Below are 57,671 nucleotides of genomic sequence, written 5' to 3' on the forward strand. Positions count from 1 at the left end.
GAAAAAAAACTATACTAACTACTTTGCTTTTTGTATGATTCAAAGATACTGCTTCTCCCTGTTAAGAGATGAAAAGCGCTGTTAACAAACCTTATTTTTCAACCTAAATATTGGTGGGCATTCTACTAAATCATTGATCGAATGTGGAAAAGCAAAACCGCAAACTATTCGGCCGGCTACAAACAAAAAAAAAGGATGGTGATCCATCCTTTTCTAACTTAACCAAACCTATCTCTATGAAAAAAAATTACTTGCTACTTTGTTTTTTGTATAAACCAAAGATACAGCTTATGTCAGTTAAGAGATGAAAAGCAAAGTTAACAAACGTTAAATATACTATTGACTAGTATTTTAAGACCTGAGTTCACATTCCAAATAGTTCGTTTCCGGTTTCGATTGTATAAATCATCGTTTAAGGTTCGTCGTATGTCTAAGCGCAATTCACAGGCCCACCAATTACTCCTGTTTAGTTTTGAAACAACATTCCGGAGTCCGGACAATGAGGTACTCGTATGTCTCAATTAAAAAGAGCCGTTAAATTCAATCCAAAACTCTCGTGCAATAGCCCTGATCTGAACAATTGATTACTACCTTTTCAATCACTACACAATGAACAAGGCGAATGGATTAGATAAAACCAATAGCTGTAAAACACCTTTTAGAGGCAGGGCAAACCCTTCAGATTTAAAAAAAATACGGTTACATTTAATACGTCAAAAATTTACTTTACTTAATAATTCCATCAACCAAAAAACTAAAATTATGGCAAAATACGTTTATACATTCGGAAACGGAAAAGCCGAAGGTAAGGCTGACATGAAAAACCTTCTGGGTGGTAAAGGAGCAAATTTAGCAGAAATGAACCTAATCGGCGTTCCAGTACCTCCGGGGTTTACAATTACCACAGAAGTTTGTACAATCTATAACCAACAAGGCAGAGAAGCTGCTGTTGCGGCTATAAAACCCGAGGTTGAAAAAGCGGTCAAATTAATTGAAGAATTGACCGCGACAAAATTTGGCGACAAGGATAATCCATGCTTGGTTTCAGTCCGTTCGGGCGCACGTGTTTCTATGCCGGGGATGATGGATACCGTATTGAATTTAGGCTTAAACGATTCGGCCGTACAAGGCATTGCCAGAAAATCAGGCAATGAACGTTTTGCCTGGGATTCGTACCGGCGATTTGTACAAATGTACGGTGACGTAGTTTTAGGAATGAAACCGGAGAGTAAAGAAGATATTGATCCTTTTGAGTCCATAATGGATACCCTAAAGGAAGAAAAAGGAATTGAGCTTGACACCGATTTTTCCACCGACGACCTTCAAAAACTAGTGAAGCAGTTTAAAGCTGCGGTGTTAAAGGTTACCGGGAAAAGCTTCCCTGACGATCCATGGGAACAACTCTGGGGAGCCGTTTATGCCGTTTTCGATAGCTGGATGAACGACCGGGCTATCTACTACCGTAAATTAAACGGTTTTCCGGCAGAATGGGGAACCGCCGTTAACGTTCAGGCAATGGTATTCGGTAATATGGGAAATACATCGGCTACCGGAGTTGCTTTTACCCGCGATGCCGGAACTGGAGAAGATATATTTAACGGTGAATACCTAATCAATGCGCAAGGCGAAGATGTCGTTGCCGGAATACGCACACCACAGCAAATTACACTGGAAGGCAGCAAGCGGTGGGCCGAATTAGCCGGCGTTGACGAAGAGCTTCGTAAATCGCACTTCCCTTCATTAGAGGAAACAATGCCGAAGCTGTATGCAGAATTAAACACGGTACAGGAAAATCTGGAAAAGCATTATAAAGACATGCAAGACCTTGAATTTACCATTCAGGATGGAAAATTATGGTTGTTGCAAACACGAAACGGAAAAAGAACCGGCGCAGCGATGGTACGAATTGCTGTCGACATGTTGGCGCAAGGAATTATCGATAAAAAAACAGCTCTGAAGCGAATTGAACCTAATAAACTGGATGAATTGTTACACCCGGTTTTCGACAAGGAAGCGATGAAAAGAGCAACCATCCTGGCTAAAGGATTACCGGCATCTCCCGGTGCCGCAACCGGACAAATTGTTTTCTTTGCCGATGAAGCTAAAAAATTCGATTCTTCAATTCTTGTTCGAATTGAAACGTCACCCGAAGATCTGGAAGGAATGAACATTGCCCGTGGTATTTTAACTGCCCGGGGCGGAATGACTTCACACGCGGCAGTTGTAGCCCGAGGCATGGGTAAATGTTGTGTATCCGGAGCTGGCACCGTTCGTATCGACTATCGCGCACGAACCATGACTGTATCGGGCAAAGTACTAAAAGAAGGAGACTGGATCTCGCTGAATGGATCAACCGGTGAAGTTTGCGAAGGAAAAGTAAAAACGCAGAACCCCGATATTGGTGGCGATTTTGCCCAAATTATGGATCTTGCGGATGAATTCACCCGAATGTCAGTACGCACAAATGCCGATACACCAAACGATGCGCAAGTTGCCCGCAAATTCGGAGCAAAAGGCATTGGCCTTTGCCGCACAGAGCATATGTTCTTCGAAGGCGAACGAATTAAGGTGATGCGTGAAATGATTCTGGCAAACAATAAAGCCGACCGCGAAAAAGCATTGGCAAAACTTCTCCCCTACCAACGAAGCGACTTTGAAGGTATTTTCGAGGCAATGGCCGGCTTCGGCGTAACGGTACGACTACTCGACCCGCCACTACACGAATTTGTGCCTCACAACAAAGCAGCCCAACAAGAACTGGCTGAAGAAATGGGTATTTCGCTCGATGCCATTCTTTCAAAAATTGATGATCTTGCAGAGTTTAACCCGATGCTGGGACACCGCGGCTGTCGACTAGGCATTACCTATCCCGAAATTACAGCCATGCAAGCTCGGGCAATAATTGAAGCAGCATTAAACCTGAAAGCAAAAGGTATTGATGCCCGCCCCGAAATTATGGTACCGTTGGTCGGAACAATCCCGGAACTGATAAACCAGGCATCCATTATCCGCGAAACGGCTGAAACTGTGTTCAAAGAAAAAGGCGCCCGAATTGATTTTCTGTTGGGAACGATGATTGAGATCCCACGTGCAGCCTTGACAGCTGATTTAATTGCCGCGGAAGCTGACTTTTTCTCTTTCGGAACAAACGACCTGACCCAGATGACTTTCGGCTACTCCCGCGATGACGCCGGAAAATTCCTTCCCGATTATCTCGACAAGGGAATCCTGAAAAACGATCCTTTCCAGGTGCTCGACCAAACAGGAGTAGGACAATTAGTTAAAATGGGAGTCGAGAGAGGTCGTTCAACCAAGCCAAACCTTAAAGTTGGTATTTGCGGTGAACATGGAGGCGAACCTAGTTCTGTTATGTTCTGCGATTCAGTAGGATTAGACTATGTCAGCTGTTCTCCCTACCGCGTCCCAATTGCAAGAGTTGCCGCTGCTTTAGCCAATATTTCAAAAAGCTAACCGGACTCAAACGCACTAAACAAAAAAAGCCGTTTCGCATTGCCGAAGCGGCTTTTTCTGTTTCTTCCTTTTCCAATTTTAAGGCAAGCACAACGCTACCTGATTATTTGAATATTAAATCAATTTATTTTCAACCTTCCATTCCCATTATCGAACTATTGTTCATTATATTTGTGACCACAATTAAGAAAAAAACAAATAGATGATATGATGAAAATAGCCATACCAACCAAAGACAATCAGGTAGACGACCATTTCGGACACTGTGAATATTTCACCGTTTATGAACTAAATGAGAAAAAGGAGATCGTCAACGAAAGTCAATTAACGACTTCAAAAGAGTGTGGATGCAAATCGAATCTCGCGCACGAACTGGCAGCTGAAAAAGTAAACGTGATGCTGGCCTCCGGAATTGGCGAAGGAGCGATTCGGAAATTGAAAGAAAATAACATTGAAGTAATTGCTGGTTTTAAATGCTCTGTAAAAGAAGCTATGAACAAATACATCCGACAAGACTACTTCAGCAATTTCACAATCTGCACCGACCACCACGAATGCTCGCACTAATTAAATAGTAGTATAGCCAATATGAGCGCCAACAATTTTATAAACTTCTTCATAATTGTTGGCGTTCATCAATTCAGCACGCATTTTTGATGCCCCCGCAAAACCATTTGTGTAGATTTTATAGAACCGCTTAAGAACATTAAAATTCCGCTTTCCACCCCAGTTCCTTTCAAACAAGCGGGTATGCAAAATTAGTTGCTGCAATTTCTCTTCTTTGGAGTGTTCCCGCTCTTGCGGATTAAAAAACCAGGGATTGTGAAAAATTCCCCGTCCGATCATAATGCCATCCAATCCAAACTCACTGCAATAGTTACACGCTTGCTGATACGACATCACATCGCCATTTCCCAAAAACGGAATCTCCGGAGCCAATTCGTCGCGCAAACGAGCACCCCTGGCAATTTCGTTCCAATCGGCCAAACCATCAGACTGTTGTTTTTGAGTGCGACCGTGCAAAGTTATCGCCGCCGGGCGCGTTTCGAGCAACTGATTAATCCATCGCTCAGTATCATGCTTTTTAATGCCAGTACGGGTTTTCACCGAAACCGGCAAATGGGTCGCTTCTTTTGTTGCCAGAATGATCTCTTTTGCCAAGGTAGGCTGGTCAATCAAGGCACTACAAGACCCTTGCTTAACAACATTCTTCACCGGACAGCCCATGTTTATATCCAGACCATCGAATTGATATTCCGCCGTAATTTCCTTTGCAACGTTATAAAAAACCTCCGGTTTGTTACCCCAAATCTGTGCAACCAGTTTAATTCCCATCTCTGTCAGAACTTTTCGTTCCGATTCGGTAACCACCAAACGTTCTGATACTCGCTCCTTCCCGACCGGATGATTCATCCCGTCGACAGCAGTAAACTCGGTAAACAGAATTTGCAGACATGCCGGGTCAGATATACGGGCAACCAGCTCACGGAAAGAAGTATCAGTTACATCTTCCATGGGTGCAAGGGCTAAAATCGGGCTTTTAATATCGTTCCAAAAACTACTCATAGCGTAAATCAAGCTTTTTTATCTTCTGACTGAATCCTTTGCGGAATGCTTTTCGGTTGCCAAACTTACGCTGAAAAGCCTGAACATACAAATCACGCTCTTCAACAGGAGCATGTAAAACCTCTTTGCACTCCTCACTGCAACACCCCTGGAAATGCGAAGCACATTCAGCACATTGAATAAACAGGATGTGACACAAGTTATTCGCGCAATTAGTATGCGCATCACACTTCTTTCCACATTGATGACAATGCGCTATAACTTCGCCATTTATCGATTCGCCCAACCGTTCGTCGAATACAAAATTTTTTCCAACAAATTTTGACTTCAGATTCAGCCGTTTAATTTGTTGCGCGTATTCAATGATACCTCCGTGCAGTTGGTTGACATCCTGAAATCCATGATGCTTCAAATAGGCACTGGCCTTTTCGCAACGTACACCTCCGGTGCAGTAAAGCAGAATTTTTCGTTCTTTCTCCTCTTTCAATTGCTCAACAACCAGATCGATCTCTTCGCGGAACGTATCGGCTTCAGGGCAAATTGCACCCTCAAAATGACCAATCTCACTTTCGTAGTGATTCCGCATATCCACCACCAAAACATCAGGTTTTCCAATTTGCTCATGAAATTCAGTCGCCGATAAGTGACGACCGACATTCGTTACGTCGAACGCCTGATCATCTAATCCATCGGCCACAATTTTTGGACGTACCTTGATCGTGAGTTTATAAAACGACTTTCCATTGTCTTCAACAGCGTATTTAATCGGCATATTCTTCAACTGCTCCCTCGAATTCAGCTGTTCTAAAAAGGCATCCAGATTTGCTGTAGGAACGCTCATTTGTGCGTTTATACCTTCGCGTGCGACATATATGCGTCCAAAACAATTTAGGCTAAACCATTCTCGGTAAAGCTCATCCCGAAATATTTGCGGATCTGAGATACGAACATAGCGGTAAAATGAAATCGTCGTGCGTGTAAAGTCTTCATCGTGCAATTGCTTAATTAATTGCTCTTTGTTGTATTTGTTGTATAGCTGCATAGTCGAAAATTTTGTGCGCACAAAGATATCAATTTCATTTAAATGAGATTTTGATCTTTTATTCCTTTTATAAGTTATTTTTTCAAAATGAATCTTCTCTTCATATAGACACTGGCATATTTTGAACCAATTCAATGTTTAAACAGAACAGACCAAACCACCTATTGTACAACATATACCGAAAAATTAAGCTCTGTTTTTCAAAACATTACAAAGCAAACATTGGCACCCCATTACCACTTATTAAGAAATTTTAAGGATTTTTTAACGCAACTCAAAAATAGTTCTTATATTAGCAAGGCATTTGAGAAATCAATGCCTTATGAATAAACGATTTATAGACACCTTTTCTCTTTAAACCAATATCTATTTTCTGATCTAACTGAACTAAATTATGAACTACGGGCTATCATGACGATGATGGCCCTTTTTCTTTTCTACCGGGTGTGATTCTCTAAAACTATCATCAATTTCCGGAGCCTGTAACTAAACAAGCCTGCGGCGACTGCCAAGCCGATTAAAAAGCCGATCCAAATTCCGACGGCTCCCAGTTCGAAAACAAAAGCACACAGGTAACTAATTGGCAATCCAATCACCGAATACGCCAGAAAAGCCAGAAACATGGGCATTTTCACATCCGACATGCCACGTAAAACTGATAAAAACGCGACCTGAATACCATCGAACACTTGAAAAAGTGCTGCTACAATTAACAAACCGGCTGAAATATGGATGACAGCTGCATCTTTTGTAAAGAGTACCGGCAGCTGAAAACGGAATAGGATAAATAAAACGCCCATGGAGCTCATGAACAAAACGATTAGATGCAATGCCGCTTTTAGCCATTGCCGAATGAGTGAAAAATCGTTTTGCCCAAACGCGTGACTCACATGGATTGTTGTTGCTGCTCCCACCCCGAGGCTAATCATATACGAAAATGAAGCTAACCCGATCGCAACCTGATGTGCAGCCAGTTGTTCTGTTCCAATCCAGCCCATCATAACCGCACCGACACTAAATGTCAACACCTCAACAACAATCTGCGCTCCGATTGGAAATCCGATTGAGATAAGCTGTTTAAGTTTCTCCAGCGCAATCGCCGATTTTCGTGCCATCAAAGTAATGCCCGAAAAATCAGGATGATACCACAAATAAGCGATAATCACAAAAGGCATTAATAAACGGGCGCAAAAAGTGGCGATACCTGCACCTAAAAGTCCCAATTCCGGAAAACCGAACTTTCCGAAGATCAACAAATAGTTCAAAACAATATTAACTAGATTTGACCCCAGTGTGATGACCATTGCGACTTTCGTATTTCCCATCCCCTCCAGAAACTGTTTACACGAGTAAAAAATCAACAATGGGAACAACGACATTACCAAGACCAAAAAATAAGAGAAAGCCATTTCCGACACTTCCTCCGGTTGCCCCATCCGGTTGAGGAAAAAAGCCACACCGGTCATTATAAAAATTAAGGAGATTGCAGTAATGGAATGAAGGAACAGTCCATTTTTAAGGTAGGCGCCAATTTCACGTTCTTCGTGGCGGTTAAAAAACTTACCAACTAAGGGAGTCAATCCCATCGTCACACCGAGGCCCATGAGCATCCCGACAATAAAAATACTGTTCGAGAACGAAGCCGCAGCTAATTCGGTGGTTCCTGCATGGCCCACCATCATATTATCGACCAACGATACCGTTACCTGACCAACCTGCGAAAGGATGACCGGGATTGCCAACTTCAGATTCTGCTTATAAATCGGGAAATATGCTGTTATCTTCACGAAAATATTACTTTCTGGTTAAGAGCTCAAAAATCGAATAAAGTCATCAAAAACCGAAATAAAAGCTCTCCGCAAAAGTAAGTCTAGTTCCGCCGATTAAATAGAAAACCAATAAGTAAATTTTAACATGAAGACATTCTGTGATTTCGTACCAAAAATATCACCGAATGTCCGTCCAATCGACTGCTCATAGCCCCGTTGATAGTCGGATACCGTATTGTTCCAAACCAAATAAAACGTCGATCCGGGCCTAAACTCCCAGCGGGCGACCAGATTCGAATTAAATTCCTTAAACGTGAAATCCGGATTGTACATTTTGTATGAATCAGTGCCTTCCTCAAAAGTGTAGATGTCGCCGGACAAATTGCCATCAACAGAAATATACCGTTCACTCAGCTTTCGGCTATCGCCAATGTTCACCCGACGAAATTCTGAATATCGCCCAATTGAAGCGTATGGTGAAGCATAATATTGCAAGGAAAGCTCCGGTGTAATAAAATACTCTAATCGCAAAGTCGACTCGAGTGTTTTCTGATCGATCTGGCCAACCATATATCCAGATGTTCCATCATCAAGCGTAACACGTCCGGCATATTGGTGGTAGTCGGTGTTTGTTTGGTATACGGTTTTAGATGAAAGACTCAGGTTCGTTCCCAATCGCCAGAGCAGGTAGAACGTGTTGATATTACGCACCGAAATATCGTCGTCGCCAAACACAAAACGAGTCCCCACTGCCGTGAACAAGTTTTTGGAAGCATTTGACTGAATAAAAACTTCGCTATCCCATGTTGGTTCCTTATACAAAATAGGGCCGCCCCGAAGCTCTCGTGTGTCGTAAACGTTATAGTCTCTGTCTAAATCCAGATGCACATTCCACAGGTTTTTAAACTTAAAATAAGCATGCCAGGTTAGCTCCTGTTTGGTTAACTCTCCCCCATAACTCCAGTTCGACAGCTGCGTAAAACGAAGCCAGTATTGACGCATAATCCCCTTGGGCATATTTTGCTGATAACGCAATTCTGCAGACTCTTCCAGATAGTCAGCCTGATACAGATAACCGATTTCATTCAAATCAACTCCCGGTGACCGCCAGCTAAACGAACCGGTTGCCCGAAATTTCCCGCTACGCTTTCCACCGCTAACTGATCCACCGCTACCTGACAATTCAGTCCGCGAATCATCATAATCCAAATGATCAGCATCCGAACGCTGAAAATAGTGTACCGAAGACAATTGCAAATCGCTGATAGCCTCTTCAGTTCCTTTAGTTTGGCTGAAGAAGCCCTTCATGTCGACATAATATCGGCGTTTCTTCCAATTGTGAACAAAATCAAGTCCACCAGTTAGCGACGATTTGGCAAGAAACTCAAGCTGTGAATCATCAATCGTTCGGTTAACAGAAGTCACCATCGCCCCTAAAACAGTATTTCCACGATTAAAATCCTGCTTTAGTCGGCCCACAAAATAACTGGTGAACGGTTCAACCACGACATCGGAATCCCGTTCCGATCCGTAGATTGTTGCTGTTTCTTTTGCTGTTAAACTCTGGATTACGCCAACTGACAGTCCCTTTTTGTTTTTTCCGGTGAGTTTTAAAGCACTCAGAATTGACGTATTATCCGGCATCGACAATTTTTCCCCGTCTTCTGTTTCTGGCTCATAACTTGGCGCATGACCGATCCGTCGGGAGTAAAACAATAAATCGTTGTCTGCACTATAATCAAGAACATTATTGCCCTCCAAAAAGAAAGGACGTTTTTCATCATAATAAATCTCATAGGTCGACAACGATAGAATGGACGGATCGGCCTCAACCTGCCCAAAATCTGGGTTAATTGTCATATCGAGTGTGAAGTCTGGTGTTAAACCAATCTTACCGTCTATCCCTGCCCCATAATTCCATTTGTGTTTTAAATCGGTATTGGGTGAAAATTTCAGGTTTGTGTACGGAATCAACTCAACCTTTCTTTTCTGGTTGATATCTTCAATGCCGGAGATATCGCCAAATAAAAACACTGTTGCCGGCGCATCAATCGGGATCAGTTTCCAGTGAATTTCCTCCTGTGTCCGATCAATCCACCGCCAAATGTGAAGCCCCCAATCTTGTTTGTCTGATTTCGCATAACGTAGCTGACTAAAAGGAATCCGCAATTCAGCGGTCCACATACTGTCCGAGATTGAGGTTCTGCCATCCCAAATCGCGTCCCAATTGTAGTCAGCCTCCTGAGCGCCCAGATGCAACAGATCAATTTTTTGCCCGGCAGCTGTCATGTCAAACTCAAAAGCCGTTTGATTGTCGGCATAGGAATCAAACGCAATCCCAATCATATCTCCTCCGTATTCATCGCGACGACTCATGATTGATCGGATTAATTCGGGCTCTTTGTCATAACATTTAACCCCTACGTATAGATTTTCATTATCATAAAGTATAGCTACACTTGTAGTTTGCGAGGGCGATTTGCCTTGCATCGGTTGTTGTTGTACAAATGAAGAGTCCCAACGTGCAGACTGCCAACAATCGTCATCTAATTCTCCATCAACTTTTGGCTTTAAGATAACTCTTTCAGACGTATATCTTTTTTGTTCGTTCGCTAAGTGGCTAATCAGCGAATCTTTTGAGAACATAGAAGATAACACACTCTGACTGTAGATGGGCTGCGACAGCAGTATAGCAGCAAAAGAAATAATCAAACCAATTTTCGAGAACATAATTTTCGTTTAGAAAGACGCAAATATAACTAATTTAACAAAAGCTCCAAAAAATGTACTAAACATATTTCGAAAGTGGTTTTAAAATCCAAAAAAAACGTTCCCTAAACATTTTCAGTACAACGTGGTTTAATGATGTACTGTTTAAATCGTTTATAAAATCTAGATCTGGAAAGTTATCGTATTAAAACCAAGTTATGAGAAAAATCAACAAAATCCTGGTAGCAAACCGGGGTGAAATAGCAGTCAGAATCATGCGCACCTGCCGTGAGATGGATATTGCTAGTGTAGCTGTTTTTTCTGATGCTGACCGAACATCGATGCATGTGCGTTATGCAGACGAAGCTTATTACATAGGACCAGCTCCATCCAAAGAAAGCTACCTTCGAGCAGATAAAATTATTGAGGTAGCGATAAAATCTAAAGCCGACGCCATTCATCCTGGTTACGGCTTTTTATCTGAAAACTCGGAATTTGCCAGGCTGTGTGCCGAGAACAACATTATTTTCATTGGCCCCTCTCCTGAGGTAATTGTCAAGATGGGCGATAAAATTCAAGCTCGCAAAGCAATGATTGCTGCCGGAGTACCTGTGGTGCCGGGAACAACAGAGGCCATTTCGTCGGAAGACGAAGCTCTGAAAACCATTGCCGAAATTGGCTTGCCGGTTATGATTAAAGCCTCAGCCGGCGGTGGTGGAAAAGGGATGCGTTTAGTAAAAGAAGAAAGTGGAATTGTGTCCTCAGTTCGTGGAGCAAGATCCGAAGCTTTAGCCGCTTTCAACGATGATGCGGTTTACATTGAAAAGTATGTCAGCTCCCCACACCATATTGAGTTTCAGGTTCTGGGCGACCAACATGGGAACGTTATCCATCTTTTCGAACGAGAATGCTCGATCCAACGTCGCCATCAGAAAATGGTTGAAGAGACTCCTTCTCCTTTAATGACCGTCGACCTGCGTGAAAAGATGGGACAGGATGCTGTGAATGCAGCCAAAGCGGTCAAATATGTAGGAGCAGGTACAATTGAATTTTTGGTTGATAATAACCTGAATTACTATTTCTTGGAGATGAATACCCGTCTGCAAGTCGAACACCCTATAACAGAACGGGTTACCGGAGTCGACTTGGTAAAACAACAAATCTTGGTGGCTGAAGGTCATGAATTGCTTCTCAAGCAGGATGAGCTTCGCCAAAAGGGTCATGCCATTGAATGTCGGATTTATGCGGAGGACTCTGACAATAACTTCATGCCCAGTGCCGGACGCATTCACAACATTACGGAGCCATTAGGTTTAGGAGTTCGCACCGATGGATATGTTTATGAGGGCTATGAAATTCCGATCCACTACGACCCAATGATCTCAAAGCTAATCGTTTGGGCCAACAACCGCGAGGAGGCCATTCAGCGTATGCGCCGGGCCTTGTATGAGTACAAAATTACAGGGGTCAAAACATCCATTAAGTTTTTGGAACGCATTATGGATTCCTCGGACTTCAGAGAAGGAAACTATGACACCAATTACATTGAGAAAAACAAAGAGATGCTGCTTTCCACCGAAAAGTGCGACATCGTAACGCAAGATATGGTGATTATCGCAACCTACATCGACTACATCAACCGGCTGAACAAAGTCATCCCAACCAAGCAGCTCAACCCGGTTGAAAACCGCTGGAAAAAATATTCGTATCAAAAGAATTTCGACAGACTTTAAACCTAGCTATTATGCCAATAGATGTAAAATTAGATGATCGGATTGCCAAGATAAAGGTTCTGAATCAAAACGAAAATCTCCTTGAGATTATGGTGGACGACCAAGTCTACCTGGTCGACTTGATGCACAACGATGAAGGAACGTTCTCCATTTTGGAAAACAATCGTTCACACAACATTACACTTGTACCGTCAACAAAAAAAAAGGCCTATACCGCCTACACATTGTACAACACCTTCGATCTGGAAATTATTGATGCCGAATCGCGGTACATCCGAAACCGTGGTGAAGGAGTTCTGGCACAAAGCGAGAAAAAAATAACCGCTCCAATGCCCGGGAAAATTGTAAAAGTTCTGGTCGAAACCGGCCAAACGGTAACAAAAGGGCAAACCGCGGTGATTATCTCAGCTATGAAAATGGAAAGTGAATACAAATCAGCGGTTGACGGAGTAGTTAAAAAAGTAAACGTTAAAGCTGGCGACACTGTCGAATCGAATCAGGTTTTAATCGAATTTGATTAAAAGAGCGTTCCATTCAACTTCACGATGCCGTATTTCAAACAACTGTTTGACACAAAACCCAATGAGTAGTTTCCTTAAAACTGAAAAAGAACAATGGACTTAAAAGCAAAATTCGATCAATTCGAAGCAATCAATAGACAAGCTGAAGCGGGCGGAGGCCCTGAACGCGCAGAAAAACAACATGCAGCCGGTAAAAAAACGGCACGCGAACGCATTCTCGAACTGCTTGATCCGGGTACCTTCAACGAGATTGACAAGTTGGTAACCCACCGGGCGACCGATTTCGGAATGGAGAAAAACAAAATACCCGGCGATGGTGTAGTAACAGGCTATGGAAAGATTAACGGGCGGTTGGTATACGTTTTTGCTCAGGATTTCACTGTTTTTGGTGGAAGCATGAGTCGCACGAATGCCGACAAAATTGTTAAAATTCAGGAACTTGCTATAAAAATGGGCAAACCCCTTATCGGGTTGAACGACTCCGGCGGAGCCCGCATTCAGGAAGGAGTACAAAGCTTGGCAGGCTATGCCGACATCTTTTATAACAACGTGTTATCCAGTGGTGTCATTCCTCAAATCAGTGTTATTCTTGGTCCGTGTGCCGGTGGCGCTGTTTATTCACCGGCTTTAACCGATTTCATTTTCATGGTGAATGAAACCAGCCACATGTTTGTTACCGGGCCTGAAGTTATAAAAACAGTAACTCACGAAGATGTGAGCAAAGAAGCCCTGGGAGGAGCAATAACCCACACCAGCAAGAGTGGTGTTGCTCACTTTAATGGCGAAAACGAAGAACAAACCCTCATGATGGTTCGTGAGTTAATGAGCTTTCTTCCGTTGAACAATATGGAAGAACCGGAAGCAATACCATGCACCGACCCGATTGAGCGGGAGCTGGACGGTTTAAATGAAATAATTCCTGTAGACCCAAACAAGCCGTATGACATGAAAGACATTATTTACAAAATTGTAGATAATGAACACTTCATGGAAGTTCAACCACATTATGCGGCAAACGTGCTGGTTGGTTTTGCCCGTTTTGGCGGACGTTCAGTCGGCATAGTCGCCAATCAACCTTCGGTGCTGGCCGGCGTACTCGACATCAACTCATCGGCAAAAGCAGCCCGCTTTGTGCGCTTTTGCGATGCTTTCAACATCCCGATTGTGACATTGGTTGATGTTCCTGGATTTTTGCCCGGTACGCAGCAGGAATTTGGTGGAATAATTAAGCACGGTGCAAAATTACTGTATGCCTTTGCCGAAGCCACAGTTCCAAAAATTACCCTGATCACACGAAAGGCTTATGGAGGAGCGTACGACGTTATGTCGAGCAAACACATTGGAGCCGATGTAAATTATGCATTCCCTACGGCCGAAATTGCGGTAATGGGTCCCGAAGGTGCGATCAACATACTGAGACGCGATATTAAAACAGAGGATGAAAAGGTAGCTGCCGTTGAGGAATATCGCGACACGTTTGCCAATCCATATCGAGCTGCTTCACTCGGATATATCGACGAGATCATTTACCCAAAGGATACCCGCAAAAAAATCATCAGTGCTCTGGACATGACCCACAACAAACGGAAGTCGAACCTGCCCCGAAAACACGGCAACATTCCTTTATAATAAAATTGCAAAGCCTCTTCACTCTCCGAAGAGGCTTTTTTTTGCTAAGTGCCTACTTTATTAATTTTTTTTAAGAATTTAGATACGGTACGGTAGCCCACATTTTACTATTTTCGACACTGCAACAAAATCCAAATGACAACAATCCAAAATGAAAAGAAAACGTATGAAATTGAAGTTTTTACCTTTAAAATCAATTTTACCCTTTGTTCTAATTTTCTTTAGTTTTTATTCCTGCAATAACCGTAAATCTGACTCCCGTGTGGTATTGGATCGGGATTACAAAGATGAAATTATTGCCGGCCGAGACGCCCTTCGGCTTTACCTGATTACCGGAGCTCCCGGAGCATCGGTTAGCGTTTCAATTGATGGAAAGACAGTTTGGTCTGAAGGCATGGGATATGCCAACAAAGAACTACATGTTCCGGCACGCCCGGAAACAAAATACCGGATTGGAAGAAGCTCGGAGGTATTTGCGACTATGTTGGTGGCAAAATTACAGGAAGAGGGGAAAGTGAATGTTGATAGCTCGTTCTATACCTATGTGCCGAATTACCCTAAGAAACAATGGGATTTCACACTTCGCAACCTGGGAAATCATACCGCAGGATTTCCACAAACGTCAAACGACATCGTTTACAACAAAGAAAACTACAAAACACTGAAGGAATATGTCCATGCATCGGCTGACGACTCACTGGCCTTTCCACCCAATAACTACTACGCGATATCTGATTATGGTACTTGCCTGCTAGGCATTTTGGCTGAAACAGTCGAAGGCAAAAGCTATCCGATATTAGTGAAGGAAATGCTGCTCGACACGATGGGGCTGAATGAAACGGTTGCCGACAATCCTGTTTTCGTGATTCCTGATCGATCAGCAACGTATACAACCAACTATATCGCTCAAGTTGCCAATGCGCCGGGAATCGATTCACGATTTGTTGCTCCGGCATACGGATACTTATCTACGGCTGACGATTTAAACAAACTGGGACAGATGATCATGAACAAGGAGTTCTTTACGGAAGAAACTTACAACTTGATCCTAACCCCTAACAACCTGAAAACCGGATACCACACCAACATCGGGTTCGGATGGTCAATCTTCAACGATAAAAAGGGCAACAAAGTATATATTTTGCAAGGAAACACCATCGGCGGAACTTCATTCCTTGCTGTTTTCCCGGATAAGAAATTGGTCATTAGTTTGTGTTCAAACATGGCTGATAATTCAGATGGATTACCTTCGACCCAAATTGTCAATCTGTTCCTCAATAAACTCGATCCCGAAAAACCGAAATCCGAAGTTTCGACCAAAGAAACTGAAGCGGAGCAAAAACAGAAATAACACAAATAGGTGGACAAAAAAACCGGCAATTGGCCGGTTTTTTTTTTTGCAATAAAGCTGGATAAAAAGCTTCAGCGAATAGAATCCTGATAAAAATCAGTAGATCACACGCTCAGTAATCGGCTTTTCATCCAGCTTCGATAAATCTATTATCAGAAAATTACCAGGCAAACAATGGTAAATCCTTCATCATCACGTTCACTCGTTTATGAACCGATGCAAGAACGGCTTCATTCGTTGGATCGCTCAGAACTTCGTCAATCAGTTCCACAATTACCGGCATCGCATCTTCCTTTAAACCACGGCTGGTAATCGCCGGAGTTCCAACACGCAAGCCTGAAGTAGTGAAAGGTGAGCGACTATCGAAAGGCACCATATTTTTGTTAATCGTGATATCTGCCAGAACCAAGGCATTTTCAGCAGCCTTACCTGTAAGATCAGGAAATTTGGTACGCAAATCAATCAACATACTGTGGTTGTCGGTACCGCCTGAAATTACCTTATATCCTTTATCGATGAATGCCTGCGCCATAACTGCAGCATTCTTTTTCACCTGTGCTTGATACACCTTGTAAGAAGGATCGAGTGCCTCGCCAAAAGCAATCGCTTTTGATGCGATCACATGTTCCAACGGTCCGCCTTGTTGTCCGGGGAAAACAGCGAAATCCAATACTGCCGACATCATTTTCGTTTCACCTTTTGGTGTTTTGAATCCAAATGGGTTTACAAAATCTTTGCCCAGCAGGATGATACCACCACGAGGTCCGCGCAGGGTTTTATGGGTTGTTGATGTCACCACATGAGCATGTTTTACCGGATTCTCGAGCAAACCGGCAGCGATCAAGCCCGCGGGGTGAGCCATGTCAATCATCAGCATTGCTCCAACTTCGTCAGCAATTTTACGCATCCGGGCATAATCCCATTCGCGCGAGTAAGCCGATGCACCACCAATAATCAGTTTTGGCTTGTGCTCTTTGGCCAACGCTTCCATTTCGTCGTAATCAACCAAGCCGGTATCTTCTTTCACATGATAAGCTATTGGCTGATACAATATACCTGAAGAGTTCACAGGCGAACCGTGCGACAAGTGACCACCATGAGACAAATCCAAACCAAGGAATTTATCGCCCGGGTTCAAAATCACGCTTAACACAGCTGCGTTAGCCTGAGCTCCGGAGTGGGGCTGCACATTTGCATACTCAGCACCAAAAAGCTCTTTTAAACGATCAATAGCCAACTGCTCCGTCATATCAACAATCTGGCAACCACCATAATAGCGCTTGCCCGGATAACCTTCGGCATATTTATTGGTCATAACAGAACCCATAGCTTCCATAACCTGCTCACTAACAAAGTTTTCAGAAGCAATCAATTCAATTCCGCTTAGCTGGCGCTGGCGTTCTTTTTCAATAATGTCAAAAACTAATTGATCTCTTTTCATCTGGTATATGTTCAAATTTTGAATATTCTTTCAGTCGATTATCCGCTCCAACGGATAACGTGTTTAAAACGAGGTTTGCTAAAGGCGCAAAGGTAAACTTTTTTGGCTGTAGCCGAAAACAATAGAAATCAACATTCGCTGAATTTTACAAACCTTTTCGATTCCTTTACACTGACCAACATATTGATAGGCGCTACGCCTACTTTGCTACAAAATTAACCTATTCAACCAGATGAACTGAAGATTTAAAACATCGTGCTGAAAGTGTTTTATAAGCAAAATTCGAAAATCTGCCGTACGCTCCAGCTATCCTTTTCCCAAAAGTTTACGTACATTAAAGTACCCTCTTCCGGTATTTTTGCTCCGGGCATGGTCCCATTTTGTGCTAAAATACATTTGCCTGATGTTAACAACATCTATTTTTTTTAAGTTGAAAAATGATCTACTATGCCAATTAAAAAACTTAAAGAATTTCTGGACCGGAATAAAATTGAATACATCACCATCCGTCATTCGCTGGCATACAATGCCCAACGGATTGCTGCTACAACCCATATTCCGGGAAAAGAAATCGCAAAAACAGTGATTGTAAAAATTGACGGACAAATGGCGATGGCCGTTCTTCCGGCATCTTACATGATTAACCTTCGTTTGCTTCGCGAAACAAGCGGAGCCAGAAAGGTAGAACTTGCCAGCGAAATGGAATTTAAAAACATGTTCCCAGATTGCGAAGTAGGCGCCATGCCTCCTTTTGGAAATCTGTACGACATGGAAGTTTATGTGGCTGAAAGCTTAAGAGAAGATGAAGAAATCTGCTTTAATGCAGGTACGCACGTCGAACTTATCCGAATGGCTTACGCTGATTTTGAGCGACTGGTTGAACCGGTAGTTTTGAGGTTCTCGAAAGCGATGTCAATTTAATGCTTTCACCGAAGCAGCTAATTTACGAAGCCTTCAATTGAATTTGGAGGTTTCTTTTTTTTATCTGACTTTAGCAGAATCTTGGATACAATAAGGCTATGACAATGAATAAACGCCCACTCTTGCTAAGTTCAGCACTCGTTTTAAGTTCCGTTGGAAGTGGATTGGCAGCTGTAATGTATTTTGCAGCGTTTCTGTTCTACGAAAAAGCACTTCCTTCTATTGAAAAATTCACCAATGCTGAAACACCTGAATTAATCAGCCGATTTTATATGCTGGCACTCGGTTCTATTTATTGTGTATCAGCCATAGGAATTGTGAAAATGTGGAACACCCAAAAAACCGGTTTTTATTTGTATTTATTAGCACAAATTTCTCTTTGGGGTTTGCCGCTGATTTATATCGGCAGTCATGCCTTTTCGAGTACAAACACCATTTTCACCTTACTTTTTATAGCTATCTACAGCCTGTTTTTGAAACGAATGGCTTAAAAAAAAGCCCGCGAATGGTGTTCGCGAGCCCCTGTTTTTATTTTTTTGCTATCCAACGTTCAACCGATAGTTCGACTAATCGTGTGAAAGCGTTCTTACAAAGTTCCGATAATTCGAGAAAACTCTTGCCCGCGAAATAAAGCCCAGATATTTCCCATTGTCTAGTACAGCCAGGTTAAAACGACCACTGCTTTCAAATTTTCCGGCCACTTTCAACATGGTATCTCTTGGCGAGATAAAGTGTTCGGGCATGTACATCAAATCTTTCACATAAACCTGATCGTACAGCTCGTGGTTAAAAATAATTTCGCGAATATCGTCCATCTTTATCATGCCCTGCATCATGCCCTCATCATCGACAACCGGAAACAGGTTTCGTTTCGACTTGGCAATTACTTTTGTTAAATCGCCCAGTGTCGCCTCAGGTGACACAATCGCAAAGTCGTTCTCAATCAATTCATTTACAGCCATAAAATGCAAAACTGCTTTATCTTTATGATGGGTAACCAACTCGCCTTTCCGCGCTAATGCTTTGGTATAAATTGAGTAAGGCTCGAAGCTCATGATCGTAACATACGAAGCAATTGCGGCAATAATTAGAGGAAAAAACAACTGATATCCACCCGTGATCTCGGCTGTGAGGAAGATTCCCAACAAAGGCGCGTGCATCACCCCGGCCATCATGGCTCCCATTCCGGCCAGCGCGAAATTATCGATAGGCAGATTCAAGCCAAGACTTAAATTAAAAAAACTGGCAACAAAATAGCCCCCAATGGCTCCAACAAACAACGTTGGTGCAAAAATACCTCCTACCCCGCCACTGGCTGTCGTTGCTGTCATGGCGATCACTTTAACAAAAACCAGCATTAGCAAAAACAGGACAATGAACCATTGTGAGTTTTTAAAATTGAAGAACAATGAATTATCCAGCAAATCAGGACCTAATCCATTAAATATCTTATTGATACTGTGATATCCTTCGCCCCAAAGCGGCGGGAAGAAGAAAATACACAGCCCCAAAACCAGCCCTCCGATCAATATTTTTGTAGCAGGTTTGCGGATTAACTTGAACCGACGTTCCATGTACATCGTCATTCGGGTAAAGTAAAGTGAGATAAAACCGGAAAAAACGCCCAGAATGAGATAGAATGGAATATTTCCGGCATCGAACGAATTGACCAGTTCGAATTTAAACAACACCTCGTCACCCATTAAATAATAAGCCAACACTGCCGCTGAAATCCCGGAAATCAACAAAGGCAATAGCGAGGCCATTGTCAGGTCAAGCATTAAAACCTCCAGTGTGAAGACGATCCCCGCCAATGGAGCCTTGAAAATTCCGGCAATCGCGCCTGTTGCGCCACACCCAAGCATCAGCATGGTTTGCGAGTGACTAAGTTTAAAAAATCGGGCCAGGTTCGATCCAATCGCTGAACCGGTTAGTACAACCGGAGCCTCGGCTCCAACCGATCCACCAAAACCAATGGTAAAACTACTGGTGATCATACTCGAGAAGGTATGATGGCTCTTCAACTTCCCTTTATTTAAACTAATGGCTCCCAACACCTTGGACACACCATGCCCCAAGTCATCTTTCACCAACAGTTTAACAATTAAAACAGTGATACTAATCCCGATCAGCGGGAATGCCAGAAACAAGTAATTCTCATCCGAACTTTTCAAATTACCAACCAGTGTTTCGCCAATTAAATGAATCAGATTTTTCAACACCAATGCAGCTGTGCCACAAACAATCCCAATCATCAAACTCAACCAATATACTTTTTTCGAATCGGCCATCCGGCCGAATACGACCAACAATTTGGTTTTCAATACCTTCATGTTTATATAATCTTATTCATATGAAAAGTGACTCATTTTTTTCCGATAGGAAGAAAATACTTTTGCCCGGGAAATAAAACCAACATATTTTCCTTCATCGATCACAGCAATATTATAACGACCAGTAGCTTCAAATTTTTCAACAACCCGTTCCATCAGGTCGCTTGTTGAAATAAAATGTTCGGGTAGATACATCAGCTCTTTTACTTTTATCGTGTCGTACAATTCCTGTTTAAAAATTAAATGCCTAATGTCATCCATCTTCACCATTCCTTTGAGGAAACCATTCTCATCAACAACTGGAAATAGATTTCGGTGAGCGATGGAAATTGCCTCAGTCAGATCGCGAAGTGTGGCATTGGGGTGCAAAGTAACAAAATCTGTTTCAACTAATTTCGCGACATCCATCATCTGAAGTATATTCTTGTCCTTATCGTGTGTCATCAGCTCCCGACGTTTTGCCAGTTGTGAGTGATAAACCGACTTGGGGGCAAAAGCCTTTACCGTTATAAATGAAAATGTTGCTGTTATCATTAGCGGAACAAACAGCAGGTAGCCACCTGATATGTCGGCAATAAGGAAGATACCTGTTAGCGGAGCATGCAAGACACCGGCGATGAGGCCAGCCATTCCAATAAGTGCAAAGTTATTCTTATCAAGATGCTGACTGCCAAAACGATCCACAATTACTGCAAACACCGCTCCTACATTTACTCCGGTAAAAAGCGTTGGTGCAAAAATCCCACCAACACCACCACTTCCCAGTGCTAAAGAAGTCGCGACGACCTTCATCAAACTAATGGCGATCAACAACATGACCATAACAATATAATGATCTTTTAAGGTGAAAAAGATTGAATTATTGAACAGATAGCTATAGTTACCTGACAAGCAGGCGTTGATTGCAGAATATCCTTCGCCATATAGTGACGGAAACAAAAAGACCAGCAAACCAAGCAATAACCCACCGTAGATCAGGCGGGTCTGAATACTTCCAATTTGGTCAAAACGATTTGTTATAAAAATGTTAATCTTTGTAAAATAGGCAGAGACTACTCCACACAGAATTCCCAAAGCAATGTAGTAAGGCAAATCCTTCACAACAAAAGTTACTTTAACATCAAACGGGTAGAGTACATCATGGCCCATAAAGAAATACGAAGTCATAACCGCTGAAGCCGAGGCGAGCAAAAGCGGCACCAGTGAGAAAGTCGTTAAATCGATCATGATTACTTCAACCGCAAACACAATTGCCGCGATTGGTGCCTTAAATATCGCGGCCATTGCCGCTGCCGACGAACAAGCCAACAAGAGGATCGTATTCCGGTAGTCCAAATTAAAAAGCCGGGACAAAACCGAACTGTAGGCAGCGCCCGACACCACTGTTGGCCCCTCGAGCCCGACCGATCCGCCAAAGCTAACGGTGAGGGCACTGGTTAACATGGAGCTGTAAAGATTATGCTTGCTCAGCTCGCCCTTACGTTGTGAAATACTGTGCAAAACGTTCGGAATTCCGGGCCGAACCGGACTGCGTACCAAAAAACGGATCACCAGAACAGTCAGTAAAATTCCAACAATAGGCAGGATAAAATAAATCGAGTTTCCTTCGCTCTCCTCAACAACCAGATTTACCAAATCCTGTAACTTCCAAACCACATTTTTTAACGCCGTAGCCAACAACCCGACAATAATGCCAATTAATACGCTAAGCAGCACGACAAACTTTCGTTCGCTAATACGACGAAGTCTCCATCGGTGAAATCGGGCTGCATACGAGAGCGTGCTTGGCATCTTTTTCTAGGTTTAGATAGTCCGGAAAAGATGATAAGTTAAGAATCTATTTTTTCTTTTTGAAGATATCTTTGATTGATTCCCAAATTTTTTTCTTATCCTTCTTCTGGCTGCTTGTTTCAACCACTTCATGCTCCTTATCCTTCTTTTTAAAGATGCTCCCAATCACATCGCCAATCGTCTCTGGCTGCATCTGATCCTGGAATGGTTCAACATCCAGTTTTGCCAACAACCGATCTGAAGGGGCCCGGAACGAACTGTACTGAAGTCGCCGGTAGCGCGGGTCGCTGTATAGTTTTGAATAGAATTTGCCAACAATTGGCAACGCCATATAGGCTCCCTGTCCGTATTTAATTGTCCGGAAATGAATGCCCGGGTCGTCGGCTCCTACCCAACAGCCGGTTACCAGGTTTGGAGTCATCCCCATAAACCAGCCATCAGAATGATCCTGAGTTGTTCCGGTTTTTCCCGCAAAATTTCCACCTACTTTGTATACCGAACGGATTGATGATCCGGTTCCCTGCGAAATAACCGACTCCAACATGTGCACAACCATGCGGCAATTCTCGGGGTCGAGCGACGTTTTTATAGGCTGTGGTTTTTCAAATCGGGCCAAAACTTTGCCTTTCGGATCTTCGATAGAAACCAAATAGTGCGGCTCAATGTAAACTCCATCATTTAAAATAGTGGCATAGGCTGAAACCATCTCCTTCAGACTAATTGATGCAACCCCCAAAGCCATTGACGGGAACTCGGGCAACTTGGTGCTAATTCCCAACTCGCGAGCTGTTTCGATCACTTCATCAATACCGGTTTGCATTAGCACTTCAACGGCAACGGTATTGATTGATTGCGCCAGTGCTCCCTGCATCGAATAGTAACCGTCGTAATGATCGTGCGAATTTTGCGGCGACCAATCCTGATATTCTGAATAAACCTTCCGTTCGTTTGAAAAGTAGTCGTCCGGGTTAAGTCCATTCTCGAGCGCCGATAAATACACAAAAGGTTTAAACGTTGAACCAACCTGTCGACTGGCATTCACGTGATCGTATTTAAAATATCGGAAATCAATACCTCCAACCCAGGCCTTTACTTCTCCGGTTGATGGTTCCAAACCAAGAAAACCGGCATTGAGCAGGCGCAGATAATGTTTCAACGAATCCGTCGGAGTGAGCGTAACCGGCTTATCGCCAGCCCAATCAAACAAAACCATTTCTCGTTTTTTGCTGAAGGCGGCCTTAATTTCATCCTCCGATTTACCGGCAGCTTTCATCTTGCGGTAACGTTCCGACTGTTTCATGGCTCGTTGCAGGATGTTGGGCTTACGAGCCAAAGGGTCGGCCCCCTTCCAATGCTGATTGAACACATTCTGAAGGTTTTTCATGTATTCTTTCACCGACTGCTCTGCAAAATACTGGTAATTGTATTCAACTGTGGTTTTTACTTTCAGCCCATCGGTGTACAGATTGTATGGATCGCCGTTTTCTTTAGTATTCGATTTACACCAATCAAGCAGCTCTGGTTTCAACATTTCTAAAAAATACGGAGCAGGCCCTTCATTGTACGAAATGCGTGTATAACGAATCGTTAAAGGTTTAGACTGAAAAGCCAGCCCTTGAGCTTCGGTCAGAAATTCATTTTTCACCATTTGTCCAATCACTACATTCCGCCTTTCTTTCGATCGCTCGGGATGCAAACGAGGATTGTAATAATTGTTGGCTTTCAACATGCCGACCAATACCGCTGCCTCATCAACGGTTAAACTCTTCGGGCTTTTGTTGAAGAACCGCTCTGCCGCCACTTCAATTCCGAAAATATTTTCGCCAAAAGGAACGGTATTTAGATAAAGTGTGAGAATTTCTTCTTTGGTATAAATCCGCTCCAGACGATATGCAATGATCGATTCGCGCAGTTTATTAACCGGCATCGAGAAAACACCAATATTATTGCGCGGAAATAAGTTTTTTGCGATTTGCTGACTTAGCGTACTACCTCCACCGGCACTTCGATCCTGCATTAGCACCGATTTTACCAGCACCCGTAACAAAGCAACTTCATCAACTCCACGGTGTTCGTAAAACCGTGAATCTTCGGTTGCTACAAGTGCATGAATTACATTGGGCGAAATTTCATCGTACCGAACATTACTTCGGTTTTCAACATAATATCGACCCAATAACTTTCCCTCTGCTGAAAACACTTCGGATGCTTGTGGATTTTTAACCCCATGCAACTGCGAGGTACTTGGCACATATCCTAAAAAGCCTAAGTAAACAGCCGTAAAAAACAACGCAAACAGAATGATGCCAACGGCCATCAGCTGAAAGGTAATCCGCAGGAACGTCCGTCCCGCACCCGACTTCTTCGCTGATTTTTTTCTGGTTCTAGCTCTTGGTTTCGACTTCGTTTTAGCTTTAGGTTTTGCAGCAGATTTTCTTGGAGGCATAGTTTAAAATTTGAGGTCACTGACCCTTTGGTATTCCGTTTTTATTGTTTTACATGGCTTCAATTTCGAAGCACTGTTCATCTGTTTTATTATACAGGAAACGACCCGATTTGACAATTCATGCCCATTTTATCGCAATCGTATTCAACTAACTTAGTTCATCTAATGAATCAGATTTCTGCTGGAAAGCAAGCACATTCATCACTCATCACACAGCTAAATTTTTTAAAACAGAGTAAAACTATACAATAAACGCCAAAACTATTCATGAATTTTAAGCTTCAGACAAAACTTTTCAAAAAAATAATTGTCTTCTATGTTAGTACCTCAATTATAATAAACTATGAGAATTTGTATCACTGGCGCCAGCGGATATTTAGGCAAACGGTTAAGTAAATCGCTCATCAAAAAAGGGCATGAAATCAGTTCGATCGATCGCTCACTGCTATACGGTGACGCAACGGTTTTAAGTCAGCACATAAGTGGTGCCGATGTTGTGATTAATTTAGCCGGAGCACCGATTATGCAGCGATGGACCTCGATTACCAAACAAGTTATTTACGCCAGTCGGGTGGATACGACGCTGAACCTGAGTGATGCCATTCGCCAACTGCCGGTCGGTAATCGGCCCCGAACATTCATCTCGGCATCGGCCACGGGGCTTTATCAAAGTGGCATTACCCACGATGAAAGCAGCACATTAATGGATCAGGGCTTTACCGGAACAGTAGTACGCGACTGGGAAAAAGCATCTGAGTCGCTTCCGGAAACAATGCGACGCGTGATTTTTCGAATTGGCGTGGTCTTGGGTAAAAACGCACAAACGATCAAGCAACTTCTTCCGGTTTTTAAATGTGGATTGGGTGGAAAAATCGGTTCGGGGAAACAGGCCTTCTCTTTTATCCATATCAACGATTTAGTCTCTGCATTTGAATTTGCGATATCAAATCCCGAACTTCAAGGCATTTACAACCTGGTTGCTCCTACGCCAACAACCAACACTGAGTTTACCCAAACGCTGGCACAACGGCTGAAGCGCCCAGCCATCATTCCGGTTCCGGCTTTTGCATTAAAGTTACTTTACGGAGAAGCTTCGCATCTTATATTATCAGGCCCCAAAGTGTATCCAACCCGATTAACCGAAGCCGGATTCGTCTTTCAATACCCAACAATCCAGAAAGCACTGGAAGAGATCGTGTAAAAAAAAACACTGAAAGATTCAGTGCATTTATTTATAATGATTCGTAAAGTCAAAGATTCAACCTACCCTGAGAATCTTGCGGCTGGCTCGCATGATACTCCTCAACAATCTGGTCTATGGTCATCAAACATTTCCCGCAACTTGTTCCAGCTCGCGTGGCGTACTGAATATCCGATGTATCCAAGGCGCCTTTTTTCAACTCATTAATGATTTCCTGCTCCGAAACCATGTTACAAATACATACCAACCGATTGCTCATTCTGTGAAGTTCTTTTGCTAATACATTCTATTTCAACCAGCTTCAAAGTTATTCGCCCGACAAACGATTCTCGATGTGCAAACGAATTTTCCGATAAGCATCGATCACCTTATCTCCTTTAGTGAGGCTATCGTAGATTTTCTTGATCAACTGCTTTTCGGTGACCCATGCGAAGCTGGCTTTGAAATTTAGATCATAAACCATAGACATCAAAAAAAGTTTAAAATCGGCCAGTGATTGCAAGTCCTTTTTCAACACCGATTTGCCAGCCAAAACAGTTTTTAGCACCGTTTCGTTCGGCCCAGGGAATTTGGGTAAATTGTAATTTATACTCGGAAGGCTGAACGTTCCATCTCGTTTCAGGAGCGAAACAGCCAACTCCCAATTGTCCATCTTATCGGCATCACGAAGTATTTGACCAAATTTCTTTGCTTTTGCATTGGCTGGAGCAAAAACAAATTTGTTGTGCCCTCCAATTACATCAACCAGTAACGACTTCTCAGAATCATCCATGTTCTTGAAAAAATCCTGCTCCGCAATCAATTGTAGACTTAAAGCAGCATGATCTTCGGATCTGGAATCATCGAAATGTTGGTATTTTTCAAATTGAATGAACCGCCCTACGTCATGCAGCAGCCCCAATAGTTCAACGGTATTAAGTTCTTGTTCGTCAAGCTGAAGTGCATTGCCCAAGTACACACAATTCGCGGCAACGCGCAGCGAATGATCTTTCTTCATTTGCAAGTTTTCAGCCACAGCAAAATCCGATGCTTTAATATAAGCCTTCGCAGTTTGCTCAAAAAACTTCTTTCCTTCTTCAATCGTCGTTTGATTCATATCGTATAATTCGCAATTATGGACAAAAATAGACTATTTCCACGGTCTTAGTTACCCCCTATTGTCAGAATTATTAACAAAGCAGAGCTAAATAATCAAATTTTAAGTTTTTTATATTTTGTATCGAAAAAAGGAATGTTTTACTATTTTTGCATCGCCTTTGGCCCCATAGTTCAATGGATAGAATACAAGATTCCGGTTCTTGCGATCTGAGTTCGAGTCTCGGTGGGGTCACCAATGGGTATCAGTCACATGATACCCATTCTCATTTCTAAGGGTTTATAAAGGGTTCAGCGTTTTTTTAACGTGAAAATGTTGTTTGAATTCATTCAAATTTCACTCAACGCACGACAGAGGTTAGCGTAAGACAACAGAAATGAGCAGCTGACTATGGTTTGGAACAACTTTTATACCTTGTGGTAGGAAGAGCTCAGTTCTTTGGATTGTGTAACTTTATGTATTCTGATGGCGACATTTCAAAATGATCTTTAAAATGTGCCGAGAAATATCGAGGCCCGTTATAGCCAACCTCAAACGAAATTTCGGAAACCGACAACTGACTCTTTTCCATCAGCTGTGCTGCTCTTTTCAATCTCATTATCTTAATAAATTCGGCTGGTGTTTTGCCCGTAATTGCTATGAACTTGTTGTATAGGTGCGCTCTGCTCATGCCTAGTTCTTGCCCCAATTGTTCAACATTGAAATTGGCGTTTCCTATATTCTTCTCAACAACATCTATCGCTTTGTGAAAAATTTTCTCATCCAGCGATGTAACTCCAATTTCGGAGGGTTTAATCTCCAGCGTTTTACCAATTTTTTGTTGTATTGCCTCTCGTGATTTAATCAGGTTTTTGATTTTTAAAGCCAAAATTTCGTAGCTAAATGGCTTGGTGATGTATTCGTCGGCGCCAATTTCCAAACCTTCAGATTCCTGTACTCTTGAATGGCGAGCCGTAAGAAGAATGATAGGGATATGAGAGGTCTGCACTTCGTTCTTTATTTTCTTTAATAGCTCAAGCCCATCCATTACAGGCATCATAATATCACTCACAATCAGGTCTGGTGAATGCTTTTGGGCATATTCCCAGGCATTTTTCCCATTGCTTGCTTCGGCAATTTCATACTTGGCTGAGAGGTTTTCTTTGAGATAAAAGCGCAGATCTTCATTGTCTTCTACCAACAAAATACGCTTCTTATTCTTTGTTTGAGCAACAGCTCCATCACTGTGCAGCACCTCGGTATCGTTCGAGTGGCTTTCATTGTCAAAGGCAGCTTCTTCTTTAATCTGTTGGGACCTGAGTGGAATCTCAACAGTAAAAATACTGCCTTCATTTAGTTTACTTTTTACGAAAATTTCGCCACCATGCAGCGCCACAAATTCTTTACATAGTGACAGGCCGATTCCGCTTCCTTGCTGAATAACAGCAGCGGTATCTTCTTCCTGAAAGAAGCGATCAAATACCTTATCAAGTATTGCCGGAGAAATACCAATACCAGTATCTGCCACTTCCAATCTCAGCAGTTTACCATCATTCGGATATGACGCATCCGGATGTAAAAGAATTGTTGCCGATACGTTTATTTGCCCATGTTCTAAACTGAATTTCAGCGCATTTGAAAGCAAGTTGAAGATTATTTTTTCCAGCTTATCGTGGTCAAACCATGTATTGTAATTCGCGATATTGGAATTGAAAGTCAGACTGATCCCTTTTGTTTCGGAAATATCTTTAAATGAATCGGATGTGTCTTTTATAAATTGAATTATATTACCAAAGTTCAAGTTTAGAGTCAGCTGATTGACCTCCATTTTTCGGAAATCGAGTAGTTGATTAACAAGCTGCAATAGCCTTTTCCCATTTCGTTCGATCATTTTTAGTTGCAAAAGGAGTGCTTGGTCTTTTACATCCGCAATCAGCTTTTCAACCGGGGAAAGAATTAATGTCAACGGGGTTCTGAATTCGTGACTGACATTGGTGAAGAACTTTATCTTCATTTGATCAATCTCTTGTCTTCTGATGGCTTCCTGTTTCGCATTTTCGATTTGGTTTTTTGTTCGCTCCTTTACGATAATCGCTTTCCGAAGTGCGATCAGAACAAAAGCGATTACAATTACATAAAGTGCTTTTGCCCAGTTAGTGGCCCAAAAAGGGGGCAAAATATTAATGACCAGTTTGGTTTCATTTTCAGTCCAATTTGCTTCATCTTTTGAAACTCGTACCCTGAAGGTGTATTCTCCGGGATTCAAATTGGTGAATGTAACTTTGTGCGAATTAGGAGAAACGGAGTACCATTCATCGGTAAACCCTTCAAGTTTGTATTGGTATTTCAAGCGTTCCGGGTGGAAAAAATCAAGAGCGATAAAACCGATCGAAAAGATGTTCTCATCATGTTTCAGGTTTATTTGTTTTGCAAATAAAATAGATTCACGAATAATGATTCTGTTGTTTACAGACTTGTTTGCTTGGATGTCTTGATTGAACAATTCGAATTTGGTTAGGACAACCGGCTTCTCTTCACTTAAATCTTTTATTTCATCAGGATCAAAAGAAATATAGCCATTTGAACCTCCAAAAAAGAGTTGCCCGTTTTTACTTGTCAATGACGAACGTTCATTGAACTGGGTATTATTCAGCCCATCAGATTTATTGAAATTCAGAAATGAATAACGAAAATCACTAAGGCTGTTTACATCTGCGACAGTCATTTTTGACAATCCTTTGGGAGTACTTATCCACAAATTTCCCAGGCCATCAACCTCAATGCTTAAAATTGAGTTATCCGGCAACCCGTTTTGCTTAGTAAAAACCCTGAAGTTGTTTTGCTCCGGGTTGAATAAATTAAGGCCGTTGCTAGTCCCAATCCAACACCACCCCCTGTTGTCGGTCTTGACAACCAACACTTTGTTGTCGCTAAGACTATTCGGGTGTTCGCGATGATTAATATACCGGTAGAAACGCTTGGTCTTTTTATCTAAATAATCGACACCATTTACCGTTCCAATCCAGATATTTCCCTGATGATCCTCCTCGATCGAGAAAATATAGTCAGAATGAACGGAGTTAATATCGCTGGATTTATAATTTACGAACGTCTTAATATCCGGATAAAACAGATCAATCCCCCCACCAAGTGTGCCAATCCAGATGTTTGAATCTGAGTCTTCAAAAATTTGCCAAACCCGGTCGTTTGACAGGCTGGTTGATTTTCGAATATCGTGTTTGAAGTGATGAAATTTACCGTTGTCATACAGGTTTAATCCGCCAAAATAAGTCCCAATCCACAACCGCTTTTGGGAATCGTAGAGCATGCTAATAATGATATCACTACTAATACTGGTTGGATTGTTCGGGTTGTGTTGATAGCTTTTGAACAAACCTGTATTCTTGTTATAATGAACTAACCCATTGCCGTTCGTGCCAAGCCAGAGATCCCCATTTTCGTCTTCGGAAAAACAATTGATATCGTCGAATGGCAAGCTATTAATATCAAAAGGATTATTTCGGACAAGGTTAAACTTGAAGAAATCGGGATGATAATAAGCCAGCCCGTTTTTATACATTCCAACCCAAACAATTCCGGAATCATCAGCATACAACGTCGTTATACTGTTATCCGGCAATGCATTAGCAATTCCCTTGGCATGTGTAACAGAACTAATTGCTCTGGTTTGTTTGTCTACCAGGTTGATCCCGCCGTGATCTGTTCCAATCCAAATCCGGTCTTGTGAATCTTGTACGATTCCTTTTATCGTGTTATTATTTATTCGGTTTGAACCTCCGGAGTTATAAACTATTTGCTCCTTCGACTTTGGATTATACCAAGTAACCCCAAGGCTATTGCTTTCTAAATAGACCCAGATATCGTCGTCCTTGTCTATAAAAATCCGAAAATTCTCTCCGCTGTCTTCAATTAATCCTTCAAAAACAGCAGTTCGTTCAACAACTTTGAGCGAGTGCTGATCTAAACGCTCCAGTATTCCGTGCTTATTAATAAGCCAATAATCGCCTGTTGAGCTCTGAGCAATAGAAGAAACCTGATCTGATAAAATTGAATGGGGATCGGAAGGCGAATGGCTCAACCATACCGTTGAATCACTAGCTGCGTTATAGACATAAACACCAAAAAACTCATTCGTCACCCAAACATTCTTATCACGGTCGGTGAAAATATCAGAAATACTGTTGCGTGGAATCGATATGTTTTGGGTCAATGCCTTGTAATCACGAGTAAACGACTCCGCTTTCGGGTCGTAGAAACACAACGAACTATTCCGGGACAACACCCACAAAATCCCATCTTTATCTTCAATAATTTTCAGTACAAAATTATCGTTTAGCGACAATGAATCCTGTGGATTATGCTCATAGATTTTAATATCGGTTCCATCGTAACGGTTTAAACCAGACATCGTGCCAATCCACATAAATCCCTGGCTGTCTTTGAAGCAACAATTGACTTGATTGTTTGATAAGCCCTTTTCACGATCAATACTTCGAAACTGCACAGCCGAGGTATTGCAAATGGCTGTTGTGACACTAAAAAACAGCCAAAGCGCTGTCATAAAATACTTATAAGACTGATAAAATCGCATCACCTGGAATTTGTTGAAGTTTCTTCCGGATAGTCCATCCTACGTTGGTATTGTTTTATCGACATTCAAAACATAAAACTAGTTAATAATTTTGATTCTTCACTGATCGGTAAATTCCCATCACCGAACACCGAGGTTCATGAAGTGGTTTTCTGCCTGAATTTTCGTTGTAAAAAGACTCAATTACATTAAAAAAAATACCGTCAAAAACGAACCAACCGCGTTCAACGCTCTTTGGCTGAGCTTTCCAACTACGATTGTATTTCACCACCTTTCCGCAAGCAAATAATCGACGATAGACAAAATGGTAGGATGAAATAGACAGATTAGCATCTGCCTATACAAAACAGTCATGGATCGAATATGAAAGAACAGACGTTGGTGTAACCGATCACCTAATTTTATCAATTATTAAACGGTCGCTATAAAAATGAAATGGATGAATTTTTTGGTGCCTTTAATTAAACCACAATAAAAATTAAACCTTTATGAAAAGAAACAAGAATCATTGTTCTCCTTTGGTAAGAAGTTACCGAAAAACAAAACAAATTGTTTTGGGGATTTTAGTGCTACTCTTTTGGGTCGCTACTAATTCCTGTTTTGCTCAGAATGCCGTAAAAGGTATCGTTACTGATTCCTCTACGGGTGAATCGCTTCCTGGAGTTGCTGTGTATGTTAAAGGCACCTCCGTTGGAACAGTAACAAACATCGATGGAATGTATTCCATCAATGCGTCAGCTAACAGTACAATCCGGTTTTCGTTTGTTGGGTATACCACGCAAGAAATCGAAATTAGTAACCGGGATGTAATTAATGTACAGCTTAAGGTCGCCGTTGAAGAATTATCAGATGTTGTCGTGGTCGGTTATGGTACCATGAAAAGAAGTGACCTGACAGGAGCAGTTACATCAATCAACGAGGATGCTCTAAAGGCAGAAGTTGTAAACTCACTTGACCAGGCCATTCAAGGAAAAGCATCGGGTGTACAGGTTACTCAAAATTCGGGGTCTCCAAGTGCTGCCACATCTATCCGTATCCGGGGTGCAAACTCCCTTAGAAACAACGAACCGTTATATGTAATTGATGGGGTTCCGGTTAATTCGGACGCAACCAACACAACTGCCGGCTTCGATTGGGCCGGAGGGGGTAACGGACAAACGGCTATCAACGTATTGTCAACGATTAACCCGGCCGACATTGTATCCATTGAAATTTTAAAAGATGCATCTTCTACCGCAATTTATGGTTCAAGAGGAGCCAATGGAGTTGTTTTGGTAACAACAAAAAAAGGGAAATCAGGCGACGCTGTAATTGCCTATAACTTTAGCTATGGCGTACAAACAGTTGCTAAATTTCTGGATGTAATGAACTTAAAAGAGTTTGCAGAGTATCAAAACGAACTGGCCGAATTGGGTTACATCGGACAACGCACTGAGTTTTCAGATCTTAGCCTTGTTCCGCAAAATGGTACCGATTGGCAAAAAGAACTATTTCGTAGCGCAATAGTTTCAGAACACCACGTTTCTGTATCCGGTGGTAATGAAAAAACAAAATATTCGATATCAGGAGGATACAAAGACCAGGAAGGATTAGTCCTGGGGTCAGACTATAGCCGGATTACCGGTCGGGTAAATGTTTCATCTCAAGCAAAAGAATGGTTAAACCTGGGCGTCAACTTATCTGCCAGTAGAACTGATGAAACCATTAACTTAACCGACTCTGATGATGGCGTAATTACCGGTGCCTTGTTAATGTCGCCGTATCAGGAAGTTCGCGGTGTTGATGGTTCATGGGCAGGTCCAAATCAAACTGACCTGAGTGCAGGTACTAACCCGGTAGCCAAAGCGACCGAGATTAACAATGATATCGTAAGAACAAGGATTCTTGGAAACGCTTATGCCGACATAACCATATTACCGAGTTTAAACTTGCGGACCGAATTCGGTACCGACCTCAATTTTGACAACAACTATAGCTTTTTGCCAACTTACGAATGGGGTGTCAGCACCAACACGGTTGCAAAGTCACGTCGTCAGTTTAGCAATAACGCGTATTGGATCCAAAAGAATTATTTGACCTTCGACAAAGCGTTTGGGGCACACAAAGTGAAAGTGATGCTGGGTCAGGAGTCGCAACGGGCTCGCTACGAAAACCTGATTGGCCAACGACAAGATTTCGTATCGAATGACATCAGGGAACTCGCAGCTGGCGGAACTGATGATCAGTTTGCCGACAGCCACGCAGGCAGCAACACCCAAGTTTCATTTTTTGGAAGGGCTAACTACAGTTATAACGAAAAATACCTGCTTACAGCGACATACCGAACCGATGGATCATCCAAATTTGGCCCAAATAACAAATGGGGATACTTCCCTTCCTTCGCCTTGGCTTGGAGAGCAACGCAAGAGGAATTCCTTAAAAACACCAGTTGGTTAGACAATTTGAAAGTTCGGGCCGGATGGGGACAGGTTGGAAACGACGCGATTGGAAATTACAGCTACGGATCGTCGTTGCAGGTGAGAGCTACAGCGTTCGGTGGCGGATTTCTGTTGAATAATATTCCCAACCCGAATGTTAAATGGGAAACAACTACCCAGGTAAATATTGGCTTCGACCTGGCAGTTCTGGAAAACAGAATTGAATTCGTGGCTGAATTTTATAAAAAGTTCACGAAAGACATGTTGCTCGTACAACCTGTACCTGATTACCTGGGAACTTTAACCGGTATCGGCCAAGGGTGGCAGGGAATACAACCTCCATACTCAAACCTTGGAGAAATGGAAAACACCGGTATTGAGTTTACATTAAGTACGATCAATATCTCAAAGCCGGATTTTAAATGGAGTACGACTCTTACGTTTTCAAAAAACAAAAACAAAATCACGTCACTTGGCTTAGATAATGCAGCTTTATATCGCAAAGTACAATGGTACGACTTTGTAACAAAAACAGCTGTAGGCAAACCAGTTGGCCAGTTTTACGGTTACGTTGTAGAAGGCATCTTCCAAACGCCGCAAGAGGTCGCTAGCAGCCCTGTTCAAAAAACGGTTAACGAGTTAAACGGGACTTGGGCCGGTGACATTAAATACAAAGACATTAACGAAGACGATGTAATTGATGATTTAGATCGCACGTATATCGGCGATCCAAACCCCGATTTCACTTTCGGGTTCATAAACTCGTTCAATTACAAAAACTTCGACTTGGCGATCTACACGAATGGCTCATACGGAAACGATGTATTCAACTTCCAACGAATCAGAACAGAGGGGATGACCAACCTTTATGTCAATCAACTAAAGACAGTTACTAACAGATGGACTCCTACAAATACGGAAACTAACATGCCAAGACTGGTTCAGTCTGATCCAAATCAGAATGCACGGATTTCGGACCGATATATTGAAGATGGCTCCTTTTTACGAATTAGTAATATAACACTTGGATACCAACTCCCAACAACATGGCTCTCGAAAACACCGGTAAAGAGCTTTAGAGTATATGGTAAAATTCAGAACCTGCATACGTTTACAAAATACAGCGGATATGACCCGGAAGTAGGTTCATTTAATCAGGATGCGTTATTGACTGGTGTCGACAACGGAAGATTTCCTCTACCACGTACATTTATGTTTGGTGTGAATGTAACACTTTAATGAAAATTTGAAAAAATGAAATCGAAAAACAGATTTATGAAAAAAATAAGATCATTAATAAGTGCATTAACGCTTATTGTATTATTCATAGGATGTGATGATTTTCTGACCGTTGTACCGGAAGATCAATTAACACTGGACGGCTATTTTAAAACGGAAACCCAATGTTTGCAGGCAACTGCATCCCTTTATGGCTTCGTATGGTTTAACTTTAACGATAAAGCATCATTCGCGATCGGAGATGTCTACTCGGGCAATATGTACACAAGCAGCGATGAAGTTATCAATTTTCAAAACTACACCGTTGCCCAAAACAACATTCGCACTTTTGAGGCATGGAGCGCATGTTATGCTGCCGTAGCTCATTCGAATAACATTATAAATAACCTCCCCCCTGTGGCTGGCAATTATGGAGTCGATCAGGACGTCATAAACCAATGTGTTGCAGAAGCCAAATTCATGAGAGCTTCCGCCTATTTCTATCTGGTTCAACTATTTGGTTCGGTGCCAATTATTGACGATGGAGCAGAAGCTGCAGCAAACCCACTCGTTCCGAGAATTATTGAAGATGATATTTATACGTTCATTTTAAACGACCTGGAATATGCTGAAGCAAACTCGCCCGATGAAAGAACCGGAAACGAAAAAGGACGTGTAACAAAGTGGGCCGCCAAAGCTTTAATGGCAAAGGTTTATTTGACACAGAAAAACTTCGATACGGCTAAAAGCAAACTTCAGGAGGTAATTGCATCTCAAAAATACTCTTTGCTGGACAACTATGGAGACCTATTCTACACAGCGAATAACAACAGTTCGGAATCGATTTTTGCGTGGCAATGGGTTGCTAACCAGGGATGGGCAACACAAAATACGCACCAGGCCTTTTTTGCCGTAACAGGCGACATTACCACCGTTGGTGATGGTTGGGGAATGGCTAAACCATCGATCGATCTGATTAATGCGTTTGAAAATGGCGACCTCCGTAAAAAAGAAATATTGATGGAAGACGGCGACTTTTACCCTCAATTATTGTCGGGCAGTGGCGGTTTCACATTTTCGCTTGATAAATACTCTTCAGAAACAAATGCTGGTATTAAAAAGTATGTAGTTGGAAGTCCTGACGATGATAATGTCGGATTCATGTCAACCGGCATTAATACCTACATCATTCGTTATGCAGATGTATTGTTGATGTACGTTGAAGCGATGATTGGCAGCGGCAGCTCGACCTCGGATCAGACTGCTGTAGGATACTTCAATCAAATCAGGAACAGAGCAGGTCTTGCAACAAAATCGAGTGTAACCAAAGATGAACTACTGCAGGAACGAAGAATTGAGTTTGCATTCGAACACCTGTTCTTTTATGACCTGGTTCGCATACTTGGCGAAGAAGACGCGAAAAGCTACTTGAGTAATGTTGAAAGAGGAAGATATGATGGTGATACTTTTTTGCCTCAAAAATTCAGTTGCGACCGTGTAAAATTTGCCATTCCTACTTCAGAAGTTGATCAAAACCCACTATTAAAAGAAGATCCTATTCCCTATGAATAAGATCGTTAGTGAAACTAAATTAAAAAAGAAGACAATGAATAAAATACATACGATTTCTAAAAGGTTAATGCAGTTTGCAGCAATGCTGATTTGCCTGCAGCTAATCTTCGCTTCTTGTGAAAAAGATGACGAAGTGGGCATACCAAGCATTAAATATGTTCGGTTAACAACCAGCCCAACACCTATTACCTATGCAAACCTTGGGCAAACAGTCGCCATCATCGGACAAAACCTTCAAACTGTAAAGGAAGTAACGTTTAACGGATATCCCGGAAGTTTCAAAACAACCATGGTATCCGACACAAGCATCGTAGTAAAAGTATCAACAGATACACCATTTATTGGAGTCGAAGCAAATAATGAAGTGGCTCTAATGACTGATGGAGGAACTGCTGCCGGAACACTGGAAATTGCACCTCCTGCTCCGGAAATTGAAGCATTATCTCCAGAGTATGCTGGAACTGGAGCCGAAGTGGTGATAACAGGTAATTATTTCTATGATATTGAATCGGTAATGATTGGTGGTGCATCGGCACAGATAATGTCAGTTGATCCTTATTTTATCACCGTTAAAGTTCCCGAAGGTTATTCGAAAGGAAAAGTTGAAGTAACCAGCTCAAAAAGTGGTACAGGAACTTCATCATTCGACTTTGGACTGAATACGGGAGACATTGTCCTTGACTGGGGATCGATCTGGCCAAACCAGGGCGCATGGTGGAATTCTTCGATGGACGGGCCAAGTACCCTTTTTAAATCCATAGGAACCAGCTACAAATATATTGATGCTGTTTATGGAAACACTTGGTGGACACATGATGGCGGTATTCAGTTTGATGCCACAGCCAACAGAACAGGAACTCCAGCGGTAAAAGCACTAAAGTTTGAATACGCATTAATTGGCGATGCTACCTGGATGCAAATTTTGTGGAAATCGTCGCTTGGTGAATATAAATACATTATAAATGGATTTACTCCAACCAATGGAAAGTGGGCAACTTACACCATTCCGATGACCAGTTTCACCCTTGGAGATGGAGGTCAACAGATGCCCCAGAGTGTTTTTGAAGCTGATAATCCGGTATTGGTTCAATTCGCGCTAGTTAACAGCGGCAATACTGATATGACTGTTAAACTTGCTTTAACGAACATTCGAATAGTTGATAAATAAAATTTCAATTTGAGCATTTATTAAAGAGCTTCCTACACGGTTGCTCTTTAATAAATCCCGTTCAATTGACTAAGAGAATATCTATGAAAATCCAACGAATTATTTTCCTTTTCATTGTCTTTTTCTGCATGAACGCATGCGGAGGAAGTGAAGATCCTATTCCTAAAACATACTCACTTGAGATAACTGTATTACCTGCCGAAGGCGGTAAAGTTGAAGTCATAAGCTCTTCGAATAAAAATTCAGTACTTGATTTTGATAACCTTACAGAAGGTACGTCTATTACATTAAAGGCCACCGCAGCAGAAGGATACCGTTTTATTGGATGGTCAGGAGACTTGGAATCAACCCTTGATGAACTTTCCCTGACGATTCAATGGGACACTCAGCTCATTGCTACATTTCGATCAACTGAAGACTCTCCGGTTGAAACTTATGGAAATTTGGCGATCAGCAATGGTCAGTTGGTCGATAAAAATAATGTTCCTGTCCAGTTAAGCGGCATGAGCTTATTCTGGAGCCAGTGGATGGGAAAGTATTGGAATGAAAACATTGTCGATTGGTTGACTAGCGATTGGAAAATCAATATCATTCGGGCTGCCATGGGAGTGGATGAAAATAACGGCTACCTGACAAATAAATTTATAGAAAAACAAAAAGTTGAAACAATAGTTGATGCTGCGATTAGCCAGGGCATATATGTAATCATCGACTGGCACTCACATCATGCGGAAAATTACCAAAGTGAGGCTATTGAATTTTTTCAGCAAATGGCTACCAAATACAAAGACTACCCTAACGTGATTTACGAGATCTACAACGAACCGTTAAATGTGTCATGGGCTGGTGTAATTAAGCCTTATGCCGAAGCAGTTGTAAGTGCAATCAGAGCCATTGATCCTGACAATATTATTATTGTGGGAACCCCCAATTGGTCTCAAAACGTGGATGCCGTAATCGGTAATCAAATCCAATCGACCAATATTGCTTATGCCTTCCACTTTTATGCATCCGAACCGTCACATTATCAGAACTTACGCAACAAGTTGGAAGTTGCGATCTCTAATAAAATTCCAATATTCGTAACAGAATGGGGCGTAAGTGAGGCAAGTGGAGACGGTTCATTCAACCAACAATGGACAAACGATTGGATCAACATTCTGAATCAACACAAACTAAGCTGGTGTAACTGGTCGGTTGCAGATAAGGATGAGACTTCAGCCGCACTTTTACCTGGCGCAAGCACAAATGGTCAATGGAGTACCACCGAACTCTCAGCGTCGGGAATATTCATTCGAAATTTATTGAGAACAAACCAAGGGTTCAGTAATTAGAGTTAGAAATAAACAAAGACATCAAAATAATGAACAGATCAAAGATAATCGTACTGGTTACACTGATAAATCTTGTATTCGCCAGTTTGTATTTTAACGCGTGTAATAGTCCAGATCAGCTTGCTGACAAAAAAGAGCCGTTTCAGAGCGAAATTGACAGCCTCGTATCTTCAATGACGTTGGAAGAGAAAGTATCCATGTTGCATGGAAACTCAAAATTTGCCAATGCCGGAATTGAAAGATTGGGCATTCCCGAATGGGTACTTTCTGACGGTCCTCACGGAGTGAGAGAAGAAATTCAACGACACTCGTGGGACCCGGCAGGCTGGACCAACGACTCATCGACCTATTTCCCAACTGGTACAGCTTTGGCAGCTACCTGGAATCCGGAACTGGCTTTGGGAACCGGAGAAGCTCTTGGTGAAGAAGCCAGAGCCAGAGGCAAAGATGTTTTGCTTGGACCGGGTGTTAACATTCACCGATCTCCTTTGTGCGGACGAAACTTTGAATATATGAGTGAGGATCCTGTGCTTACGACCGCCATGTGTGTTCCTTATATCAAAGGTGTACAATCAAAAGATGTGGCGGCCTGTGTAAAGCATTACGCATTAAACAATCAGGAAACAAACAGAACCACCGTTGATGTTCAAGTGAGTGAAAGAGCGCTCTATGAAATTTATCTTCCAGCTTTTAAAGCAGCGGTAGAAGAAGCTGAAGTACATACCATTATGGGAGCCTACAACAAATTCAGAGGTGTTTACTGTTGTGAAAATAAATATCTACTGAAGGATATCCTGCGCGACGAGTGGAATTTCAAAGGAGTCGTAATCTCCGACTGGGACGCAACTCATAGTACCGTTGACGCTGCACTTAACGGCCTTGACCTGGAAATGGGAACCGATGTCGCCAGCTACGACGACTACTATTTTTCAAAACCCCTGATTCAAGCAGTTAAAGACGGGCTGGTTCCGGAGTCAATTGTTGACGAGAAAGTTGGCAACATTCTTCGGGTTATGTATAAAACCAAAATACTTGGAGCCAGCAACCGCGAAAAAGGTTCGTATAATACTCCAGAGCATTACGAGGCGGCCTACAAGGTGGCCAAAGAATCAATCGTCCTTTTAAAAAACAGCAAAAACCTGCTACCAATCGACCAGAACAAGATAAAATCAGTTGCCATTATTGGCGACAATGCAACCCGAAAGCATTGCGAAGGAGGTTTTAGTTCCGGTGTAAAAGCTAAAAAAGAGGTCACTCCTCTTGAAGGAATCAAAAATCTACTCGGCAAATCGGTTAAAATCAACTTTTCTCAAGGTTACGAGAAAACTTCAGAGCTCGATAATTTTATTCGCATTACTGATAATACGCTCAATGAGGAGTTGCTAAATAGCGCGGTTGCCAGCGCCAAAGCATCCGATGTGGCAATCATCTTTGCCGGACTTAACCACGACTACGACTCCGAAGGGCTAGACAAGTCGGACATGCTACTCCCCTACCAGCAAGACATTCTAATCAAGGCAGTTGCAAAAGCAAACCCAAATACAATCGTAGTTTTCCATGCCGGGTCACCGGTTGACATGAGTAGTTTTTCAAACGAAATCTCAGCGATGGTATGGGGATGGCTCAATGGTTCTGAAGGTGGAACTGCAATCGCTCAAATGTTGTTTGGCGTATTCTCTCCATCCGGAAAAATGCCTTTCACCCTGCCCGTTCATCTGGAAGATTCTCCGGCTCATGCCCTGGACAGCTACCCCGGTGTTAACCATTCTGTAAACTATACCGAAGATTTATTGGTGGGTTATCGCTGGTTTGACACCAAAAATATTAGACCCTTGTTTGCTTTTGGTCATGGTTTGTCATATACCCAATTTACAATCTCCAATGTAACGGTTGACAAAAATGTGTTTGCAAAAGATGAAACAGCGGTTGTAAGCCTCAATATTAAAAATGACGGCGATTTCGACGGAGCTGAAACCATACAGCTCTACGCTCATGATGTTGAATCCAGTGTTATCCGACCGTTTAAAGAATTGAAAAGCTTTAAAAAGGTTTTCCTGAATTCCGAAGAAGAAAAAACTATTCAGCTCGAACTTCCTGTCAACAACCTTTCGTTTTACAATAGCAAAACTAAAACGTGGGAATTAGAGCCGGGAGATTTCAAACTAATGATTGGAAACGCTTCAAATAATATTTTTGAAACCGTCGACATTCAGATTAAATAGATTTACACGACAAAGAGTTATTTACGAGCTAAAAATCTATCAACGATGAAGAAACTAGTTTCTGTCTCAATCATTATTATACTATTTTTCTCTGTCTCGTTGGGGCAGAACCAGTATCCTTTTGAAGATTTGAGTCTTTCGCATGAAAAACGAGTTGAAGATCTTGTATCCAGACTTACTTTGGAAGAAAAGATCAATCAACTAATGGATAGTGCCCCATCAATTGATCGGTTAAATATTCCGGAATACAATTGGTGGAACGAATGTCTGCACGGCGTTGCCAGGGCCGGCTATGCAACGGTATTTCCGCAGTCGATAACAATTGCCGCATCGTGGAACAAGAACCTGCTTAGGGAGGTTGCAAACGTGATCTCGGACGAAGCCCGTGCAAAACATCATGAATTTATTCGCAGAGGCCAACGGGGAATGTATCAGGGACTAACCTTCTGGTCTCCCAATATCAACATCTTTCGTGACCCCCGGTGGGGACGCGGACATGAAACCTACGGCGAAGACCCGTATTTGACCAGCCAAATGGGAAAAGAGTTTGTATTGGGTTTGCAGGGAGCTGATTCTGATTACCTGAAAGTAATAGCCACAGCTAAACATTTCGCAGTGCATTCGGGGCCTGAAAAGCTAAGACACAGCTTCGATGCTTCTGTTAGCCAACGCGACCTATGGGAAACCTATCTCCCGGCTTTCCGCTCGTTGATCATCGAAGCGGATGCTTACTCGGTAATGGGTGCCTATAACCGACTCGACGGAGAGGCTGCATGCGCAAGTCCCAATCTATTCAATATTCTACGAAACAAGTGGGGATTCGAAGGCTATTTTGTGTCCGATTGCGGCGCAATTTCGGATATCTGGAAATACCACAAAGTTGTTCCGGATGCCGCCTCTGCAGCTGCGCTGGCGTTAAAGGAAGGGTGCGATCTAAATTGTGGAGATACATATAAAGCGCTGAGTGAAGCGGTTGAAAAAGGCTTGATCGCCGAAGCGGACCTGGATGTTGCCTTAAAACGTTTGTTCTTGGCGCGCTTTAAACTCGGGATGTTCGACCCGGTTGAGAAGGTTGACTATGCACAGATCCCCTACTCAGTTAATAACTCAACGGCACACAGTGTGTTGGCCCGGAAAGCGGCACAAGAGAGCATCGTACTTTTAAAGAACGACGAAAACCTCTTACCTCTTTCTAAATCGATAAAAACGGTTGCTGTAATTGGCCCCAATGCCAACAATATTCAATCCTTGTGGGGGAATTACAATGGCATTCCCAAAGACCCGATAACCGTGCTGCAGGGAATAAAAAACAAAATTGAACCTCTTGCAAAAGTGCTGTATGCGCAAGGTAGCGATTTGGCCGATGGACTTCCTTCATTTGAAGCCATTCCATCTGTTTATTTTGAAACCGAAAATGGAAAACAAGGCCTCACCGGATCGTATTTCAACAATGACGAATTTGAAGGAGTGCCTCTTTTTACTCAAGTTGATGATAATATTGATTTTTGCTGGGACATTGACACACCCGATCCAAGGCTCGAACCAGGCAACTACTCTATTCGTTGGAGTGGATTTCTGAAAGCCCCCGAAACGGGTACTTTTTTAATCAGTGGATGGGCAAAACCTCAAATACATATTAGCTACGAAGGTGAAGAAGTTTACATGGGCAATAATCGCGATCACGGAACGATTAAACCATTCGAGGTAAAACTTGAAGCAGGTAAGAAATATGCGATTCAGGTCGATTACCGAAACTATTATGGCGATGCCACTGCCCGTTTATTGTGGTCGGTCCCTCAGGATAAAATGCTGGAAGAGGCTGTTGAAACCGCCAGCAAATCGGACCTTGTAGTACTTGCCCTTGGACTAAACGAACGGATGGAGGGAGAAGAAATGGACATAGAGCTGGACGGCTTTGCCAATGGCGATCGAACTCATCTGGATTTGCCACAAAAACAGCTCGAGCTCATGAAAGCAATAAAAGCTACCGGCAAGCCTGTCGTGCTGGTTTTAATTAACGGCAGTGCGCTTTCCATCAACTGGGCCGACCAAAACATTCCGGCAATTTTAACAGCCGGTTACCCCGGCCAACAGGGAGGAAACGCCATCGCCGACGTTTTATTTGGCGACTACAATCCTGCCGGAAGATTGCCGGTAACGTATTACAAGTCGGTAGACCAACTGCCTCCATTCGAAAACTACGATATGGAAGGCCGCACCTATCGCTATTTTATCGAAGAACCATTATATCCGTTTGGATTCGGACTAAGCTATACTTCATTTGAGTATTCAAATTTAAATTATCCGAAGACGATTAAAGCTGACAGTGTATTCGCCGTTACGGTTGATGTTACAAACACCGGAGACAGAGCGGGTGATGAAGTGGTGCAGCTTTATCTAAAAGATGAAAAAGCGTCGACCCCAAGGCCTATTTGCCAGCTCGAAGGATTTGAGCGGATTCATTTGGAAAAGGGTGAAACAAAAACAGTTAGTTTTGAAATTAATCCACGGCAGTTATCACTGATAGATAAGAAAAATCAACGAGCAATTGAAGCCGGATGGTTTACCATTTCGTTGGGAGGGCAACAACCAGGCTTTTCTGAAAAAGCGACCTCAAATACGAACAATGGCATCAAAGGCCGTTTTAAAGTAGCAGATAGTGTTTATTTGACTGAATAAACCCGTTCGACCTGTGATGAGATAGTCGGCATTGGCCCGGACACTGATTCAAAAAGTGCGAAAATAAAACAAGTCACTTGTGATCAAAATCGGGTTGATAGAAATCTATTGCAGCTATCACACAAAAAAACGCTCGCAAATAAAATATGAAAGGCTGTCCAAAAGTAAAATTGGACAGCCTTTGTTTTTGTTTATCCTGTTATGATTTGTCCCCTGAAGATACTACTCTCACTCAGATCAAGCGTTCGATTTAACTTGTTTCTACCGAACAACTGAAACCAACTTGCTGACATCACAAATGCCCAATTCAATTTATTGTTCCAAGCGACTGTCTGCAACTACTTTACGTTTTCAACTTGGTTTCCGCTGCCTGTATCAGTCACTTCAGCGTTACTTCTAATTAAACAATTGCTGGTCAAAGAATTCAGTTCGACCGGCATACCTGTTGAATTATTTAACACAATACCTGTAGCACTAGCAGTACCGAAAGGCGAAAACGGATTTGTTCCGCTTGGCCTCGTAGATCCCACAAATATAAAATGCTCCACAGCGGCTCAATACTGGTTTGCATGTTCGTAATCGCCAATGCGGAAATAGACATTCCTTTTAAGCGGAATTTGCATTCCGTTGCTATTTTCAAGCCAATCGTACAAATCATTCGCAAACTGCTTGATCATGGGTTGCAGGTCAGTGCGATCTATCAAATTCACCATTTCGTTCGGATCATTTTCCAGGTCGTACAACTCATTGGTGTCCCAAATTCCCTGATATCTGATGTATTTATATTTATCGGTTCTCACCCCGTAAACAGTCGGTGTCATTGGGAAGTCGTACTCCCAGTAGTATTCGTAAAAGATGCGTTTCCGCCAGTTTGTTTCATCACCTTTTAATAGCTGGACGAATGATTTCCCCGGCATGTAGGCTGGTTTTTCCACACCGGCGCATTCGAGAATTGTTGGAGCGACATCAACATTCTGTACCATTCGTTCTACCGGTTCGCCTCCTTTAAAAATTTCGGGACAACGAACCAACATAGGCACTTTCACCGATTCTTCGTAGAAATGACGTTTATCAATCAAACCATGCTCACCCCAGCTAAATCCGTTATCGCCCATATAAATTACCATCGTCGACTCATCCAGTCCGTTCGCTTTCAGCCAATCCATGACACTGCCCACACTTTCGTCAACACCCATCAATGTTTCGCAGTAGCGTTGAATCAGATCGTCGAAAGTTCCATCGGCTGTTCCGTGATACATGTAATCCACACCATGCCAGCTATCGCGCTGCCGCTTCACCCACTCCGGCCAATTCAGCTTTTTATATTCCGAACCTATGGTCTGTGTATAGGTGTCGGGTTTGGTAATCTTCTTGCCTGCATACATTCCTTCGTGACGCTTAGCCGGAAAAAACATGGCATGTACCGCTTTGTGCGAGAGATACATAAAAAACGGCTTCTCCTGATCGCGCTTATTCAACCAATCGATTGCATGTTCGGTCAGCAAATCGGTGATGTAAGTATCTTCATTATACTGCACATTTTCGCCATTAATATTCAGGTTAGGCGCGTAATATTCACCTTGCCCTTTAAAGCTTTCCCAATGGTCGAATCCCGGACGGGGATCGTCATTTTCGCCTCCCATGTGCCATTTGCCAAAAAATGAAGTTTGGTAACCGGCTTTCTGCAGATATTGAGGGAAAAAAGTTAGATTGCCGGGATCGGGAGCAACATTGTCGACAATTGTATGCACATGCGAATACTGCCCTGTTAAAATACTGGCACGACTAGGTGAACACAAGGACGTAGTTACAAACGCATTTTTCATGTATGCACCTTCCGCTGCCATTTTATCGAGATTGGGGGTTTCCAACCAGGGGATCTTTCCTGTAAAACCCATAAAATCATATCGATGATCATCGGTTAAGATGAAAATGACATTTCTTTTTTTAGCTCCTTTAACCGTAGCCAGGGTCAGATTGTCTTGTTTTGATTGATCGATTTTTTCCGAAGAGCCAGCCGATACAGCCCCCAGGCTGCCAACAAAAGCAGCCCCCATGATTAAACTTGATAAGCGAATATTTTCCATTTCTTTTATATTTTTTTTGATCGCCAGTTGGAGATCATTCATTCTTGTTTTTCGAACAGGTAATCCATCACTTGATCAGAGCCGATAAAACCGATGGATAATTTTCACCGGCAACAGTTCCACCACCTTTCGCCCCTGAGCCAAAGGTGATCGAATCGCCAAAACACACAATCTTCAAATTCTCGCTTAGCAAATTATTCGTTTTCAAATATCGGAAGACGAGTTCTCCAATGAAGCGATAACCTAATGCAGTAGGGTGAACTCCATCGGGTTTGCCACAATTCATCGGATTGCGAAAAAACAGATCTTCATTGTGCCGTGGCAGGTTCATTTTATTGAATTCCTGAAACAGATTAATGCAAAACGATCCGCTTTGCCCGGCAATGCGTTGAACAATCTGGCAAACCGTATCCATTTTAACATTTGGTGCTTCCGCAAACAGACTTCGTTCGTGGCGTTGAAACAGATAAACGCTGTCAACCGGAGGCGGACACATCAAAAGAACCTTTGCTCCGGTTGCCTGAATCTTTTCCACAATGAGTGTGAGGTTTTCAGTATAGTCGGAATAAGTGATCATCTTGTTTGAATTCAGCATGTCGTTGGTTCCAACCATCAGAATCACCAAGTCGGGTTGCTTTGTCAACACATCAGAATCCAGGCGTGCCAGTAAATTAACCGTATTGTTTCCACCAATTCCCGCGTTGATGACCTGTGCTTCAACGTTAGTTACTGTGGCAAGGATGAATAGAATTGCGATTTGGAAGACGAAAAGTTTCATGGAGTTTTATCTCGTTAAGTTTTTGATCGTCGCAAAACGATCGTCAAATAGGTTAGTTCTAAATCTCTTAGTTCGTTTCGTTCGGATCAGTTTTTCGAGCTGCCTTCGTTTCCGGAATGAAAGAAATCGCTAAAAAACAGCAGTTGGTATTTGATCGAATTGGCCCAGTATTCATTGTTATGCTTTCCGGGGCGTGCAGTGTAGTCGTGCGGAATATTCCGTTCCAATAGTAGTTCGTGCATCCGGTTGTTGGCATCGTAAAAAAAATCGTCGATCCCGCAGTCGAATATCAGTTTCAATTTTTTTCCATCAAGCAAATGCACCTGATTGATCACCGTGTTTTTCTCCCAGTTCTCTTGATTATCAGCGTAAATGCCCAACCGTTTCGAGAGATCCCAATTGTTCGGAAACGGACGGATATCCAATCCTCCACTCGTACTTCCGGCAGCTCCCCAGATATCCTGGTGACGGAATGCCAAATAAAACGCGCCGTGTCCTCCCATGCTTAATCCGGAAATTGCTCGTCCGTGGCGGCCTTTTATTGTCGGATACGATTGGTCAACCTGAGCAACCAGCTCCTGCGAAATGTATGTTTCATATTTCATAGCCGGATCAACCGGACTATCAAAATACCAACTTGTAAATCCACCATCCGGACACACAATGATGAAATTATACAGGTCGGCATACTTTGCCAAATCAGGCACCTTTTTCAGCCAGTCTTTAAAATCACCTGTGGCTCCATGCAATAAGTACAAAACCGGAAATTGTTCTTTTTGATTCGCATATGAGTCTGGCAAAATCACCAAATTCGGAATCGATTTATTCATGCAGTTGCTTTCTACCCTTAACGTATCGATGTGTGATGCCGATGCTAAAACGACATTTGTAAAGAAGATAAATAATAGAAGTTTGATTTTCATTGGGGTTTTATTTTTTCGGTGTTCTTGAGATTATTCTTCCAGGTTTTCATTTTTTTTCCTGAATAAGGCTTCAAGATAATAATAATGGCTTAAATAATTTGACGCGTCAATTTCGGAACCTTTCGGTTTACGCCCGGTTAAATGAAGCAAAAAGGCCTGAATGATTTCGTCGCTCAATATTTGTGTTCAAAGTTCAAATCAAACTTCCCGGAAAAAAAATCAGGCTGCCCCAAAAATGTTTAGTCAGCTGTTTCATCAAAAACGACTGACATACGAAGCGGGAAATTAAACTCGTACTTGAAATTTTAAAGGTAGGGGTAGAACCTGGAAAGATCAATAAAACAACGCCGTGATGGGTTCCAAATTATAATTTAGCACTCACTAACAAACCGAACTAAAACACTATGGGCAAGCTAGTTAAAAACTACAACACGAGATGGCCAACAAATAATTGTACCATTATTCTTTGGCACCAAAAACTGGCAAGTTCGAAGCAAATGGCTACTAAAAAGATGGAGAATAAAAATGGTAAAACCCGTTCAAAGGTGAATTTAAAGAAATGAGCTTCAAACTGCCCTTCGTCTTATGGTTTTTCCTGTTCGACTAAACTTTTCAGATAATCGGCGGGTGTTTTGCCGGTTTCGTTTTTGAAAATTCGATAAAATGACGTTTTAGAATTGAAGCCGCATTGTTGTGCTATGGCAACAAAGGTGAACTTTTCATAGGCCTTGTCTTCCATGCGTCTTATCACTTCTTCAACACGATATCGATTCACAAAGTCAGAAAAACTCTGGTTTAAATCCTGATTTAAAACCTGTGAAATATCGTTCATCGGATGGTTTATCTCGTTTGCCAGATCGGCCAGCTTAAGATCAGCATTCAGGTATGGTTTGTCATTTTCCATATACCTTTTAAGTTCGGCAACAATTATATCACTTTGACTTTTGGCGATTCGGGATCCCTTGTATTTAGGAGCCTTTTGCGGTAAATCGACCTTTTGTTTCAATTTACCTTGAAGCATTTTGATGTACCGGACTAAAACAAAACCACCAACCAGGGCACACCCAAAAATGATGAGATAAAAAAAGACTGATCGGGTAAATGATCGATGGATATTCACCTCAACAGTGGCCATAGAGGTCAAGTCGTCGGATCCACCATAGGCATTCTTTACTTTAAACACATAGTTGCCCGACTTGAGGTTTTGGTAGAAGACCGTGTTGTTGTGTCCGTTACTTCTCCAATCAGTGTCGTACCCTTCCAGTTTGAACAGATAGAAGTTCTCCATCGGGTTTGCATAGTTCAATAATGCAAAGCGGAAACCGATATTGTTCATCTTGTCCTTTAGGTGAATCACCTTTGTTTCTTCTATTCTTCGGTCTAAAACCGAGCCTTCACCGGGGCTAACTTCATTTCCCGAGACGTAAAAATCGGTGATTACCATTTTCGACGATAACGATGCGTTACCGACATCTTCCGGAGTAAAATAAACCAATCCTTTCTCATTTCCGAAGAAGAGTTTACCGTCGGGAGCTAAATAGGCTGCTGCCGGAGTAAAAACCAACCCGGGCAACCCACTGGACATAGTGTAGCTGGTAAATTTCTGCGATTGGTTTGAATACCGGCAAATCCCTTTTAGTGTACTAATCCAATAACTGCCGGTGCTTATTTCCACAATCGCACAGATCGAATTGTCGGGCAACCCATTCTCGTTTCGATAGGTTACACTTGCCGAAAGCTCCGGGTCAACCATAATAAGTCCGCCCCTTTCGGTGCAGATCCAAATATTTCCAACCTGATCTTCGTAAATATAATTTGTCTTGAACGTGTTATTCGGAATTATCTCCAGATTAATCGGTTCAAGCTTATCTCCGTTCAGTTTGTAGGCAAAAGTTCCATTTATGCTTCCAACCCACATCCTTCCTTTCGAGTCAAATGTAATCTCAAAAACCTGATCGTTTTCTAATTTGCTGTTTTCACGGTTAAAATTGACTACTCTCCGATCTTTTTGCGAATATCGATAGAGGCCATTAAACGATGTAATCCAAAGATTACCTGAACGATCGGTATCGAAAGCGTAAATATTCCCTTGCGACAACATACCATCATCAAAAAATGGATCCAGGCGTTGCTCTTTCAACGAAAAACGGCTTAAACCTCCTCCGTAAGTGCCAACTAAAATATCACCATTGTACGGATAGATTGAAAGGATAATATTGGATCGTAAGCCGTCTTTGGACGAAGCCTGGAACAACTTTAAGGTACCATCCTGAGCTACTTGCACAAAACCATTTCTAGTGCCAAAATATTGCTCGCCTTCCGGAGTGAAGTAAAACGAGCGGATGCTTTTGTTCAATTCCGGGTGGGAAGAAGTTATAGGGTGAAGATCGAAACTGCCTTCTCCTTTTTTGCTGAAACAAAGGCCCGCCGAGTATGTCCCAACCCAATACCGGCCATCGGTATCCTTTAAAAAGGAATAGATTGAATTTGAGCTCAGAGATTCCGGATCATTATCCGCAGATACAATGCGTTTCACTTTACGTGTGCGAACATTGATCACATTCAGACCGCCTCCGTCAGTTCCGGCAAAAATGAGCTCTTTGCCATCACTTGTAATATTTAGGATGATTTTATTATCGGTTTCAACACCTGTGAAAAATGCTTTTGAAGAAAGATCAAATTCAACAATGCCCGCCCCTGCTGTTCCTAAATAAAGCTTGTTACCAATACTACAAATAGAAGTAAACGAACTATTTTCGCCGCGAGGCACCGATTGATGCTGATACAATTCACTTTTCTTGCTTAAAAACGAATATCGAATCAAACCGGCCGTGCTTGCAATCCAAATGTTAGCATGATTATCGGGGAAAATACCAGAAATTGCCAGGGGGCGATTTCCATCCGGGTTGGGCAACTGTAGTTTCTCTGTGTGTAACGACTTTGCATCTAACAAATAAAGTCCAACGGTGGTGCCAATACAAAGGGTACTGTCGGGTAACCTAAGCAAAGTTCTCACGTCCAGATCGATCGAATCAATATCAATGCGTTCAAACTTATTCGATGCTTGCTGATACCTAAATATCCCCGTTGTTGTGCCTACCCAGATATTCTTTTCAAAATCTTCGGTTATCGCCATTACGTTCTCAACCAATCCGTCAAACTGATTGGAAAAAGACCGGAGCTCCACACCATCGTAACGGTCGATCCCATCCAAAGTCCCAAGCCAAATATATCCATACGAATCTTCATAAATCGCATTCACATGGTTGTTGGACAATCCGTTTTCGATGGTAAGCCGCGAAAACGAATGCCCGGAGGCCAAGCAAGATAGTTGAACCGCGAAATACAAACTACATAAAACAAATATTTTGAACCGCACCATCAATTTCTATTTCAAACATTCATCCAAAAAAGTCTCCCAAATTAATAATACTATTTAAAGGAAGTGTAAGGTTTTGGTGTTTTTTGATTGAATTTTTTGGACCTTGAAAGGCTACAACCGAAATTTGCTCGGTTAGCCGACTTCAAAATGTGTTGGTTGCACTTTATCGAAATCGAGTTTTGCAGACTTTCCAACGGGATACCGAAAGTTTATATCAAAAAAAAGTCTGGAACATTTTGCATTTCCAGACTTTCGATCTATCGTATTTCGATTCGTTAAACTACTCTGTTACAGTAATAACATTTGAAGGAATATCCATATCCAAATACCAGTTATCGCGATCTAACAGTTTTGCTTTAACAGATTCGGCTAGTGGAGATCCGGAAGCTGTAAATTTTCCGGAAACGGCTTCTGCCAAAATTGAGCTGTCATCATTGCGTAACGAAATCCGCACCAGGTCGCCCCAACGGTTACCTTCGAACGCTGTTTCCAGCGCCGACTCGTTCAAGATAAACATTTCAACCTGATAAATTGAGTCCGCCTGGCTGGCGGCATCGTAGATTACTTGAGGTTGCAGTCCGGCTCTGCCCCGCACACCCAGGTTACCCTTTGATGACACTCCGCTAGAAACGGTGTAATACTTCGTTTGAGTAAAGTTCAGGAAGCTTTCTGCATTTTCAATAAATCGTGGAGCACCAATTGCAGTTGGAACATCTTTCGGTCCCTGGTTGAGTACGTACAAAGCATGGAGCGGATATCCGGCCCGGTTAATTGCTTCGGCATACTTCAACCAAACATTGGCTGCACGGCAAAGAATCATATAATCGTACTGGTACTTGCGTATTGCCAAACCTTCGCCATCATTGGTGGTTGAAAGGTAGTAGCGATAGTCTACAAAAGCAGTAGTCAGATCGACTGCCAAACGCACCTGCGACATCCAGTTTTCAACGATTGCCATCGATGGTTTCACCTGATAATCTTCAACCAGCGCATAGGCCGTATTGGGCTGGCGGTACTGAAGCGTGAACGGGATATAGTTAATCACTTCAGACGTAGCGACATCCTCATCAAAAATACTAATCCAGTTTACTGTTCCGGAACTAGATGTGTTGCTAGCAAACGAAATGTAGTATTGCGACGTGAGGTTATAAGTATTGCCACCACCTGAGATGTGGCTGTCGAGGAAAAGCTTATACGATGTAGCTGCCATCGCGTAATCTTTAGCCCAGAGGTAAAGATCTCCCAACAGAATATCCTTATCCGGAATCAGTCGGTAAATCTCATTCGACAGCGAGTTTTCATAAGTGGTTACATTCTCCACATTTTGAAAAGGGATCAATGCTTCGATCATTTTTTCCAGCGCCTGATCAAGTGTTAAAAGCGGATATTCTTTTTCAAGATCTTCCACACTCGAGATCGGCTCGGTAATGTATGGTACAGCCCCCGCGTTGATGCCAATCTGGAGGTGAGCCCAGGTTCTAACCCGTAAAATAGAAGCGTACACATTAATTAGTTCGTTGTCGTGAGCGAGGGTATCAATACCCTGCAGCGCGAAGTTACAGTTGTTGATAATCGAGAACAATTCCGTTGGATCAGTCAAACTGTTCCCGGCAGCCACTTCGTGGTTGTTAAGCTGCCTAAGCTCATCAACCGATTTATCTGTAACATCCATCAAATCGGCACGCAGTTCGCCAAGTACCAAATACTGTTTGCTAACATCCTGCAACTGCGAAAGAATTCCAAATAAAGCCGAACGCGCTTCAACCCCGTCCGTACCAAGGTAATCTTCTTCCAGTAATACTTCGTCAGGTGTCACATCAAGCAATTCATCGCACGAAACAAATGACACACAGCTGATCAACAGGAAGAATATAAGTTTATATCTGTTTTTCATATCTTATTTTTTAACCTAGTTTATAACATTACAGTCCTAGTCTTAGTCCCACAAACACCGAAGTAAACTGAGGAGTTAATCCTGCATCAATCCCTTGGGCATAAGCAGTTCCAGACATACTCACTTCAGGGTCGTACCCTACGTATTTTGTAAGGGTGAACAGGTTGTTTGCAGTTAAAGTAATAGCAGCATTGCGAACAAAACCAACCTTGAATTTTGGGCTATAAGTTAACGACAATGTTTTCAGGCGGATGTATGAACCATCTTCAATCCAACGATCAGAGAATCTGCTATTTCCTGCCGGATCACCATATTCTGCACGAGGCACATCAGTGTCGTGGTTATCTGCTTTCCAGCGGCGGGTAGCTACCAGAGATTGATTTGCGAAATTTGACATCGACTCGGTTTTAGCACGCAAGGCATTGTAAATATCGTTTCCAGAAGAAAAAGTGAATACCGCGTCCAAGGCAAACCGTCGATATTGAAAGTGGTTTGAGAACATTCCCACAAAGTCAGGATTTGGATCGCCAATCACCACGCGGTCGTCTGCATTAATAATGTTATCACTCGAATTGGTATTCACAAACTTCACATCGCCAGCCACAAATGCTTGTTCGAAGCCCAGCGGATCGATCCATCCCAATGCGGCGGCATCAGCTTCTGCCTGCGACTGAAATATTCCGTCGGTTTTATAGCCGTAGAACAAGCCCAAAGCACTTCCTTCCTGATTAAGAATTGTTGCGCCAACACCACTCAGTTCAACCAGGTTTTTTTGGTCGGGCAACGCGATGATTTCGTTTTTATAGGTTGCAATATTGAACCCCAAATCCCATTTGAACGATTCTTTATTGATTAAGCGGGCATTCATCCCCAGTTCAATACCGCGGTTGCGAAGCTTTCCATCATTATTCAGATAGCTGTAATAACCGTATACCGGGCTAACTTCTTTTTCACTCAACAAGCGGTCGGTAACATGGTTAAATACGTCGAGCGTAACAGCTAAACGTTCGTTAAACAATCCAAAGTCCAGACCCAGGTTCGTTTTGGTTGTACGCTCCCATTGAATTCCTGTGTTAGCAAGGTTTCCACTCACCAGCCCGGTTCCTTCCAAAAAGCGCTTGGCTATGAAATACGACTCAGCCGTGTAGTTGCCAATACCATCGTTCCCGGTGATCCCGTGACTGGCACGAAGTTTCAGTTGGTCAATCCAATTGTTATCGGCCATAAAATCTTCGGACGAAACCAACCAGGCTGCCCCTATGGCTGGGAAAACACCAAAGTTGGTTGCCCCCAGGTTAATTCCATCTTTTGCATCTTCGCCAAAGCGCGACGATCCGTCGAAAGCTACGTTAAGTGATACAAAGTATTTGTTTAAGAATCCGTAATCGGCATTGGCATACATCGATGCCCATTTCCAGTTACCGATTTCACCCGAAGTAATGGCGGTTAAACGGTCGCCGCTGCCCAGAGACGTAAATTCGTCATCGCCTGAGTTTCCGCTTGTTGACCAGGAATTTTCATAGTTATTCACATTATAGCGGACACCTGCATTAAATAAAAGATTATGCTTTTGGTTGAATGTTTGGGCAAAACTCAAGCGGGTATCGTTATAGATCGAATACAACCATTCAACTTTAATACCCGACGTACGATAAACGACATCTTCGTTGACAGTTACACCAGCTGAAATACCGGTTGAAGGCAAGAACAATTTATCGTTATTCTTGGTATAGTTAACACCAACTAACGTACTCAGTTTCCACTGAGGGTTGAATTCGTAGGTAAACTTGAAGTTACTGAAAATCGAGTAATTCCGGTTTTCGTTTGTCACATTATCAATCAACGCTTTGGGGTTGCTATATCCGCTAATTGCGTCAACACCGGCATAATTTGTTGTCAGAACCCCAGAATCATCGGCCACGTACGGAGTCAGAATCGGAGCCTTTAGCAAAGCCACATACATGGGAGCCGACTGTTCATTCAAGCCTTCATCGCGCATTTCATTATCCTGGTAGTTCACACTAAGGTTTCCGCTAAACGATAATTTTGAAGTGATCTTTGAATCAGCATTAAAACGGGTCGTCAAACGGTTAAAGTCAGTACTGGAAATAACCCCTTCATTGGCCATATAACCAACCGAAAGACCATATTTGGCAACGTCGTCACCACCGGTAATCCGCAAATAGTAATTTTTGCTGTAGCTGTCGCGAAAAACCTCATCCTGCCAGTTCGTCTCATTGTGATAAGTCGTATAATCGGTAAACGATGGGCTTTCGTTGAGGAATGGAAGTTGTGCAACTTCAGCGTCAGTATACAATCCCGAAGAACCAATTTGGTCAACCAGATACGATTTGTACTGTGAGGCGTTCATCATTGGGATGTTTTCAGGCTGAAGATTCATTCCACCTTGTATATGAAAGTCAATCTTAGTCGAGATATCCTTCGAACGGTTCGTTTCGATCAGAATCACTCCGTTGGCTGCTTTCGATCCGTAGATCGAAACGGCATCTTTAATCACCGAGATGCTGGCAATATCTTTTGGATCGATTGCGGAAAGAGCACTAAACTGGTGGCCACCGCTCAGCGAAGCTGAATAAGTGCCCGACTCCAGAATCATACCATCCACTACAACCAACGGCTCAGTAGAACCATTCAGCGAAGAATAACCTCGGATAAACATGTTTGCTCCACTTGCTGGTGTTCCCGATCGCAGGATAGCTCTGAGGCCTGGAACTTCACCCGAGAATTTTTCTTCCAGTGTTTCATAGGTGTCATTGGAAATCTGACCGATCGAAACAACTGAGTTAACAGTTGAAGTCTTTGATTTCCATCCAAGAGGCATCAAAACATCACCATAATAGGAATCAAAGTCTTCTTCAAAAAGTTGAATTTCGAGTTCTGTTCGGCCTTTAATGGCTACTTCCTTCGTTTGAAAACCGGGGGAAGAAACTACGAGTGTTGCCCGGTCGTCGTGAATTTTAATGGAAAACTTACCGTTTTCGTCTGTAATAGCCGATGAAAATCTTTTCAAACTGATATTTATCCCGGCTAAGCCTTGTTTCGTTGTCGCGCTTACCACTGTCCCTTTAACAACTTTTCCCGATTGCTCCTGAGCGTAGGTCCCAATGGAAAAGGAAGTGAGTAGAACAATGGCAACGACTGATATTATATACTTTACCATGATGTAAAATCTAATATTGTTCATTTTAATTAATTTGACTATTGAGCGGGTACCAGTTCGATGTAATCAATACCGAATTCCCTTGTGTAAAGCACAAGTTCGGCATCACTTACATCAACAAACACTTTCAATTTCACAGAGTAAGTGCTGTTTTCGCTACGGTTCACATAAACCGGGAAAGTATAGGTATCCCCGATTTTAACCCGTTCATTCAGGTCGTTAGTAACCAGTCCGCCTTCAATAGGGACAGTGGTGGTCGTTCCATCCATGTTCGAATAGCTCAGTTCATATTTCAGTTCACAACTTGCGCTCGCGCCAACCGGAGCAAACTTGATGTAAATATAGTAACTGGCCGATGCCACTTCGTCAAAAGAAACTTCGAAGTAGTTGTTTGAATTGGAGGCATCGGGTGCAACGAGAAGCGAAACCTCGTTTTTGAAGTAGCCTGACGCGGATATATCATACTTTTTCTGAATCGTCAGATCGGAGGTTTTCCCAATTGTACGTCCCTCGGTATCTTCCACTTCAAAGCGGGAAGATTTGTAGACTACCAGTTTTGGATCCAGGTTCATTTCGTTCATTACAAACAGGTAACCGTTGCTGAGTTTTGTTTCAGAAACGACTTCGCTTTCCGATACAGCGATCCATGTTCCGGTTGACGTTCGCCGGTAAGAACCGGTCAGTTCGCTTTTGCTCACACCCGAAATAACCAGGTTGTCCATAATCACCTTATCAACCGTTGAAGTAACTGCTGCCGGATCGGGAAGACTGTAGTAGGGTTCGAACCTAGTGTAAACCGTGTTGTAAACATCATCCGGAAGTCCAAGAAACGTGTAACTGTTTTCTTCGGAGTTTAAGTCGCCTATAACCGAAAAGTAACTGTTTGAGGCTACAAAAACTGAATCGTAAATGACCTCACCCAACGTATTCTTACCAATAGCCACACTATTGTCAACATCAAACGACATGCTGTTGTAAGGGGTCAGATAGCTCATGATTTTGGGGAACTCATCGGATTGAAGCATATAGCTCCAAATGTTCGGTTTCACCGCAACCAAGCTCCCGATCGTGTGCAAAATACCGTTGCCGGCAATAATGTCCTGCGACACCAGAGCGGCTCCCCCAAAATTAGCTTCACCATCGCTGATGGTAAAATCTTCATATTTTCCGTTCAACATTCGAATCCGGGGGCTTTCATCAGCGTC

Annotated in this window: 33 protein-coding genes and 1 tRNA gene (1 of these 34 running past the window's edge); 16 read left to right on the forward strand and 18 right to left on the reverse strand. The window is 42.5% G+C overall.

The features are described from left to right. Window positions 1-762 precede the first annotated feature (762 nt). Together ppdK and ABZD21_RS00010 are read left to right on the forward strand one after the other, a co-directional pair. Window positions 763-3,471, forward strand: coding sequence for a pyruvate, phosphate dikinase (ppdK, locus tag ABZD21_RS00005; RefSeq protein WP_372771869.1), 2,709 nt, complete (start codon window positions 763-765; stop codon window positions 3,469-3,471). 207 nt (window positions 3,472-3,678) lie between these two features. After that, on the forward strand, window positions 3,679-4,038 hold the full coding sequence (locus tag ABZD21_RS00010; RefSeq protein WP_372771871.1) for a NifB/NifX family molybdenum-iron cluster-binding protein: 360 nt from the start codon (window positions 3,679-3,681) through the stop codon (window positions 4,036-4,038). Here ABZD21_RS00010 and ABZD21_RS00015 read toward each other — a convergent pair whose 3' ends face one another. The 4 genes from ABZD21_RS00015 to ABZD21_RS00030 all read right to left on the reverse strand — a co-directional run bounded on the left by ABZD21_RS00015 (window position 4,039) and on the right by ABZD21_RS00030 (window position 10,578). Next, window positions 4,039-5,037, reverse strand: a complete 999-nt coding sequence (locus tag ABZD21_RS00015) for a tRNA dihydrouridine synthase (protein WP_372771873.1) — start codon at window positions 5,035-5,037, stop codon at window positions 4,039-4,041. It abuts the gene before it with no gap. Beyond that, the gene (locus ABZD21_RS00020; RefSeq protein ID WP_372771875.1) at window positions 5,030-6,079 is read right to left on the reverse strand and encodes a rhodanese-related sulfurtransferase; all 1,050 of its coding nucleotides are present in this window, start codon (window positions 6,077-6,079) and stop codon (window positions 5,030-5,032) included. The genes ABZD21_RS00015 and ABZD21_RS00020 overlap by 8 nt, the downstream gene beginning before the upstream one ends. A 437-nt stretch (window positions 6,080-6,516) precedes the next feature. Beyond that, window positions 6,517-7,866 (reverse strand): MATE family efflux transporter, encoded by a 1,350-nt coding sequence (locus ABZD21_RS00025; protein ID WP_372771877.1) that lies wholly within the window; start codon window positions 7,864-7,866, stop codon window positions 6,517-6,519. 96 nt (window positions 7,867-7,962) lie between these two features. Beyond that, the gene (locus ABZD21_RS00030; RefSeq protein ID WP_372771879.1) at window positions 7,963-10,578 is read right to left on the reverse strand and encodes a DUF5916 domain-containing protein; all 2,616 of its coding nucleotides are present in this window, start codon (window positions 10,576-10,578) and stop codon (window positions 7,963-7,965) included. A 197-nt stretch (window positions 10,579-10,775) separates the two neighbouring features. Here ABZD21_RS00030 and accC point away from each other — a divergent pair, with 197 nt between their 5' ends. From accC to ABZD21_RS00050, 4 genes are all read left to right on the forward strand, one after another. Beyond that, window positions 10,776-12,290, forward strand: coding sequence for an acetyl-CoA carboxylase biotin carboxylase subunit (gene accC / locus ABZD21_RS00035; RefSeq protein WP_372771881.1), 1,515 nt, complete (start codon window positions 10,776-10,778; stop codon window positions 12,288-12,290). Between the two features lie 11 nt (window positions 12,291-12,301). Next, on the forward strand, window positions 12,302-12,811 hold the full coding sequence (locus ABZD21_RS00040) for an acetyl-CoA carboxylase biotin carboxyl carrier protein subunit (protein ID WP_372771883.1): 510 nt from the start codon (window positions 12,302-12,304) through the stop codon (window positions 12,809-12,811). Between the two features lie 93 nt (window positions 12,812-12,904). Beyond that, the gene (locus tag ABZD21_RS00045; protein ID WP_372771884.1) at window positions 12,905-14,440 is read left to right on the forward strand and encodes an acyl-CoA carboxylase subunit beta; all 1,536 of its coding nucleotides are present in this window, start codon (window positions 12,905-12,907) and stop codon (window positions 14,438-14,440) included. 166 nt (window positions 14,441-14,606) lie between these two features. Beyond that, entirely contained in the window at window positions 14,607-15,791 is a 1,185-nt protein-coding gene (locus ABZD21_RS00050; RefSeq protein WP_372771885.1) for a serine hydrolase domain-containing protein, read from the forward strand. Window positions 15,792-15,951: 160 nt separating this feature from the next. Here ABZD21_RS00050 and glyA read toward each other — a convergent pair whose 3' ends face one another. Further along, on the reverse strand, window positions 15,952-17,232 hold the full coding sequence (gene glyA / locus ABZD21_RS00055; protein ID WP_372771887.1) for a serine hydroxymethyltransferase: 1,281 nt from the start codon (window positions 17,230-17,232) through the stop codon (window positions 15,952-15,954). Between the two features lie 447 nt (window positions 17,233-17,679). Here glyA and ABZD21_RS00060 point away from each other — a divergent pair, with 447 nt between their 5' ends. After that, window positions 17,680-18,153, forward strand: a complete 474-nt coding sequence (locus tag ABZD21_RS00060) for an aminoacyl-tRNA deacylase (protein WP_372771889.1) — start codon at window positions 17,680-17,682, stop codon at window positions 18,151-18,153. Window positions 18,154-18,251: 98 nt separating this feature from the next. Then, window positions 18,252-18,644: a hypothetical protein gene (locus tag ABZD21_RS00065; protein WP_372771891.1), complete on the forward strand. Its 393-nt coding sequence runs from the start codon at window positions 18,252-18,254 to the stop codon at window positions 18,642-18,644. Between the two features lie 75 nt (window positions 18,645-18,719). On the opposite strand, the gene ABZD21_RS00070 is transcribed toward ABZD21_RS00065, so the two are convergent. From ABZD21_RS00070 to ABZD21_RS00080, 3 genes are read right to left on the reverse strand one after another with little or no spacing between them, the layout of a single operon-like run. Beyond that, window positions 18,720-20,486, reverse strand: coding sequence for a chloride channel protein (locus ABZD21_RS00070; RefSeq protein ID WP_372771893.1), 1,767 nt, complete (start codon window positions 20,484-20,486; stop codon window positions 18,720-18,722). 12 nt (window positions 20,487-20,498) lie between these two features. Then, window positions 20,499-22,277: a chloride channel protein gene (locus ABZD21_RS00075; protein WP_372771895.1), complete on the reverse strand. Its 1,779-nt coding sequence runs from the start codon at window positions 22,275-22,277 to the stop codon at window positions 20,499-20,501. Window positions 22,278-22,323: 46 nt separating this feature from the next. After that, a complete protein-coding gene (locus tag ABZD21_RS00080) occupies window positions 22,324-24,723 on the reverse strand; it encodes a penicillin-binding protein 1A (RefSeq protein ID WP_372771897.1) in 2,400 nt (799 codons plus the stop codon). A 343-nt stretch (window positions 24,724-25,066) separates the two neighbouring features. On the opposite strand from ABZD21_RS00080, the gene ABZD21_RS00085 reads away from it, so the two are divergent. After that, window positions 25,067-25,924, forward strand: a complete 858-nt coding sequence (locus ABZD21_RS00085) for a TIGR01777 family oxidoreductase (protein WP_372771898.1) — start codon at window positions 25,067-25,069, stop codon at window positions 25,922-25,924. A 49-nt stretch (window positions 25,925-25,973) separates the two neighbouring features. Here ABZD21_RS00085 and ABZD21_RS00090 read toward each other — a convergent pair whose 3' ends face one another. Together ABZD21_RS00090 and ABZD21_RS00095 are read right to left on the reverse strand one after the other, a co-directional pair. Beyond that, window positions 25,974-26,183, reverse strand: coding sequence for a (2Fe-2S)-binding protein (locus ABZD21_RS00090; RefSeq protein WP_372771899.1), 210 nt, complete (start codon window positions 26,181-26,183; stop codon window positions 25,974-25,976). Window positions 26,184-26,231: 48 nt separating this feature from the next. Beyond that, window positions 26,232-27,020: an HD domain-containing protein gene (locus tag ABZD21_RS00095; RefSeq protein WP_372771901.1), complete on the reverse strand. Its 789-nt coding sequence runs from the start codon at window positions 27,018-27,020 to the stop codon at window positions 26,232-26,234. Between the two features lie 162 nt (window positions 27,021-27,182). On the opposite strand from ABZD21_RS00095, the gene ABZD21_RS00100 reads away from it, so the two are divergent. Continuing rightward, window positions 27,183-27,257 (forward strand) — tRNA-Arg (locus tag ABZD21_RS00100). A gap of 193 nt (window positions 27,258-27,450) precedes the next feature. Here ABZD21_RS00100 and ABZD21_RS00105 read toward each other — a convergent pair. Further along, entirely contained in the window at window positions 27,451-31,611 is a 4,161-nt protein-coding gene (locus tag ABZD21_RS00105; protein WP_372771902.1) for a two-component regulator propeller domain-containing protein, read from the reverse strand. A 488-nt stretch (window positions 31,612-32,099) separates the two neighbouring features. Between ABZD21_RS00105 and ABZD21_RS00110 the strand changes: the two genes are divergently transcribed. The 6 genes from ABZD21_RS00110 to ABZD21_RS00135 all read left to right on the forward strand — a co-directional run bounded on the left by ABZD21_RS00110 (window position 32,100) and on the right by ABZD21_RS00135 (window position 44,221). Then, a complete protein-coding gene (locus tag ABZD21_RS00110; protein ID WP_372771903.1) occupies window positions 32,100-35,267 on the forward strand; it encodes a SusC/RagA family TonB-linked outer membrane protein in 3,168 nt (1,055 codons plus the stop codon). Window positions 35,268-35,303: 36 nt separating this feature from the next. Then, complete coding sequence (locus ABZD21_RS00115) at window positions 35,304-36,818, forward strand: RagB/SusD family nutrient uptake outer membrane protein (protein WP_372771904.1); 1,515 nt, start codon at window positions 35,304-35,306, stop codon at window positions 36,816-36,818. A gap of 34 nt (window positions 36,819-36,852) precedes the next feature. Then, window positions 36,853-37,986: a glycan-binding surface protein gene (locus tag ABZD21_RS00120; protein WP_372771906.1), complete on the forward strand. Its 1,134-nt coding sequence runs from the start codon at window positions 36,853-36,855 to the stop codon at window positions 37,984-37,986. A gap of 83 nt (window positions 37,987-38,069) precedes the next feature. Then, the gene (locus tag ABZD21_RS00125; protein ID WP_372771908.1) at window positions 38,070-39,320 is read left to right on the forward strand and encodes a cellulase family glycosylhydrolase; all 1,251 of its coding nucleotides are present in this window, start codon (window positions 38,070-38,072) and stop codon (window positions 39,318-39,320) included. A gap of 29 nt (window positions 39,321-39,349) precedes the next feature. Continuing rightward, on the forward strand, window positions 39,350-41,542 hold the full coding sequence (locus ABZD21_RS00130) for a beta-glucosidase (RefSeq protein ID WP_372771909.1): 2,193 nt from the start codon (window positions 39,350-39,352) through the stop codon (window positions 41,540-41,542). Window positions 41,543-41,587: 45 nt separating this feature from the next. Beyond that, window positions 41,588-44,221: a glycoside hydrolase family 3 C-terminal domain-containing protein gene (locus tag ABZD21_RS00135; RefSeq protein WP_372771910.1), complete on the forward strand. Its 2,634-nt coding sequence runs from the start codon at window positions 41,588-41,590 to the stop codon at window positions 44,219-44,221. Window positions 44,222-44,775: 554 nt separating this feature from the next. Here ABZD21_RS00135 and ABZD21_RS00140 read toward each other — a convergent pair. The 7 genes from ABZD21_RS00140 to ABZD21_RS00170 all read right to left on the reverse strand — a co-directional run. Continuing rightward, window positions 44,776-46,308 carry a sulfatase gene (locus tag ABZD21_RS00140; protein ID WP_372771911.1) on the reverse strand — a complete coding sequence of 511 codons (1,533 nt, stop codon included), beginning with the start codon at window positions 46,306-46,308 and terminating at the stop codon, window positions 44,776-44,778. Between the two features lie 67 nt (window positions 46,309-46,375). After that, entirely contained in the window at window positions 46,376-47,086 is a 711-nt protein-coding gene (locus ABZD21_RS00145) for an SGNH/GDSL hydrolase family protein (protein ID WP_372771912.1), read from the reverse strand. Window positions 47,087-47,172: 86 nt separating this feature from the next. Further along, window positions 47,173-48,009 (reverse strand): alpha/beta hydrolase, encoded by an 837-nt coding sequence (locus tag ABZD21_RS00150; RefSeq protein ID WP_372771914.1) that lies wholly within the window; start codon window positions 48,007-48,009, stop codon window positions 47,173-47,175. A gap of 583 nt (window positions 48,010-48,592) precedes the next feature. After that, a complete protein-coding gene (locus ABZD21_RS00155; RefSeq protein WP_372771915.1) occupies window positions 48,593-51,391 on the reverse strand; it encodes a two-component regulator propeller domain-containing protein in 2,799 nt (932 codons plus the stop codon). 280 nt (window positions 51,392-51,671) lie between these two features. After that, complete coding sequence (locus tag ABZD21_RS00160; RefSeq protein WP_372771917.1) at window positions 51,672-53,285, reverse strand: hypothetical protein; 1,614 nt, start codon at window positions 53,283-53,285, stop codon at window positions 51,672-51,674. Between the two features lie 28 nt (window positions 53,286-53,313). Beyond that, a complete protein-coding gene (locus tag ABZD21_RS00165) occupies window positions 53,314-56,490 on the reverse strand; it encodes a SusC/RagA family TonB-linked outer membrane protein (RefSeq protein WP_372771919.1) in 3,177 nt (1,058 codons plus the stop codon). Window positions 56,491-56,504: 14 nt separating this feature from the next. After that, window positions 56,505-57,671, reverse strand: the 3' portion of a protein-coding gene (locus ABZD21_RS00170; RefSeq protein ID WP_372771920.1) for a fasciclin domain-containing protein. Its footprint extends 348 nt past the window's final position; the window shows 1,167 of its 1,515 coding nt (coding positions 349-1,515); its start codon lies beyond the right edge, outside the window — the gene reads right to left on this strand; the stop codon is at window positions 56,505-56,507.

It is taken from the genome of Mangrovibacterium sp. (genome assembly GCF_041596335.1).
GTDB lineage: Bacteria > Bacteroidota > Bacteroidia > Bacteroidales > Prolixibacteraceae > Mangrovibacterium.

What these genes read in the sequence shown, in the direction of transcription:
- ABZD21_RS00125 (WP_372771908.1), top strand. Translation starts at nt 38,070, where the DNA reads ATGAAAATCCAACGAATTATTTTCCTTTTCATTGTCTTTTTCTGCATG.
- ppdK (WP_372771869.1), top strand. Translation starts at nt 763, where the DNA reads ATGGCAAAATACGTTTATACATTCGGAAACGGAAAAGCCGAAGGTAAG.
- ABZD21_RS00040 (WP_372771883.1), top strand. Translation starts at nt 12,302, where the DNA reads ATGCCAATAGATGTAAAATTAGATGATCGGATTGCCAAGATAAAGGTT.
- ABZD21_RS00080 (WP_372771897.1), bottom strand. Translation starts at nt 24,723, where the DNA reads ATGCCTCCAAGAAAATCTGCTGCAAAACCTAAAGCTAAAACGAAGTCG.
- ABZD21_RS00130 (WP_372771909.1), top strand. Translation starts at nt 39,350, where the DNA reads ATGAACAGATCAAAGATAATCGTACTGGTTACACTGATAAATCTTGTA.
- ABZD21_RS00145 (WP_372771912.1), bottom strand. Translation starts at nt 47,086, where the DNA reads ATGAAACTTTTCGTCTTCCAAATCGCAATTCTATTCATCCTTGCCACA.
- ABZD21_RS00095 (WP_372771901.1), bottom strand. Translation starts at nt 27,020, where the DNA reads ATGAATCAAACGACGATTGAAGAAGGAAAGAAGTTTTTTGAGCAAACT.
- ABZD21_RS00135 (WP_372771910.1), top strand. Translation starts at nt 41,588, where the DNA reads ATGAAGAAACTAGTTTCTGTCTCAATCATTATTATACTATTTTTCTCT.
- ABZD21_RS00045 (WP_372771884.1), top strand. Translation starts at nt 12,905, where the DNA reads ATGGACTTAAAAGCAAAATTCGATCAATTCGAAGCAATCAATAGACAA.
- ABZD21_RS00140 (WP_372771911.1), bottom strand. Translation starts at nt 46,308, where the DNA reads ATGGAAAATATTCGCTTATCAAGTTTAATCATGGGGGCTGCTTTTGTT.
- ABZD21_RS00050 (WP_372771885.1), top strand. Translation starts at nt 14,607, where the DNA reads ATGAAATTGAAGTTTTTACCTTTAAAATCAATTTTACCCTTTGTTCTA.
- ABZD21_RS00110 (WP_372771903.1), top strand. Translation starts at nt 32,100, where the DNA reads ATGAAAAGAAACAAGAATCATTGTTCTCCTTTGGTAAGAAGTTACCGA.
- ABZD21_RS00105 (WP_372771902.1), bottom strand. Translation starts at nt 31,611, where the DNA reads ATGCGATTTTATCAGTCTTATAAGTATTTTATGACAGCGCTTTGGCTG.
- accC (WP_372771881.1), top strand. Translation starts at nt 10,776, where the DNA reads ATGAGAAAAATCAACAAAATCCTGGTAGCAAACCGGGGTGAAATAGCA.
- ABZD21_RS00165 (WP_372771919.1), bottom strand. Translation starts at nt 56,490, where the DNA reads ATGAACAATATTAGATTTTACATCATGGTAAAGTATATAATATCAGTC.
- ABZD21_RS00120 (WP_372771906.1), top strand. Translation starts at nt 36,853, where the DNA reads ATGAATAAAATACATACGATTTCTAAAAGGTTAATGCAGTTTGCAGCA.
- ABZD21_RS00020 (WP_372771875.1), bottom strand. Translation starts at nt 6,079, where the DNA reads ATGCAGCTATACAACAAATACAACAAAGAGCAATTAATTAAGCAATTG.
- ABZD21_RS00070 (WP_372771893.1), bottom strand. Translation starts at nt 20,486, where the DNA reads ATGAAGGTATTGAAAACCAAATTGTTGGTCGTATTCGGCCGGATGGCC.
- ABZD21_RS00085 (WP_372771898.1), top strand. Translation starts at nt 25,067, where the DNA reads ATGAGAATTTGTATCACTGGCGCCAGCGGATATTTAGGCAAACGGTTA.
- ABZD21_RS00060 (WP_372771889.1), top strand. Translation starts at nt 17,680, where the DNA reads ATGCCAATTAAAAAACTTAAAGAATTTCTGGACCGGAATAAAATTGAA.
- ABZD21_RS00030 (WP_372771879.1), bottom strand. Translation starts at nt 10,578, where the DNA reads ATGTTCTCGAAAATTGGTTTGATTATTTCTTTTGCTGCTATACTGCTG.
- ABZD21_RS00090 (WP_372771899.1), bottom strand. Translation starts at nt 26,183, where the DNA reads ATGAGCAATCGGTTGGTATGTATTTGTAACATGGTTTCGGAGCAGGAA.
- ABZD21_RS00150 (WP_372771914.1), bottom strand. Translation starts at nt 48,009, where the DNA reads ATGAAAATCAAACTTCTATTATTTATCTTCTTTACAAATGTCGTTTTA.
- glyA (WP_372771887.1), bottom strand. Translation starts at nt 17,232, where the DNA reads ATGAAAAGAGATCAATTAGTTTTTGACATTATTGAAAAAGAACGCCAG.
- ABZD21_RS00160 (WP_372771917.1), bottom strand. Translation starts at nt 53,285, where the DNA reads ATGAAAAACAGATATAAACTTATATTCTTCCTGTTGATCAGCTGTGTG.
- ABZD21_RS00115 (WP_372771904.1), top strand. Translation starts at nt 35,304, where the DNA reads ATGAAAAAAATAAGATCATTAATAAGTGCATTAACGCTTATTGTATTA.
- ABZD21_RS00155 (WP_372771915.1), bottom strand. Translation starts at nt 51,391, where the DNA reads ATGGTGCGGTTCAAAATATTTGTTTTATGTAGTTTGTATTTCGCGGTT.
- ABZD21_RS00065 (WP_372771891.1), top strand. Translation starts at nt 18,252, where the DNA reads ATGACAATGAATAAACGCCCACTCTTGCTAAGTTCAGCACTCGTTTTA.
- ABZD21_RS00015 (WP_372771873.1), bottom strand. Translation starts at nt 5,037, where the DNA reads ATGAGTAGTTTTTGGAACGATATTAAAAGCCCGATTTTAGCCCTTGCA.
- ABZD21_RS00075 (WP_372771895.1), bottom strand. Translation starts at nt 22,277, where the DNA reads ATGCCAAGCACGCTCTCGTATGCAGCCCGATTTCACCGATGGAGACTT.
- ABZD21_RS00010 (WP_372771871.1), top strand. Translation starts at nt 3,679, where the DNA reads ATGATGAAAATAGCCATACCAACCAAAGACAATCAGGTAGACGACCAT.